Source organism: Pedobacter sp. MR2016-19 (genome assembly GCF_014947265.1).
Lineage (GTDB): Bacteria > Bacteroidota > Bacteroidia > Sphingobacteriales > Sphingobacteriaceae > Pedobacter.
Genome location: NZ_JADCNK010000003.1, coordinates 173,015 through 230,685 on the forward strand (window position 1 = coordinate 173,015; position 57,671 = coordinate 230,685).

Here is a 57,671-nt window from a genome sequence, read left to right on the forward strand (position 1 = left end):
TAGCTAAAGCATATCACGAAAAAGGTCCGTGTGGATACACAGACCTTTAGCTTAATTTTTTATCCTGTAGAACTTAGCTCTCCCCGATCGTTAAGTCCCTTTACTTTTTGGTGTTGCAGTTCTTCGTATTTTCTCTTTTCCTCTTCACGTAATTCCTGCTGCATAATTTTAGCAATTTTAGTGCTTCCGTCATGGCTCCATCCCGGTGGATTGAAAATGTATTTAACCTTATCCATAAAGTTTGGTGCCTTTTTAACATCTGCAGTTAAAGCCTTAAACTCATGAAAAATAATGTTTACTGGCCCTGTATCAGTAGGTTGTGTTGTTAGACCGTATTTCACTACATCTTCAGGCAATTCTTCCTGGAAAGTGCCAAACCACCTGTCCCAAAGAATCAATACCATGCCCATGTTTTTATCCAGATAGCGCACATTGCTGGCGTGGTGTACCCGGTGATGGGATGGGGTTACGAAAATATACTCGTACCATTTCGGGAATTTGATGTTGTATTGGGTGTGAACCAGATTGCCGTAAATTTGGGTAACCAGATAGGCAAAAAGAATATCAACTGCAGTAAAGCCCATAAATGCCAGCGGAAGATAAAAGAAAACCCGGTACAAAGGCTCAAAAACAGTTGAACGGAAACCGGTGGTTAAGTTAAAGTGTTCAGATGAATGATGGGTAACATGCATCGCCCAGAAAAAGCGTACATAATGGCCAACGGTGTGCAAAAACCAGTATAAAAAATCCTGCGCTAAAATGAGCACAATCCAATATACCCAAATATTAGAAATCTGGAATAAACGGAATTGATAGCAATAGGCCAACAAGAAAAAAGTAAATGTTTTAGTGCCTAAATTAATCACAACGGCTGCCGTCATCAGGTAGATGTTGGTCCAGGTATCGCGTTTGGTATATAATTTTCTGTCGTGCGCATAGCTAAAATACATTTCAACCAAGGTTAAGAAGATTACGAAACCAAACAGGCCAACAACAGAAATATCACTTCCGGTAAAATTCATTTTATAAGCTGTTATAGTAGTCTAAACTGCTTAAAATATCAGCTGTACTTACACGGCAGTTAAACGTGCATTTACCTGTTGTTTCTAAAAGTGAAAAGAGAATATTTCCATCTTCATTCTTTTTATCACTTTGCATCAGTTCCAAAAGTGTATCGAAACTTTCTTTTTTAATATGGTACTTAGGATACAGAGACAGAATATAGCCACTAATATCCTTCAGTTCTTCCTTGCTTAACGTACTGTTTTTGATTGATAATGCTGCCTCGCACACAAAACCAATAGCAATGGCCTCACCGTGTGTTAATGGATTTTCGTCATTTGCCAGCGAGTAGCCTTCCACAGCGTGACCAATGGTATGGCCGAAGTTTAAAATCTTCCGTAAGTTTCTCTCATGCGGATCGATGGTAACCACTTCGTTTTTAATTTCAACCGATCGGTAAATGTCTTCTGCAGCAGGAGTAAGGTAATTACTGGCTTTTAACTTTTCGTAATAAGACTTGTCATAAATCAAACCATGTTTGATCATTTCGGCAAAACCTGATAAAAGCTCGCGCTCCGGCAATGTTTTTAAGAATGCAGTTTCGATAAAAACCATTTGTGGCAAGGTAAAGGTACCCACCATGTTTTTTACATTGTCAATATCGATTCCTGTTTTGCCGCCTACCGAAGCATCAACCTGTGATAGAAGGGTAGTGGGTACATTGATAAAATCAATACCTCTTTTATAGGTAGAGGCAATAAAGCCACCCATATCGGTAATTACACCACCGCCAAGATTGATCATTAAACTTTTGCGGTCGGCTTCAAAATCCAGTAAGGTTTTCCAAATGCCGATACAGAAATCGATATTTTTATTTTCTTCGCCTGCCGAAGTTTCAATCAGGTCAAATTCAGAAAAATCATCTAAAAGCGACTGGAAAAGCGGTAAACAGATTTCGCTGGTATGCTCATCAGCAAGTACAAAAACTTTGCTGTACTTGTTGCTTTCTAAAAGTGTTTTTAAGGCGTCTAAATTGCTTTCGAAATAAAGCGAATGGCCTGCGCTCGTTAAGGTTTCCATTAAATTACTTCGATTTTATCTTGTTCAAAAGTGATGATGTCGCCAACCCTGACTTTATAGCGTTTGCGGAATTCTACTTCGCCGTTGCATTTTACCAAACCGTCCATCACAGCAGCCTGTGCATCACCACCGGTTCCAACCAAGCCTGTTGCTTTTAGCAGTTGGATTAATGGAATAAATTCGCCTTCTAATTTGAATTGTATCATTTTATGCAAAAATACGATTATTTAGAGGTTTTTAGTTTTAACAACCAATGCTTTTTATAATTTTGCACCAATCTGACTTATTATATAGTAAAAATGGATTTATCCACCAAAAAACAACCCAATTTCGACAATACTGAAATCGCTTTCCGTCAAAAATCTAACCATGAGCTTAAAAAAGCATACTGGCTTTTTAAAATGATTGGGAGTAATTTCCTCACCAAAGTTGGTCCGGCCATTACAAACTTCTTTTTAAATATCGGTGTGCCGATTCAGGGGGCGATTAAAACGACCATTTTTCAGCAGTTTTGTGGTGGTGAAACCATTGCAGAATGTAATAAAGCTATTGAGCAATTGGATAAAGGCGGGGTAGGTACCATTTTAGATTATTCGGTAGAAGGAGAAGAAGAAGAACAGGTTTTTGACGAAACCTGTGCCGAAATTATCCGTACTATCGTACGTGCCGATGGCGATACCAAAATTCCGATTACAGTTTTCAAAATAACCGGTATCGGCCGTTTTGCACTCTTGCAGAAACTAGATGCCAAAGAAGTTTTAACTGCAGCAGAACAGGCAGAATACGAAAAAGTAAAATTGCGTTGCGAAATGATCTGCAAAACGGCTTTCGATAAAGCTGTGCCAATCATGATTGATGCTGAAGAAACATGGATTCAGGATACCATTGATGAGTTGGCGCTGGATATGATGCGTAAATTTAACCGTGAACGGATTATTGTGTACAATACTTACCAAATGTATCGTCATGATAAATTAGCGGATATGAAAGCTGACCATTTAATAGCCAAAGCAGATGGTTTTATTTTGGGTGTAAAAATGGTACGTGGTGCTTATATGGAAAAGGAGCGTAAACGCGCTTTGGAAATGGGATATCCTTCGCCAATTCAGCCGGATAAAGAAGCATCTGACCGCGATTATAACGAATCTTTACGTTATTGTATTGATCATATTGAAGAGATTGCCATAGTTGCCGGAACGCATAATGAAGATAGCAGCCGCTTACTGACTTATCTTTTAGAGGAAAAAAATATAACGCACAATCATCCTCATGTATATTTTGCCCAGTTATTGGGGATGAGTGATAACTTAAGTTTTAATCTTGCAGATTCTAACTATAATGTAGCAAAATATGTTCCTTACGGACCGATTAAAGCGGTAATGCCTTATTTGTTCAGAAGAGCACAGGAAAATACTTCAGTAGCCGGACAAACAGGCCGTGAACTTGGCTTGATTGAAAGAGAATTAAAAAGAAGGAAACTGTAGTTTAGTTTTTGGCTAGCAGAGTCGTTATTTCAATTTTCAACTTTTTTCATAAAAATCGATATGAATGACGGCGGGATTTTAGAGCTTGATAAGTCGCGATAAATCGTCATTCCCAACTTGATTGGGAATCGTAATGCTGGCGCTTTAAGATTCCCGCGTGCGCGGGAATGACGACCGTGCTATGGTAGCGTAGTCGAAGGATCTCGACTACACTTCAGTAGAGATGAGGATTTTTCTTTTATCACCACCACAATTATCTCTTATAATAGGTCGTTTTTTTGGAAATGATCTTGCTGTAGTCATTCGGGACATGCAGCCTCGCTTTGCGCTATATCTTTTTGGTTGCCCTTCGACTTCGCTCAGGGTGACAGCCAAAAAGGATGCCGCTTCATCCGATAGCTTGAGTTAAATTGAAAGGTTATTTTTAGCTCTTGAAAACTATTTCTTTACCACAAAAGATTGTTTGCCTGATAACAGATCGTAGAACAGGATAAAATCGCTCACTAAACTATAGCCCGGATATTGAAAAGTAGCAGGTTTGTTTTTCTCGAAAAAGAAGTGCCCAACCCATGCAAAACCATAACCCAATACAGGAATTGCTAAAAAGAAATGCCAGTTGTGAAAAAGAAAACCTGTAAAAAAAGCCAGGCAAACCAAACCAGTACCAATAAAATGTAAGATACGCGATGTGGTATTCTTATGCTCTGATAAGTAAAAAGGGTAGAATTCTTTTAGCGACTTAAACTTTTTTTCTGACATATATTTATTTACAAAATTCCGTTTGCTTTTAGAAAAGTACCCAATTGAGTTGGTTTTTCGGTCATTAATAAGGCGTTTAATCCCACTTTTTTAGCGCCTTCTATATGTTGTGGACTATCGTCGATAAATAATGTTTCGGCCGGATTGAGGTTGTTTTCTTTTAACACCTGCTCAAAAATATTGGTGTTGGGTTTACGCAGTTTCATGTGTTGCGAGAAGTAAGCTTTCTCAAAATAAGCATCGTAATTATTAATCTGGAATGTTGTTTTCAGGTAATTGATAATCCAGTCGTAGTGGATTTCATTATTGTTGCTTAACAAAAAAGTACGGTATTTTTCTTTTACTTCAAGCAGTAAATCGTGGTTTTCTTGTATCGTTCCAATTAACAGGCTATTCCATGCCTCGTCAATCTGCTGGTCGGTTAATTCAGGTTTGCCTGCGGCATTTCTAATTCCTGTCCTAAATTCGGCCGGAGAAATGGCACCAGTTTCAAAGTCATCAAATAGCTGGTTGTGCGCTTTGTGCGCAAAGAAATTTTCGATATCTGTAATGCCCAATTTTTGAAAAGAAGCCTGAGCAATTCTGAAATCGATATCAAATATTACGTTTCCGTAATCGAAAATAATGTTTTTAATGTTTTGCATAGCAATCATCAGGATTTCCTGCAAAGATATTATTGCTGAATTAATGAAGGGTATGAAATCAGCAATTTTTACAATAAAAATCCAGAAGTGCTTAATTGCCGGGTTATTTATAGTTGCGTCATTCCCGCCTGTGAGCTATCGTGTGGACACAATTAATTATAACATTCTTCTATCGCTCTATGCCGCGGGGCATGGTACTTTGGAGCGCCAAAGTACCCAAAGCGCTTTGTCAATCCAGCAATGAGCCTTTTGCACAATCTCACGCGCATCAAAAAAACAGCGGCACTTCGTTTTGTGTTCAATATTTTTTAAAATTAAATCATCGGTTATGAACACAAAACCACTGCGTTTCAGGTTTGTTACTGCCATTTTTACTGTTGTGCACCTGTTTTTTTGATTCCCCGGCCCCTAGGATTGACGGCGTTCTTCGGTAAAACCTGTGATTTATTGAAGCAAGCTTGCAAAACGTATAAAAAAAACAAACCAAAAGATGCGTCCACAATAGGCTTGTGTGGGAATGACGTCAAGGTCATTTATTTAGGTTCTACCGTAATCGATTGGATAATGGCCCGGCTCTTTTTATCGCCTGTTTTTATCACCTTAAATACGAAATAAATATCATGGGTTTTTCCATCCGAAATCATATTGATTGGATCACTTTTTCTAAAAGTGGATTTTCCGATCATCATGCCTTTACTATCATCCAATCTGATTTCGATTTCTCCATCTGATCCGGGATCGAGGTTTAAGAATGAATAACTAAAACCTGAAATACCCGTTAAATCAACATTTTTAATGGCTATCCAGCCGTTATCCTTAGTGAGAATGAGTTTTTCACCGCCGTAAATATCTTTTCGCTCAAACCCCCTAAAATCTTTGATATCGTCCGCATCAATTACATTACTTCTCAGGGTGGTTACTTTTGTTGTGGTTAATGGTTTTTTTAATGCTGTACTTCCTGCATCGGTATAAGTTGCCTTTAAAGTTAAAACAGATTTCTTCTTATCAGTAGCAGCAGGCGGAATGATTTTGCCCGCAGTTGGAAGTGAAGCTTTAACTGCTTCTTTATTGCCTAAAGTCATAATCCACGCTGTGATTTTTTTCACTTCAGCTTCTTTCATCGCGGTGTGTGCCGGCATTGGTACTTCTCCCCACACGCCATGGCTACCGCCAATCACTTTTGAAGCCAGGTAATCAACCGCTTTAGGGTCATTTTTATATTTTGCTGCAATTTTATCAAAAGCTGGCCCAATAGAAACAGCTGATTCTTTATGGCAGGTGCTACAATCAGATTTCAACATTAGTGCTTTACCAATCATGGTTTGTGCTGCCTGCTGGTGCCCCAGTTCTGCGCCAGCTAGATCGGTTCCTTCTGTATACGTATTTGAAATATATATACGGCTGTTGTTCACTTTAGCACCTTTATCGCTTACTAAAACTTTATAATCAACTGGTTTATTAGGAAAGTAAAAACTTTTGTTACCTGTTAAATCTATATTTACAACAGGATGTTCATTACCTGCAAAAACCGATATCACCTGACTTTTCGTTGAAGTTTTACTATTATCTATTACGGTAACACTTACCTGATATTCGCCTGCTTTAGCGAAGGTATACTGTAGGGTTGGCGCAGTGGTGGTTTTGGTAATGCCTTTTCCCAGGTTCCATACATAGGTTAAAGGATCGCCATCCGGATCTTTAGCAGTAACCGTTGCTGTCATTTTATAAGGCAATAAACCACTTGTTTTTGCAATATTCAGGCTTTCAACTAATGGTGGACGGTTGCCTTTCAGGTAATCAATTCTGGTAATTGCAGCATCAGGGTTTTTAGTAAACCAGCCTTTGCCGTACTCCAGGATATACAATTTTCCATCTGGACCCAATTCCATGTCAATAGGTGCTGCTAAAGAAACGTTAGCCATAAAGGGCTCCATACTCAGGTAATCACCTTGTGCATTCATGGTTACTGCTTTAACCCATCCACGTACCCATTCATAAATAATCAGCTTTCCGTTATAATAGGCTGGGTAAGGTGAATTTGCTGAGGCATAGTACACCGGACCGGCCATCGCTGTTCGGCCACCTGCACCAACCTGTGGAAATTCTTTCGATTCGCCGTAAGGATACCAGATATAAGCAGGTTGTGCCGGCGGCAGTTGCTCCAAACCCGTGTTGTTTGGCGAATTATTGATCGGTTTTGCCGGATCAAATGCATTTCCGTTTGCACCATTGGTATAATCGTAAGCCTTGTATGGGTAGTTATTGCCTATAAATAAAGGCCAGCCAAAATTACCCGCTTTTCGTGCCTGGTTTACTTCATCATAACCTCTGGGGCCTCTTAAATCGTCATCGTCTGGTGCATCAGGTCCAACCTCGCCCCAGTATAAAAAGTTGGTTTTCTGATCGACAGAAATGCGGTAAGGGTTTCTATTTCCCATTACATAAATTTCAGGCTTGGTTTTCGGATTGTCTTTAGGGAAAAGGTTACCGTCCGGAATACTGTAGGTACCATCTTCATTTACCTTGATTCTAAGTATTTTCCCCCTTAAATCGTTCGTATTACCGGCCGATCTCCTGGAGTCGTATTGTTCAAATCCCTTTCTGTTGTCGAGCGGGGCATAGCCTTTGTTTACATATTGTTGTTTTGGCGCATCAAATGGGGTGGAGTTATCGCCTGTTGATACATATAACAGGTTATCTGATCCAAAAGCAATAGATCCTCCGGTATGACAGCATATTTCGCGCTGAGAATAGAATTCGAGCACAATTTTCTCCGATTCTTTTACAATCTGATCGTTAACCAATTTAAATCTGGATAATCGGTTTACAGATTTATCAAATGGACTGTAAAAAAGATAAATGTATTTATTTACCGCAAATTTTGGATCTGCGGCCATACCCAATAAACCTTCTTCTGCATTTACATAAGGGGTATTGCTTTTAAAATAAACATCGAGTTTGCCTGCCTCTTTAATTTTTTTAGTCTGATTTTTATAAATCAATATTTCACCTCTACGTTGGGCAACCAAAATATCCAGGTTTGGAAGCACCGCCATTTCGGTAGGTTCTGTAAATTCTCCCTGCGCAAGGGTAACCTTCACAAAGCGGTCCTGGTCTGGTGTGTCTATTTTATGTTTTGTGAAAAAATCGAAAGTTTTGCTTTCGTATATGTGTTTGTTCAGTGTTGTTGCCGATATAAGTACAAAGGCAATGGCAGATAACAATAGGGTAAAAGTTGTTTTCATTTATTTAGTTGACTGATTTTTAATAAATATAGGAGATAGTTTTATAGCCTGAGGTATTGTATCAAAATTTATGCGAAAAATAGCAGAATAGATTTGTTATGGACTGCCATACTTGCTTTGAATTCATCATCTGATAAACATCAGCTCCTATCACAAACTTTACGTAACAGCATCTGTATGCTGAAGTTTAGGTTTAAATCGTACAACCATAAGTTGTTTTTGAAATTATTTTTTGTCAGCCTATTGTCATTGCCATTTTAATCTGTAAATTACGTTATGAACGATAAATTAAATTTGATTCTTGGAATAGTTTCCCTTTTAGGTGGTTTTAGTGTTTTCTTTGTGATTTTTAGCGAAAAAAAGGGTTAGTTCAATTTTCAAATACTTTTTCAGGGAGAAAATTTCTCTATGGGGGGTTATTTTGATCATTCGAAAAAAAACTGGTATTCAATAAAGCCCGGATCTATTTTCTGGTATTTTTCCAATCCTTTATTATCCAGGAAACTTAGCATATGGACTGATAAATTTTGATAACAGCTCGTTGCCAATCTAGACTTTGAATATTGGCAGAATATGGCTGTTGTATGGTTTTTTTAATTCAACTCTTAATTATTGGCGCTAAATGCGTGATAATAAGATAAGAAAGTTTCTAATGCTTCCCTTGGCTTTATTTATTTGTATGCGGCCTTTTTATGGTTAGCATGAAATCATCAATATTTATTGCTTGGTCTATTGATCAAATCCAGAATTTTATATAATAGCTAAACCTTTTGGTTTTTTGTATGTTTATTGAGTAAAATCTAAATAAAAATGCAGGGAACAGTAAAATTTTATAATGAATCTAAAGGATTTGGTTTCATTGTGACAGAAGACGGAGACGAAGTTTTTGTTCACGTTACAGGTTTAATTGATAAAATAAGTCAGAATAACCGGGTTGAGTTCGAAATAGCGCAAGGGAAAAAAGGCCCTAATGCCGTTAATGTAAAACTGATTCAATAGTTCTATGAGGTTAGGCACGGTAAAGTTTTATAATCAAAAAGAAGGTGTTGGAAGTATTACACCATCAAATGGAGGAAGAGAAGTGAGTGTTTTTGCTCATGGTGTAGTCGATCCCATAAAACCAAATAATATAGTTCAATTTGATATTGAATTTACACCGGATGGCATCGAAGCCACTAAGGTAATTGTGTTATCAGCATAGATAGATACTGTAGAATATCTTTGCATCCGATTGCATTTGTTGTTTTGCGTCATTTTCAGGATAACTATATGATATTGATGCACATCATGTAATAATAATGCCAGGAGAAGGGGCTGGATCTCATCGTTTAATAAATGGATTTAATTTAAATACGGAATCGAAAGATTGATGCTTTTTAGATTTGATTCTTAATCTGTATTTCTGGAGGCATTTATCATTATAATAATTTATTTTAGCGGCCTGTAACCAAATCTGATAAATTTGATCTTACAGTTGTTTATTCTTAAATTTTTATGATACAACTAGAGCCAATTAACGGTTTTTTTAAAAAAGAACGTGCGTTGCAGGCAATATACCCTATGCGTATATTAATTGTGCGTGAAGGAAATGGCTTTTTATGCATGAATTCCGGCGATTACGCCTTGTTAAAAGGTAGGATTTTTTTTATTCCGGAAGAAGGCCTTGTTAGGCTTGATGGAGAGATTACTTCAGGTTATTGGCTAAGTTTTAGTAGTTTACTATATGCAGAATTTTTACTTCAGCATTTAGATCCTCAGGCTAAGAACCTCTTTTTAAATTTATCCTTCAGGGATCTCGATTCGCACAAATTGACTAAAACTTATAGTTTACTTGATCAGCTAAAGAGAGAAATTAATGTTAAAAAAGATATACCTTTTTTAGCACAGTATTTGTCTTTATTTCTAGGTTATACAGCTGGTTTAAGTGGCTATCTTGCTGCCTTAACTTTAGATGATTTACAGCAGGTATTGAGATTCAGGGCAATTTTAGAACAATTTTTCAGGCAGGAAAGATCCATCCGATTTTATGCAGAAGGTATGGGAATGAGCGCTGGCAAGCTAAATAAATTTTTAGATAGAGTGCTTGGAAAGAGCCTGACGGTGCTTATTAAAGATCGCATTATGCGCGAAGCGGAAGAATTATTGATCCATAGTGAATACACGATTGATGAAATAGCTGAACTATTGGGTTTCGAACAAACCACTAATTTTAATAAGAGTTTTAAACGTCACAGAGGTATGTCGGTATTGCAATTCAGCCGCCTGGCCTAAATTGAATGAAAAATTGGTGCGTCTGCCAAAGAAATTTCATCTGCTTGATTTCATCTCTTCAAGAAAACAGGTATTCCAGACCTCACCACATTAATTGTTTTCGCGCCTAACGCGTAAAGCTTTGCTTACTGCATCTATTTTATCAGCCGCACCAATTTTACGTCAGCTAAATTATAAAATCTTAATCTAAAGCAAGGAAAATATTCCTAAAAATGTTACGTAATTGTATTTTAGCGTTTACAGTATGCGTTAGCCTCATTTTTCATGGCTAAAATAAAATATAATCTGGTAATTTGTGGGTTTATCCCGGTTGGAGCGCTACCCAAATGTCATTAATTTAAGGTTTTTAACCATAGATTCACACAGATAACCACAGATTGACGACCCTTCGGGGGAGATATTTGGAATTGCAATAGTCGAAAACAAGTAATAGATAATATCGCAGGTATCAGGAAATACAGGTGCTGTGGTTTTTGGCGGTTTGCAGCCCCGCTTTTTATTTCAAGTCCTCGCTGCGCTGCGGGCTTTACATTACAATCGGGTTTATGAACAAAGGGTTTTTGCACCCTGCAACCCAGCAAATGAAATGCTGCTGTTGCCACCTAGCCCCGGTTGGAGTGTTACCCTGCAGCAACGAGGTACGAGGCAGCGAAGCGTAAAAGCGAAAGACGGGAAGTGACTGAATGTTTTGTACAGGCATTGCGCTCCGGATGCAATCAGTATTTCTCTTCCGTCCTCATAGGCAGAAATATAAAATGGTCTGTGGGAACACAGACCATGGCAGAAGATTGATAAAACTTAAATAAATGCCCTTTGACTACGCTACCATTGACAGACTCCCAAAAAATGTCGTCATTGCGAGGCACGAAGCAATCTTAAAGCGCACGCTGTTAGCGATCGTTGTAAGATTGCTTCGTCGGCTGAAAAAGCCTTCTCGCATCCGATAGCTATCGGATGACGATTCCTCCCCAGAACATAGCAATAGAACTCTCTGTCAATCATATTGATTTTTATAAAATAAATTATCCCTCAAGGTGACATCTTTTTGAGATTTAATCCTTTCCTTGCCTTTGACGGAGCTATGTTACAGATTCTTCGCTATAGCCAGGAATAGACAATGTGATCATTAATCCTCAAACAAATAACCGCTGTAGGCCAATCCTTTAGCTACACTTTTAAAATTGTCGCCAGAGTTTAACGGAATATGAGGGAATTTAGTTTTAAACAGGTTTTGCACGGCTGAAACCATTGATGTTCCTCCGGTTAAAAACAAACAGTCAATGTCTTCTGAGTTGATTTTGTATGTTTCCATAAACTGATCCAGGTAAGCATTGATTTTATTGATGTCTTTTTCGATAATCGAATTGTACTGCTTAAGTGAAATATTTTCGTCAATCTCGATCTCCATATTGCTGTAGGCGAAGGTAGAAACAGGTTGATCAGAAAGTTCGATTTTTGTTTTCTCGATCGATCTGAACAAAGAATAACCCAGGTTATTTTCGATCAGGGTGATCAGGTTTTTGAATTTCGGATCGTTTCCTGAATAATAATAATATTCCTCAATCTCTTTCTGGATTTTTAAACCGTTAAAAAAGTTCATTTTATCCCAGGTACAGATATTGGCAAAAAGTGATTTTGGAACATTTAAAACCTTGCCTGGTGTGGCCTCGTACATGGTATTTTTTCCAAAATATGGTGTGCCTTTATCCCACATAAATGCAGAATCGAGACTATCGCCACCAATATAAATACCACCAGAGGCAATCATATCATTTTTACGGTCTTTGCTGCCAACTTTATCCGGATCGAGGATCAGGTAGGTGAAATCTGTTGTACCTCCACCTAAATCGGCTACTAAAACCCGTTCTTTTTTCTTAATTGTTTTTTCGTAGGCAAAGGCTGCCCCAATAGGTTCGAATTGAAAACGCACGTCAGTAAAGCCAGCGTTTTCAGCAGCTTTTTTTAACCTGGTTTGCGCCAGTGTATCTTTCATGGTATTATCATCATCAAAGAAAACCGGGCGCCCGATAATTGCCTTGCGGCAGTCTTCACCAACAATCTGATCGGCCTTCGCTTTTAAATCTTTTAGAATTAAAGTGACAAGATCAGAAGCTGTATATCTTTTATTATGGATACGGGTTTCGGTAAAAGTAGTTCTTGAGAGGATTTGTTTGATAGATTTGATGAAGCGACCTTTCATGTTGTCACTTAAATAAGCATCTATTGCTTTGTCGCCAACGATATGGCTTTCGCCATCAACAAGACTTTTTACTTCTGTAAAATAAATCAATGAAGGGATAGAAATCGTGTCTACAATTTCCTTCTTTTCTTCATCATAAATAGAAAGTGCCGAATTGGTTGTTCCAAAATCGATTCCGTATAAAAACTTGCTCATGGTGTGTTATGCTGTGGTTGGCGCTAAAATGGGGTTGCGAAAGTATTAAAAAATTGTGTTAAGAACTAAAATTTTTAAAATAATTCACTTGTACCTAAATGGGCGTTTACAATACGCGTAATTTGCTGGCCCAGTTCTTTTGCATTGCCAATGCCTACGCTTTTAAGTGCCGCAAGTTGGTCGGTAGTTCTGGGCATTTTTTCGGCAATAGAAAGTAATGCTAAATCAGACAGTACCGCATAATCCTGAGTGCCACGTTGCTGCGCGATTGTTTTGCGCCATTCGACCAGGTTTTTATATACCTGAGGATTGGAAATCTCTTTTGGCTTGATGCTGGATTTAACCGGTTTTTTCTCGGGTTGTTTATTGCCAGCGGCGTGCAAGGTATTGATATAATCTTTGATCGAAAAGGGGTTCCACGAAATTTTAAATAAAGCCAGCTTGATCTGGAATGCATCTTTACAGTCGTTTAAAACTGTAAGTAATTTGTCAGAGTGCGTATCATTATAAAAGTTGATGGCCACAATTCTTGCCATTAAAGTAATGAGTTGTTCAAGTTTTGGAATAAAATAATCTGAGGCTTTCTGCAAACGTTCCATAAAAGCACTTTCATTTGCAGGATTTTCATTGGTGCTTATTTTCGAGAATTCCTTTGTAATGAAATTTCTGGCTACTTTAAAGATCTCGTGTTGAAAGATCTGGTTTCCCTGTTCGTAAATAGATAAAAAAGCATTCTTCTCGTCTTTGTCGATCAGTTTGGAGCGCCCGAGTTTCTCCCAATCTTTTGCAATCAGCGAAAAATCCAGAAGCTCATGAATCAATCCCCAGGCATATTGCTGCGTATAACGTGCCAGCAGATCAGCGGTAGGTTTATCCTGATGAGCAGCTTTTGTGAAACTGATTACTTTAGCATCGGTAATGATATTTTCGGAAACCACAGGCGATTTCAGGATCAGTCCTTCCAGGCTTCTGCAACGGCTTAATGCTACGTAAGCCTGTCCGTGGGTAAATGCGGTGCTCACATCAACTATTGCCTGGTCGAAGGTTAATCCCTGGCTTTTGTGCACGGTAATGGCCCAGGCTAGTTTAAATGGGTATTGCGAGAAGGATCCGGTACTGGTTTCGTCGATTTTATTTTCTTCGTTGCTCAGGCTATATTTAACATTTTGCCAGATTTCTTTTTCTACTTCGATTTCCCTGCCATCGTTGGTGAAAGTTACTTTTATCGAATCCTGACTGATTGCGGTAACTTTTGCCGCTTTTCCATTGTAGAATTGCTTTTTACCTGAAGAATCATTTTTGATAAAGATGACCTGTGCACCCAGCTTTAGCTGAAGTTTTTCGTCGGTAGGGTAGGCATCTTTAGGGAAATCGCCACTTACATCTGCATTGAATTCGAAAATTTCTCCGGGCAATTTTTGTAAACAGCCCTGGTTAATTTCATTAACCAATTGGTTATGTGTGGTGAGCGTAATGTAATCATCTTTCCATTCCTGATCTAAAGACGGATCGTAACGCTCATTCAGTTTGGCAAGAAGGCTGGCATTGAGACTGTTTTCCCGCATCCCGTTCAAAATGTCAAGAAATACGGGGTCTGATTGACGGTAAACTTTATCTAAAGTGAACGTAAGCATTGGCGTAGACCTGAAAATGAGGCTATCGAAAAAGTAGGGGCTGGAATAATAACTGCCCAGAATATGCCAGGCATCGTGAAAAATAGGAGAGAGCTGGTAAAGATCGCCGATCATTAACACCTGAACGCCACCAAAAGGACGGTTAGAGCCTTTAACACGCTTTAAAGTACGGTCGACAAAATCAATCAGATCAACCCTAACCATACTAATCTCATCAATGATCAATAAATCAAGGCAACGTAAGAGCCTTGTTTTTTCGTCTGAATATTTAAAATTGGTTTCAGCGTTTTCATCAACAACCGGAACCAGGGGACCGAACGGAATTTGAAAAAAGGAATGGAGCGTTACGCCACCAGCATTTATTGCCGCAACAGCGGTAGGTGCAACAATGGCGAAATTCTTTTTTGTGGTATCCCTAATCTTGCGTAGCAGGGTAGTTTTACCGGTTCCGGCTTTACCTGTTAAAAAAACAGGCTGATTGGTGGTGGCTAAAAAATCGAGAAGAAGTTGGTTGTCCGGGTCGGGCGTATTCATATCAATTACAAAATTAACCTATTCGAAATTGATTTGAGGACAGGTGAGCAGGCGTTTTATCAACATTTTTTAATGAGAAACGAGGCGCTGTAAAATGAAAATTAAAATTAAGCGCTTGAAAATGAGTTTGTATTCTTTCTTTTTATGAAAAAAGGGTGAAAACATTTTCCTAATTTCAATTCAAATTTGTAACATTGCACTCGCAAAAAAGGAATACCTTTTTTTCCGGGCCTATAGCTCAGCTGGTTAGAGTAGAAGACTCATAATCTTTTGGTCCCTGGTTCGAGCCCAGGTGGGCCCACTGCTTTAAACCCCTTTAAGGATGACTTAGAGGGGTTTTTTGTTGCTCTCCGTCGAAACTCAATTTTTCTGGGAAGATCGAACCAATTATTTCTCTTTTTATTCGTCACATTGTAACCATGTTTGGGTATTTCGGAAAAAGTGGGGAAGAAGCTATAAACATTAATCTTAAAACCGTTTAAAATTGGCCGCCTAAACACTGCAAAGGGTAATCACTGCATATTTGAAGCTGTTGAGAAATTAATTCTTTGCGGCATCTACATAAAAAATGGAGGGAACTTGCCTATATAGATATACATTATTTATGTATATTAGAACATGAATAACGCCTTTTCTCCTTATGATTTATGCCCTTGTGATAGTGGATTGAAAGCTAAATTTTGTTGCTTAGACGGGAATAGTTGGAATAAGAAACCTATAAAGTTAGTTGGAGAGAATCCAATCACTGGATATACACACAAGGGTTGTTACGCAAATAAAACAAATGATTGTAGCACTAAAATTTCTAAAGAACATTTAATATCAAACTACATTTTAGATAATTTAGGTAATGCCAAAGTCGTAAAAATAAAAGGACCTCCATACGGTAAACCTGAGGAAGTAAAAATCATGCCTAAAGCAGGTTTAGTTGCGAATGTTCTGTGTGTTCGTCACAACTCTCTACTGTCACCTTTTGATACTGAAATGGGTAAATTCCACAAAACGTTTAATAAGTATGAGAAGGAGTTAAATATTGAAAAACCAGTTAATGATATTTCTATTTTTTGTGGTGAAAACTTAGAAAAATGGATGTTGAAAACAGCATGTTCGTATATAGCCTCTAAACAAATCTACAGTGGTGATAAAAAGATTGAATGCGACATGAAAGATATCTACGTTGATATCCTTTATAATGACCAACCTTTTCCAGAGGGTTGGGGACTATATATTGATGCTGCGGAGGGAACAATTCAAACTCACAACTACATTGCTCCAAGTTTCATAATTAGAGGTACCACCTTAATGGTGGTTAAGATGATAATAAATAGCTTAGTTTTTTACTTGACGTTGGATAATCCCCAAACTATAAGAAAAGGTTTGATTTATCGTCCAAGAGGGATAGAAATCAAAAAGGGCAATGTAAAGAAGGTGATAGAAATTTGTTGGCAGGATAAAAAGTATAATCAAGGAGTATTTTTAACACATACTAGAAATATTAGTAGAACTCCTGAAGAATGGGATGAATGGGTCTTTAATAAAGATCACTAAGATGAGTATAAATAAAATACTTTAAATTATGACAATTACAACAATATTAGCAATTTGGGGATCACTACTTTCTACAGGGTTATTCGGCATTAAAATATGGGAATTTAGGCGAGATAGATTTAAGTTATCATCCGAACTGGCAATAAATGCAGGAGCGCCTGATACCAATATAATTGCCATCACAAACGATTATAAAAATCCAATTACTATAGGGAGATTAGAGTTATTCTGGGCTAAAAAGTTAAAAGATGAAAATACGCATAAATATATAGAAACAGGCTTTGAGTAAGAATGTTGTATTTCAATCCTGGCTTACGCGACTAAACAACTGAAATTTTCTGAAGAACGACATTTCGGAATACGTTCTAATAGTGGATATTTATATCTCCGCCTTTACATTGCGGGCAGGAAAAACCCCATCACGCAAATTTTGTATAAGATATGATATGCGATTTATTTTATAAGTTAAAAAATATAGAAAATGATAAACGAAAACTTTGTTTATTCTAGAATAGGTATGGCTTTAGTGTCGGCCCAAAGAGTTGAATTTATAACGGGGGAATTGTTGAAATATCTGGTAGAATATGATAAAGTTTTTCATGGAATTACCTCAGAAGAATTTTACAACGCCTCTAAAAAATCAAAAAATGCTCGAATGATGTTAGGGCAAATTTTTGGTCTTTTAAAACTTAATCCACAATTTTCTATAAATGATGAAATGGATACCTACCTAAAGCAACGAAACTTGTTAGTTCATGGTTTTTGGCATAATTGCTTAAATACAAAATCAGAAACCCAAAGTAAAATAGCGGTAGATTTTTGTAATACGTTTGGAAAGCTATCAAATAAGCTTGAAAGTTTTTTTAAGGGGTTTATGTATTTTTTAGCACTTAGACATGTCAAAGACAATGATCATCTCGATGAGGGGTTTAAAAGTTGGGACAATGATTTTGAGTTCTTCATGTCACAAGTTAAACAAAACAAATCTACCGGTACTTAATTGGATAAAAGAACCAATTCAGTCTTTCCATTTTAGAGTAGTGCCTGAGAATTGGCAATAACCATTCCCTAGTTTATATGAAACCAGAATCAATAAAAAGTTTAAAAGATTTGCAATTATGTCATGAAGAATTACCGACTTCAGGAATAGGTATTATTCAATATGCTTACGTCCATAGGCCAGAGATACAGCCATTTGTTTTGTATTCCGTAATGAAAAGTCATTTTGGTGAATCAAATGACCTAAGCTTTGATGAAGATAAAACCCAATGGCAGTACCTATTGAAGTTCAAGGATTTTTTCATTGAAGTGGGAGATTGGAAGCTTTTAAATACTTCAATTCGGGTTTACCACGAGCAAGATGATAGAGAACAAGCCGAACGTCACGCAAGACAAATAGAAACCCTGGTATTATCTAATGCCGATCGGCAAAGAAAAACAGTTGCATCTAAGATTAAGGAGTGTGATCATAAGCTTTTAGAAAATTCATTTATAACTTATTATCAGACAGCAGAAAATCTGCTTATTGTCTCCAAAGGCATCGATGATTACCGTCAGCAACTATGCTTCAAATTCTCCCCTTTGAAGCGGGTTTTACATAATTTATTGTTGAACTTCACGTAAAAACGTTAAAAATAGGTTACGAGATTTTACGTGCTAACATTTAGAATTATGGCAACCGTTAGCGCCAAGGTGTTTGAACACCACAAAAAAACAGATGGTACTTATAATGTAAAAATTTGTGTCCATCACAAAGACCAAAGGAAGTTTATTGACACCAATCACTATGTAGTCAAGAAACAATTGTCTTATTTTTCCTGACTTGCATTATTGCTACCGGAGCATTTATGGCGGGTACCACTATGAAAAATCCCTGCCAGCTTTTATTGTCGGATTCGGAGTTTGGATGTTATTTCTTTATCGGATCGGACGAAACAAAAAAGGCTGAGTTCAATGTAGCGTTTTCAACAATTTAATCGTATAAATAGCGGCCGGGAGGATGTTCTCAAGGACACCTTCTTCATGTGTGACAAATTAGTTTTTAAAAAAAATAATTATTTCATAGTCGTGACAGACACCAAATGCCCAATTAGCGGGAGTTAACTTAAAATATTAAATACTATTACCTAAGCTCAAAATAATATGCAAGCAAAAACAGTATTGACAGTTTTATTAATAAGTGTTGGAATAGCAGTCCAATCATGTAAACGAAATAACCCGGTTGTTCCAAAAAGCGAGCAAACCGTTCCGAAAATTGAAGATATTTTGAACGGAAATGATCAAAATCTGATCAACCTACTAAATAAGGTACGGGGAAGCGTTGGAAGACGTGGCCCCGGATCAAAAACAATTTGGAGTAGAAAAAACGATTATGGTTTGGGACTTTATATAAGCGCCAACCATGTTTATAACATATCCGGATGGAATTCCCGAAACGCCAAATTCTTTGACTTATCGTCCGAAAACATGGGCATTTTTGAATCATCGCAAATTCCTCCGACTAGTGGAGGTATCGATTTAGGTAATACACTGGTGGCAGATTTCCCCTTCATTCATTTTGATATTTCTTCCGGTGCCACTAATACGACCATACTGCCGGCAGAAGATTTTTATCTAGGAATAATTGATAATCAACGAACTCCGCAAGGTCCTTTTCCGAAATACCCTGAACTTGTTAAAACGTCTGAACCATTGCAACTATACGATCCCGAGCATAGGACAAAAGCAACCCAAACATGGAATACCGCTGTGGCAGGCGAAAAAGTCATTGCAGTTGGTTATCCTCAGGATGATATCAACTACCCTAACGGAGCAGTAGCTTATGGAAAAATATTATCCGATAAAGAAGCAGCGGAAGCAATCCAAAAATTGAAGATTGCAGGCGATGTCGAAGGAGATATCCCGTATAATGCGAGTGCCGAATTCTTTATAGAAGCGCAATCGATAGGTGGAATGAGCGGAGGGGGCGTATTTAATTCATCGGGGCAATTATTGGGAATTATGGTGAGAGGAAGCGATAAGGAAGGTGCTCCTAAAATCATAAGAGCAGTAAAAATATCCTATATTAAAGCTGTCTTAACAGAATTTTATAATGGTTTATCCGAAGTAGACAAGAACAAAGTAAGCCCATTTATAAGGGGCGAATTATGATAAATCGGCAGATTTAACCAAGGTAAGCTGCAGCCTCCTAAATACAGGGTATTTCAGATGTCTGCCAAAATTGACATCTTTGAATACCAAGGAAAAACCTATACTAATGAGATTACCAATTTTTATCCTATTGCTGTTGGGCTATAGTTTAACAGCAACAGCCCAACTTACAGTTAAGCTATATGAGGATAAATCGTATATCAACAAGTTGAAGCAACAATATGCTACATCGGGAAATGATAGTATAAAAAGCATCTTTGGCATTTAAGCTTTCTTACCAGGCTTATGTAGCACTTGGAAGCACCAATGAAAGCGTAATACATTTTGGTAGTGCTAATGATGATGGCTAACATTTATGCTATAAAGTGCATAACAAAATAGAATGGCTACTATGCCAATGATTACAAATCCTTTAAGATTGCCATAATCTGGATAAAGAATTAAGTTTCCGTTTAGTTATTCAAATTTATTGCGTTTAGACATTGGCATTTCTATTGAAATTTTTAATTAATTTAAAAACGATATAACTTCCTGCAAAAGCAAATGCAACATCTGCCAGAAGTGCTAAAAAGTCGAAATCTGTACTCGTACTGCCCTGTTGTGTTGCCAAATTGTATCCACTAACTTTAGTGTAAAATTTTAAAGGAAAACCGTATTGGTCTGCGCCGTCGGCATCATAACTTAAGCTTAAAGTGGACCAAGTGATGATGCCAAAAAGTAATATTCCTCCTAATAAAATTTTATAGCTATTTTTCATGTTTTCATGCTGAACAATGTGGTAATTAAGCTAACAAGTTTCCTCTTTTATTATCAAAAACCTCCTTGCCATTTTTCTCAATCAATTTATCTAGTAAAGCATTATATCCATTTGCAATTTTATACTCAAGCTCGTCTTTATAAAGAGGAAAAACGCTGTAAATATTTATAGTTTCTTCGGTTGTTTTAATTTCGGTAAATTCTTCATCAAAAGTTACGGAAGGCAAAATAATCAAACCTACATAATCAGTATCTCCGCTATAGGGTTCCATTTCAGTAGTGGCTTGTAAAGTATGGCCAATAGCCAGCCATGTATCGTAATGATGCGGAAAACGAGCGGTTTCTTTAAGCATTCCTATTATCCAATCATTCTCGTTTTCGCCCGGAAATATTTTGCCAAACTCAATGGCTTTAGGTAATAAAATCATCAACTCGGCAAATGTGTAAGTTTCAGGGTTTTCTACGCCGTCTGGAACAGTCATTTCCAACAAACTCATGCCCGAAGTTAAAAGGATGTTAAAACTATGTTTTGCTGAATTGATCAAATAAACATCCAAATGAAAATCTGGCGATACCATTTCATGAAAAACAGTAATTTCATCTGATTTATAAAATTTGTCTAAGTGATTTGCAATTGCTTCTCCGTGGTTGTCAAAATATGTTCTGTTGCGAAACTTTTCGTAAAATTCGTTCATATCAGTTCATTTGAATAAGCTGTTTTATTAAATAAATATATTGAATTTTAAGCTCACAATTGAGGATTTCCAGAATTCGCTGGGAATAATTAACTCAAGTTGCGGGTTAAAAAAGGTAAAATTAAGCATCAAAAAAGAGAAATTTGGTTTACCACAACTAAAGAACTCATGATGATGCTTACCAAAGATAAAATTAGTAGGAATATTTTGTTTTATAGATGATTTGTTGAAAACGAGTAGCGGTCATGGAGATAGCCGCAGGCAGGTAAGTGACAGCGAGATCATCACAACGGCGGTTGTGTCATCTTTGTACTTTGGGGCCCATCAGGTTAGAAAGCTCCATGCGGTGACTTTCGAAGGTTGGCTGTTGAGACTCTGTTTATATTCGCTTTTACTTTAAATAAGATAACACCTAACTAACAACTTGATTTAATTAAATATTTGTGGCGAATTACTTTTTATTCGTCACCTTAAAATTCATAGATTTTAATATTGAACATGATTATGTAATTGGCAAATAAATAATTCTTAAATTGAGCCTATGAAAAAAGTATTTCAAAGTATTGCTGTAACTTGTATTTTTATTCACATCCTGTAATGATTCGCCTAGTAAAAAGCAGGAAAGCATTTTATATGAAAAAGACGGCTTAAGTTTTCAATTTCCAGCACATTGGAAAGTAGAAAAAGATAAGCCAATAGATGGTGTTGCCAAAAGTAGATTCATCACTATCATTAATCATAAAATTATAAGAGGTCAAGAATTCATTATAATTACTGCATCGGATAGTACTGGAACTTTAAAAGAAACATTGGATAATCTCATCAAGCAATCAGAAATTAGTTATACCAGCGGAAATATTGAGTTTGGGGTATTAGATGAAGCCAAAGAATTTAAAATTGGTTCGCAAAAAGTACTTCGTCAGAATTTCGAAACCAATCAAAATAATACTTCAAATAGGGGGATTTTTAGTGTTTTTAATTCTGCTGGCAAAACATTTTCTTTTACAAGTATGGCTGAGGCAACTAATATAATAGCGCATACTGCTATTGTAGACTCTGTAATTAAATCGCTGAAAATCAAATAGCTATTCATCCAGTTTAAAGTTTTGGTACGAAATAGGTGCGGAAATTATTTAGCATTTAGAACGGATTTTGCCGGTTCGATCTCCGGTTAGTGTATATGAAACAACCCAGCCGTACTCAGGTCGAAGCAATTTTGGAAAAAGATATGTTCTTGTGTTCCTGATTTAAACCGTAAAAAATAACTAACAAAGTAATTTCAAATTCCGGAAAGGGATCAAGTTATTTATTTGTAAAGCAATAGGCCGTAAGCTTTGAAAAGGCTACTTCATCAATTTCCAATAGAACATCTCTTGATCTTCCCCAACTTTCTTAAAATTAAGGAAGGTTAATATTTGTTGTGAAGCCAAATTTTCCTTTGAACAACTCGCAGTAATGGCTTTGATTCCGGTCTGCTTAAATGCCCACTCTATTAGCCCTGAAGCTGCTTCTTTTGCATATCCTTTTTGAGTTTCACTTTTAATAATCCCATACCCAAGATCAATTTCACCATGTTCATTAGGAAGCCCCTTAAATCCAATGTCTCCAATTAATATATTTGTGCTTTTATTGAGCACCATCCATGACTCAAATCCAGAAGGATATTTTACTTTATTCAAATTATTTAAAATTCTGGGTAAAGTATCCAAAGTCTCCAAATCTGGCCATCCGTACCCGGGCGTAATACCTAAATCTGCAAGAAATGAAGTTGAACAAGACAATGCTTCCTCGCAAATCTGTATAGTAAACGGCAGCAACTTTAATCTATCTGTTTGAATCTGAAGTGACATAAACCTATATACCGTGTGAATGTTGATTAAATTTTATTGAGGCACAATGTTAATCAATTATTCCCGACCGACTGTATATTAGCATATCTTGTTAAGATATTGAAGGAAAAATCCTGTATAGAATAGATAACTATCCATTATCGTTAATGAGATTCTTTTATGTAACAAGGTACTATGTTATGTATCATAATATAAATATTTTCCATGAAAAAATGCTTTTTTATATTTAGAGTTATAATGCTTTGTTTAATTTCTATTCCGTGCTGGTCACAAACAGAAAAATTGCTTACAGATAATCCCCTCAAAAACAAATTAGATAGGGCTGTCCAGGTAGCTGCAGCAGATTATATGGCTAATCCGGGCACGGTTGGTCTTTCAATCGCTATTTATCAAGATGGACGAAGTTCAATGTACAACTATGGTGAATCAAAAAAAGGAACAGGTGAACTAATTAAAGCAAATCAATTGTTTAATTTAGGTTCTGTGGCAAAGACATTTATTGGAATTATGCTTGCACAAGCTGTAATAGATAAAAGAGCAAACTTACAAGACGACATCCGTAAATATCTCCCGGGAAAGTATCCTAACTTGCAATACCAAGGTCGCCCCGTAAGGTTGATTGACATAGCCAATCATACGTCTGGTCTGCCGAAGTCATCCAGAAATTTTCCGGCAAAAATTATGGATAGCATAAAGAATATAAGTCTTCCCAAACAGCTTGATTTTTTTGCCCGGTATAATCAGGATACACTATTGAAAGATATGCATGATTTTAAGCTTGACACTATACCCGGTACCAAGTACGAATATAACGGCAACGCCATGACAATCCTTATTCTTTTACTTGAACGCATATATCATCAACCGTATGAGCTGTTAGTAACAAATTACCTTAAAAACCACCTTGGCCTTTACGATACAAGAACGAAAATTCCTGTGAACCAGTTAAACCGTTTTATTCAGGGATATAAAGATGCATCACGTCCTGTACAATGGTATGATCTCACAAATAAAAAAACTAATGAGATTAATACTAACCTTTTTTACCCTGGTGGGCCAAGTATGAATTCAACCATGGCAGATATGCTTAAATATGTAATCGCTAATGTTGAAGAAACCGACCCGGCTATAAGATTATCACACAAGGAAACTTACCATCAAACAGACAGTACGGGTGTAGGTTTAAGTTGGATGATTGGCAATGATAATGGAAAACGCTTTCTTTACCATAGTGGCCGAACAGGTATTGGATTTAGCACACTTTGTATCGCCTATCCTGAAGACAAAATGGGGATCATGATACTTGTTAATGATAACCTTAGTCAAGACAACATATCCATTTTAAGCGACAAGATTAAAATTGCACTAATGGAATGATGACTTATTCTCATTATTCCCTCGCTTTTTAATAAGAGGCTGGCTTACAATATAATTTAAATGGTCTTTTAAGTCCTCCTGCATTTTGCTATTATTATGTATTATAAATAGCTGAGCTTGACCAGGCTCCTACAGAATAGTACTAAAAGCGGTTTTTAAATGTACTTTGAACTTGCTCCGGCATACACATGTTATGTGTTTCCATGCAGGAATAATGATTATAGCAAGTTGAGGCATTGATTATCATAATTCTTTAATTTATATTGGACCCTTAAGGAAACATCTATTAATGGCCGGAAATAAAATTTATCAAACGATAACCTTCATATTAATATCTTGCTCTGTGCTTCTTTCGTATGGACAAACATTAAACTTGAATTCTAATATCAATCATGCTGACCGATTAAGACAAGATTTTACTTTTTTTAGAAATAGTATTCAAAATACGTATCCATCACTTAACCGATATTCTGATGAAAAGACGATGAGTGCTGTATTTGACAGTTGCTATGCTTCGATCAGTGAAAAAACCACCGATTTAGAGTTTTACAAAATGCTAAAAATTTTAATGAGTAAAATGAAGGATGGACACCTATATTGTAGTTTGCCACCTGCATTAGAAACTTTTCGGAGTGAGAGGGCATCGTTTTTTCCAGTAAAACTCCGGTTTATTGACGGTAAAGCATGGGTGGATGCTGTCGCTGCTCCCCAAATCCCTGCGGGGTCTGAAATTATCTCCATTAATAAACGACCTATCAACGCTGTAATACCTGAGTTATTTAAGTATATAGTGTCTGATGGAAATATTCAGACTAAAAAATATCACATTTTAAACAACTTCTTTTATTTCTATTATTTCATAGAATTTGGTGAGACACCTTTCTTTGATGTTGATTACAAGTTGAAAGATGGGCAAATAAAAAGTATAAAAATAAAGGCTGATCTTGAAAAAAACATACTTAAAAATGAAAACACGGATGTCCATCAACCACTTCTTGATTTTTCTATAAAATCTAACCAGATTGCATTAATTACCATAAGGAGCTTTGAACCGTCAGAACTAAAAATAGATTATAGTGATTTTCTGAAGAATACTTTCAAGAAAATAAGAGATCTTAATATAAAAAAATTGATAATCGATCTTCGTGGAAATACTGGTGGACGAGATACTTACGGTAGCCAGCTTTATTCTTATTTGGCAAATAAACCATTTAAGTATTACAAGAGCTTGCAGACAATCTCAATGAAAATGGATTTTGATAAATTCAAAAGCAATGTGTCTTCCTATAATAACCTGACACCTAAAATGTTTAAAAAGATACATGATAATCGATATCAATTAACGAAAGAAGCTCATCCAAATCTTGAAATTATATATCCCGATCAATCTTATAATGGTGAAGTATGGTTTTTAATTGACGGATTGTCATTCTCTACAACAGCGGAATTCTGTGCGATAGCCTACAGCAACAAGCGTGGAAAGTTTATTGGAGAAGAAACAGGTGGGACATATGATGGAAACACATCTGGTGTACAGTCCGAACTGGTTTTGCCGAATACAAAAATGGAGATTTCATTTGGTACAGTTAAATACGAAATGGCAGTTAAGACCGCAAAGGAGATTGGAAGGGGGATTATTCCAGAATATAAGATTCAGCCGACATCGCAAGATATCATCAATAAGAACGATGTACAACTAAATTTCGCATTCCAGTTAGCAGGTCAAGATAACAATTGATCGACAGTTGTCATTATTCCTTGGTATTTGGATCGTTTCGGAATTTCATGGATTTATGATATTTATTGGCACTATTCTACGTCAGTAAATCCTAACTTAAATAAATATATTTTTATTTTGGGATTTCATTTAGAGTGTGCAATAAATTTAACGAGATCGACATATGTTCATTAATAAATTAATAATATTCTGCCTAAAATTAGTTTTGATGATGGGTTTTTGATAATTTGTGTCAACAAAGACGAAGGTTTATGTTTAACAAGTTGATCATTATTGGTGTGTCAACTCCTGGTTAGTTCATCCTGGGAGGATAGGCGGTTTCTATATAAAATATTCCATCAATTACCTGGTTAAGATCCATAGATTGGAACCTGTTACCCAAAAGCCTGCTTTCTATGCCGGCATCGATTTTTTTATTTGCAGATGTTTTCCGAAAACTTGTAAACGCATATGCGTAACCTTTTTTACCCAATTGTCCTTCGTAGCTCTCTTTAGGAGGTTCTTTTAATTTATGTGTGATTATTGAGCCGGCTTTTCCTTTATAGCTTGTAAAACCGATGGTAAATAAGTTTTTGTTTAGCTTTTGACGCAGGTACTCACCCATTGGAATGAAAGTTTCATATTCTTTGCTGTTAACGGATTTTTGATTATAGATAAAATGTGATGTGGCACCCCAACAAATTATTTTTTCACTCTTAAATCTTTGCTCGACTAAGTTCAATAGATTCTCTGCCATGATGCTGTCCCTAAAATTCTCATTACTAAATCGACGCTTTGAATCATTCCTTAAATTAGAAACAACTTTTAACCAGAACCCGTTTTCATTCTGGTTGGCTGCATTAGCATTATTTGATATAAAATCCGAAATCTTTCTTGCAAATTTTCCAATCAAAGAGGTATCGGTTGCAGATGGTTTTTTATAAAAGTTTGAATATTTGATTTGTCGCTGGAGAGCAGATTCAAAATTTATCCAATCCGGATCTTTCCTAATTTTGGATGCACCGATGTCCTTCAGAAATGCGCTCAAATCCCCGAAAAGATATTTTTTTGATAAACTACCACTAAACTGGGTATCAAATCCTGTAACAATTAGAGGTGCAAAGGTTTTTTGCGTATATAAAATATATTCTTCTAATTCAGCCAGGGACTTATTGTCCCAAACACCAAAAACAGCCTCCTTTAATATCCCTTTAGATTTACGCTGTGCCAATAGTTCAGCTGCCTTGCTACAATCAAAGTAACCACTTTCAAAAGCAAGAATATTAAAGCCAAGTTTTTCATGTAGATATTTTACAAGCTGAATTTTTGCATCAAAAGTTGCACCGTCGAAATGTGTCTGTTCGCCCAAAGTCACTACCCGTACGCCTTCGAAATTTTTATTCAAGATTTCTAAATTTGAAAACCGGCCATTGTTATCACTATGGATCTGTACAGTTACCTCATCTATTCTGTTAGACTGTGCACCGCAAAGGAGCGGGATAGCAAGGGTGAATATTAGTAAATATCTATTAATCATACGGCCAAATATATCCGATGGATAAGACCTTCAGATATTGTTTAACTAACTTTAACAATTCTTTTCAAATTACCTGGTCCGATAGAAATCATCCTGGATTTGCCTGGAGTTGTGAGTATCACATACATCAATATCTGATAATAAGGAACGCTTCAAAACATTAAGGTCAAACCGTTATATTGGCTTTTTAGAATTTATTTTTTAATCAATGATTATCATAAATTCATTTCACTAATCAAATCAATTTTGGATTTTTGATAATTTGGATTAACTAAAAACGAAGATATTCTTGTAACGAATTACCATTGTTTCAATCTCAAATGATAATGCACGCTAATTTTTAAACGCAGCTTTATTACCTAATTTTGTCACTTCAACTAATATTTCTACTTTAGAACACCTGAATATATAAGTGCTTATCATTACCGTACAATGAGAAAAATCTTCACTATCCTACTGCTTTTCTTCTTTTTTCATCAATTACAAGCACAAGTTCACATATCTGATAAGATTGATACGACCTCACAAAAAGCTAAAGATTTTTGTCGTTTTATTAAGGTTTACATGGGTCAGGATACCACTACAAATAAGTTATGGCATCCTAAATATAAAAACAGGTCTTTCTACGATTATAATATGGACTGGCTGTGGAACAGGTATTCACCAAAAAAGTTTGCAACGAAATTTGATCTTCAACTGGTAGAATTGCAGTCCATTAATGATACCTTATCTTACTTTAAACTGCTTGCCCGCAGTAAGCCGGATAAAGAGGGCAATACTTATGTTAATATTTATAAATATTATATCGTAAATAAAGACGGGAATTATTACCTGGATAATTGTAAGGCGTATGATTCAAAACTCTTTGTTAGGTATGAAACTAAAAATATTCATTTCTACCTTTCGCCTTTTTATACGATTAGTAAAAAGGCTATGGACAGGGCGAGCGAAAGCCTGGATTCGATACGCAAAATATTAAAACGCCCGGTATTGAAACAGCCCATTGAATACTACATGTGTTCCAATGAAGGGGAACTAAATAACCTGGCTAATATTATTATCTGGGGTAATGGCGGTCTCACTGGCTTTACCAACAATGTGGATGGGTATATTGTAGGCATTAACAACAACCCTTCTTACCAGCATGAGTTTATTCACGCAGTTTTAGGCCCAGGCGCCAATTGCTTCTTCTTACAGGAGGGGATAGCTACTTTGTACGGTGGTACCGACAAGGGTAAAACTACTTACATTAAAGGCATTCAGGAACTTAAAACATGTTATAACAGTGGTAATTGTAGTTTTGATAAATTGTACGCCAGGGAAGTTAATGGTAAATACAACAGTGCGCTTACCTACACATTTGCAGCTGCCTGTTGCAATTATTTGATTAAACAATACGGAATAAATTTTCTCTACCAGTTATATTATGATAAGAGCATTACTTCTGATAATTTTTTAGAAAAAGTTATGCTAAAAACCGGGAAGAGCAGGGAAGATCTAAAAAAAGTTATAGAAAAGGAAATCTTATAGTATAGCCCTCAACTGCTTTAATCTACTTTGGTTATTAGCGAAATCATAAACCGTAACATTTGATAATCAGAAGCAAAGATATGCCTGCATTTAATCTTTTTATAACTACATGAGATATATAACCATATTCTGCCTGTTTTTCAGCTTCAGCTCTTTTAGTCAGGAAAAAAAATATGATCTTGCCATAAAAAATGCAAAAATTTTCGACGTTAAAACTGGATTAGTCGGCCCGAAACAGGTCATCCTTATAAAAAATGGTATCATTGGTAATATTCTTAAAAACACTGGCAAATTCGCTGCAAAAAAAACCATTGATGCGCAAGGAAAACTGGTAACCCCAGGTTTTATTGATGCGCACATCCATCCCACAGATGTATTTGGAGACTATGACAAAGCACCTGAGTATTTGGTAAAAGATTCATTGCTTGTATATAGACAGCGCCTAACTGATGCCTATCTTCCTTGCGGGATCACTACCGTTATGATGATGGGGCAACCGGAAAAGTGGCTCAAGCCAATCCTGGACTGGTCGGTTAACCCGCTCCCGAATCATATCAATATTTATACAGCTGGTGCAGCCATTATCTCAAAAGAAGACAGACCAACCTATATTGGTCACGTAGTTGTTGAAAGTCCCTTGGCGGCAAAGAAGAAAATTGAAGCGTATTACCGGCTTGGCATCAGGCATATTAAACTCTACTGGAGGCTAAGAGATTCCGAGTTTAAAATTGCTTTTAAAACTGCAGATAGCTTAGGCATGAGGGTTTATGGTCATATTGACCAAAATGTAATGACTATGGATCAAACTTTAGATATTGGTTTAAAAAATTATGAACATCTGGTCACCATCGCTTATAGTGTAATCAAAGAGAATAAAGATTGGGATACATTTAATAAAGAATTCACCGGGCACTATGGAGAAGTAAAAACACACTCCGATATACTGAAAATGTTTTTAGAGATGTTCAGATATATTGACGAACATAAACAGGCTGAAATTAATATTTTGATTGATAAGCTCGCAAATCAAAATGCTACGTTTTCAACCAGCATAAATATTCTGGCTGAATTATTTCAGGCAGGTTCCCTTGCCGATTCATCCTCGTTACTAAATCAACAAACAAGGACAGAGGAAAACTTTGAAATTTTCATGAAGTATGTTAAACGGATGCAAGAGAAAGGAATTAAATTAAGGATCGGAACAGACATGGCAAACGGTGGAAAGTCGCTTCAGGCCGAGCAATTATTGCTATTTAAAAGTGGGTTTTCAATATCTTCTATATTACAAATCTGTACGATTAACGGAGCGCAGGCTTTAGGGATTGATTCAAAAGTTGGCTTAATCGAGAAAGGTAAGCGGGCTGATCTGCTGATCTGGCATCAAAGCCCATTTGACAATGCAAACAATTTTCTGTCCGAAAGCATAATCATTAAAGATGGAATGGTATATGAACAATCAATAAAATAGAATGCTCAGATAATATATTTACTTAGAAAAGTTTATCATTATTTCACTGAATGATATGTTTGATGGAAAGCAAAATCTTTAATAAGACTATGTTGGAGGTATAAAACAATCTTTGGGAAATGTCGGCGATTTATTTACCAGTCGATCCACTTTATAAGAAGTGGCATATCATGAGATTGTTAGTTAGGGATGATAGCTTAAATTTCGGCCTTATTATCTAAACTAACTTTACAGAAAAACTAAGGTATTTGTGCAACCCCTATATCATTATTCCAACAATTTTTGATAATGATACTAGTTCATATGCTCAACGTGTTTTCAAATTTAGTATGTTGCGCAACATTTTAATTCTAAAACTGTCTTTTTGAAAGCCACTATATAACCGACATGAAAAATTTTCTTTTTTTGTTATTTTTTCTGACAACAATAATCAGCTATTCACAAGAAAAAAATGATATTTCAATAGGCAAAACCTACAAAACCTACTCAAAGATTCTCGGGGAAGAAAGGCAATATTTTGTATATCTTCCTGAAAGTGCATCTGAGAAAATATTTGGCAAACAAAAATATCCCGTAATTTATTTGTTAGACGGTGAGCAACATTTTCAGGGACTTGCAGCTATGATGGAAAACATGGGTTCACTAAGGGTTTTTCAGGAGTGTATTATTGTAGCTATACCAAACATCGACAGGATAAGAGATTTTACTCCGACACACATAACTTCAGGAATATTTTTAGACAGCGTCTCAGCCAAATCATCAGGCGGAGGGAAAAAATTTACGGCTTTTCTGCAGAAAGAACTGATTCCCGAAATTGAATCCAAATATCCAACTGCACCGTACCGTATGTTGATAGGACATTCTTTGGGCGGGCTATTTGTTATTAACACCCTACTGAAGCATACAGAATTATTTAATTCATACATTTCAATAGACCCTGCTTTATGGTACGACAACTCTAAGCTGACAAAAGAAGCAGAGCATATACTTTCCGATAAAAAGTTTAATAACAGAAACGTATTTATTTCTGTTGCTAATGGTTTTAAAAATAAGCTTGATACGGCAGAAGTTAGAAAAACAATAACTCCTTTTAATGATGCTGTTCTTGCCATGGACAGATTGAAAAGTGCCCTACAAAGAAATGGCAACAAGAAATTACTTTGGAAAATTAAATATTATGAGGAAGAAGGTCATAATACTGCACCGTTTATCAGTGAGTATGACGGGCTTCATTATATTTTTCGAGATTATAACTTCCTGTCCGTTGACAACTACGATTTATTTAATGCCTCTGTTAAAGACAAAACAATTTTGGATGCACTGAAGGCTGGATACAAACAAATATCTAAATCAATGGGCTATGAAATACTGCCCTCAGAAAGTATAGTCAACAATATGGGTTATGTTTTTTTAAGAGCTAATAAATTCGAATCTGCATATCATTTCTTTCAAATGAATGAAATAAACTACCCATATAGTTTCAACGTGTATGATGCTTTGGGTGATTATCATTCAGCTAAAGGAGAAAAAGAAGAGGCTAAAAAGTATTACATTAAAGCTCTATCTATTTTAGATTACCCTGAAACTGCTGCTAAGCTCAAAGCTTTAAAATAAGATATTGTGACTGGATTAATATAGATTCTCATCATTAACCGACAAAGATTAATAATATAAGGGTGCTACAACAAAGTAGCCTCTTTTTTATACCTTTTTTTACCACAAATCAAAAGATGATGGATAAAGATAAGCATTTGGTCGGTCAGCCAGTATTTAAACAGATGATAGATTTTCTTCCCAAGACGAAATTCGACAAACTGGCTATTGAACATGGCGTAAACTGTTATTATAAGGCGTTTCCAGCTTGAATATAACTGCCGAAAAACAATCAGGTGTGCTCAAAGAGGAATATATTCATTTATAGTAAAAGAAAGAAAAAACAGAAAAAGTACAGTATTTGAGAAAATAATTTCTAATACAACATAAAGGAAGGCTGTACCTTATTCTTTTTTTAACATCCTCAGAACTATATTAATGGGCAGGTGGATTATCTTTGTTTAATAGCTGTACAATTTTTTCCAGCATTGCGAAAATATCAAACGGTTTTTTTATAAATTCTTCTGCCCGGCAACCACTGTTCATCTGTTGCAGATCGGCATGTGCACTCATCATAATTACTGGTGTGGCTGAAGTTTTTGGTGACGACTTTAACATCTTGCATACCTCAAGGCCATTCCCGTCAGGTAACATTACATCCAGTATGAAAAGATGCGGACTGGAATCCTTTTTGGTTAAAAAATTATTTACGGTAGTGTAGCATTCGACCTGATAACCTTCTTCTAAAAGAAGAAACTGTAATATATCTCTAATGCCTTCGTCATCTTCAAGGATTCCGATCAGTTTGTTCATAGTATCTTAATTCAGTTCATAGACTGATGTCCGTTAATAGCGCAGCGGAACAATTTTAACATTATTCACCTGAAGTTTTGTTGTCTTTTGCATCCTCTCCATATCTCTTTTCTTTTGGATCTTCGCGTATTATGAGCGATTCAGGAGTAGCCGCCGCAGGATTAGAACCCGTGCCCGAAGTTTTGGGCAAACTTAAAAGATCATTGTTATTGTGCTCCGGAGTAATTTCTATATCTGTATTGCCCAGGGCAATCTGGTTTAGCTGCTCTGAATCGTTTCTTTGATCTGCTTGCACTTCTTCTTTTCCCTTGTTTTCCGTATTTGACATAAATGTAGTTTTATAAAAAATAAACAGCATAAAAAGGCCGAATGTTTTGTAATTAATAAAAAAGAACATCTCCTACAAACTTATTTTCTGCGTGGTTTGCGGTTGCGCTTGTACAGAGCTGCTCTGAGGAGATTTCTTCAACCTGTAAAACGCGTTCCCGTTCGCGCTGTTGTTTTCTATACCTGTTGATAAAGGTATTATGCATGATTACAAAAAGCCAGCCCTTTATATTGGTTTCCTGGTTAAATTTTGCGGCAAACAAGCGCTGATCTCATGAAGTATCTTATTATAGGGCTGCCAGACCGGCAGCCCTATGGATATTATTAGCTTATTATTGCTCCGGAGAAAAATGGGCATTTAGTGCAGCTGAGGTGGAGCTAAAGAAGCCCCCTACAATGGTAGTCATTGTTTTAAATGCAGCTGTATTTTCAAAGCCGAAGCTGACTTCCAAAAGTAGTTCCACACGGTTGTCATCCATCACGCTCACCTTAAATGAACCTGTATAGCCATCGATCCCTGGTACCCCATTGGCTGTATAACTGTAGCTATAAGTATCATGTTCAGCCAATGTCTCTGTTATTTTGATACCGCCAGGTAATGTGATGGATCTCACTTTATCTTCTATTATGAAAGTGTCCCAGAATGGTTTTGAGAAATCACAGGTATAACCGGCCACGAGGTCTTTCATTCCCGGGGCAAATACCCATTTCTTTTTGATATTGAACTTTCTCCCATCGGGTATCACCTGTAAAGGAATATAAAGCTCACCGTAAACTAAATCGGTTATCGCATCAGTGTCCATAATTCCCTTAGTGTATTTGACCACCCATCTTGAATTCGCTTTGGTGCGGTCTTTTTCTTCAGGTTGACAGCTCACTTTGATATTCAGTTCGCGTTCAATCAGATCATAAACGGGATTATCGCTTTCCGACGATTTCAGAATACCGCTTACCGAGTGGCCATAGTTGAGCAAGATAGAAAGCCAGCCCATTGTGGTTCCTCTTGGCACGGTGATCAAAAACAGGCGTTCTGTGAAGGAAATTAACTGATCAACCTTATTCTGATCCATGACTGCCCCATTGTTCAAAAGCAGGTTCAGTTCTTCATATAAAACATCCGCTCTGCTGGCCAGGTAGGTCGGTGGCCCCTGCATCAGCGCCTGGGTGTATTCTGCTGGAAGATGGGCGATTAGCCAGGCTGGGATATCATCCAGGTTGGAATCAAATCCTGTTGGCCACCGCGAAGTTTCCACCCTTTGCAATGGATCCATTTCAAGCAAAGTTTTGCCTTTATTGTAAATTTCGCGCTGAAAGATATTTTGGTGTTGATCGTCGGTAACAGAAATGATGAAGGGATCAATTGGTTCCCCGTCTTTTGATACCAGATGGTTGTCCCCGTTTAAAAAAGGCCTTATGCCGTCCTTTTCAAGCAGGTTGAGGCGTAGGAAACTTCCCGCGCTCAGCACATCCGAAGAATCATATTTCACCAGGTCATTGAGACCATTAACCTCCAGGTATTGTTGTACGCCCGAAGTCTGCACCGCACCAGTGGATTGCATGATTTGTAAAGGCACGTATCCGGCTGTTGCCCCGCTGTTAGCAGTTACCTGTAGCGTAAGATCAATAATATTGACACCTATAGGGGGCAATTTTTCCCTTGGTTCCCTGAGGATATTTTTTTGTCCGGGAAGGTCTTGCCATACCAATGCGCGATCAAGCGTCCGCTCCCCGTCTGCGGCATGCAGCATATGCGTTCCAGTACAGCCGGACTCATCAGTCGGTGGGTCTGGGTCTGTAGAAAGCTGGACCAGGCCGAAACCGCCGAAGCGCAGTTTGAGTACCAGTGCGTCTTCGAATATCCTGTCCTGTTCATTCGGATCTTTAGGTTCCTGTCCAAGCATTGAAGGATTTTCACTAAACAGTCCTGCATCTGGGAATTCCTGCTGATAGTTCAGGTCGGGCATGGTGTTGGAATAACCGCCATGTTCGCGGAAAGGAAACTGTTTTTCGAACTCATTCAATCTGGATAGTCCGGAAAGCCTTGTGATGATCATTTCTGCCTGATAACCGCTGAGATTGGCTTTAACCACCTCAATCTGTTCTTTGGCCCAATCAGATACATTTGCCATTACGCGGAGTGCCAGATAATCGACCTGTTTATTGATGGCTTCGCTTCGCTCGCTATCTAAAAAATAATCTGCCAGTTGCGTTGCGTCTGTCGGTAAACCTGGCAGCGCATCCTTATCGAGCCTGAACATTGCTTTAAGATCAACTGGAAAAAAGGAGATAAGCTCTAAGAACGGTCTGATAGACAGGGACATCATCGGCCAGGTGGCTATCATCTCAATTGCCAGTCTCCGGTCTTTGTCGGTCTCCCAGAGCTTGACCTCATAAATGCGTGAAAGCCATGACAGCATCACCAGGTAACAGGCATTGAACTGCCTGGGCATTTCGGTAACCAATTTTTTTAGGGCGTGGTTATCCATATCTATTGGCAGCGGATCCCGGTTTGCACTGAAAGTAGTGCCCACATTTTCGCAGAGCTTCTGTTCAAATTCCATATCCATATAGATCATCACAAACCTGTATAGGTGCGATTGGCGGCACAGTTCTGCATCTGCAAGCCATTGGGGCGTGCTGTATCCTTTGGTTCGGGCATTCCTTTTGTCCTTTTTCCAGGCATCAAGGTACTGTCTTGTTCCGCCAATTTTAGTTACTTTGGCCAAAAAACGTTCTGCTGTGGCTTCGAATCCTTCAAATCCTTCTCCTTCCTCCACAATTTCATTTACGATACTTTCTACATTTTTAAAGTAACGCAATGCATGTTGTGCGTTGGCTGTTGAAGATTCTGTATAATTTTTGCTCCTGTAGACAGGGCCAACGGGCAGAAATCCTTCACCTGCAGCAAAACCTTGCATTTCGTTGTTGAAACCAAGGTTTGAATTTTTAACCTTGCCGGTGTCGAAGGCCTGCTGGTAGAGAGGAAGAATCCCTTTGGTATAGAAGTCTCCGATTGACTGAAAACGCACATATTTCAGGTCTTCCTCAGCATCGGGCAAGGCTTCCAGAAAGGCAGCCTTTAACATCCCCTCGTCACTCGGTGCCAGGTTGAGGTAGATATCGTTCAACGCCTTTTTCATGTCGTCTCTCTTTTGCTGGTCGGCAATGTTGTACAGGATCCCTTCGAGATGAAAATCCAGTTCAAATTCATAGAGTTTCTGGAATAGGGCTTTGTTCTGTTCACCGAACGGGCTTGAATCCTGTAGAGAATCTGTCGATTCAAAAAGAATGAACTGTTTGATCTGCTTACTGGTTAATCCTTCCAGTGGGATTTCGGTACCCTCATCCTGGGTATCCCCGGGCTGGTAAATGTCCCAATTGGAGATAAACCAGTTACCGGTGTCTTTTTTCCGGTCTGGCAGGGCAAAGCTTGGAGACTCGTCAAGTGCGCGCAGTAAGCACTGCACGTAGTGGAGGTGCATCATCTCTTCGTGTGAAACGCCAAGGATACTCTGCTTCCACTGGCGGGCCTTTTCAAATTGGATAGCTTTCCTCAGGTTGGGTTTGCCGTTGCTCAATATGGCAAATTCTTCTGGCAGGCTTTTAATGGTTGATGCCGTATACAGATAAGTATCCAGCAGGCAATGTTCAAGCTTGGAGGCCTGATGCAACATGCCCACGAGCATGTTCAGTTCATTGTTTTTCATGGAGCGTAATTGGTTAAGATGCGTTTGTTTAATTTATCTGGTCAAGTATATAAATTTATATGATTTTTGATTGATTTAGTGACTTTCGTAAAGTCTTTAAATTCTAAAACCTATCTATAATGCGACAAAAACTCAAAATTACATTATCCTCTATGGTTCGATATTTACTTTTGCAACAAAAGATGATACTGTTTTTGTATCACTACTATCTACAACTACGTAAATACCTAAAATATTATTTTGATATACTGTATTAGCACTTGTAACACTTGAGTCTGGAAAATCGATATCTATCCAATTTGCTTCTCCAAATGATCCGTCAGAATTTCTACTAACAGAAACAAATGATGCTCCATTTTTTTCTCCATTTACCGTAAGCCAATCCGATGGCATATTATAACCACCCTCTTTAGAAATAGTAATGCCTTCAAAATGAGTTATTATAGACAAAACTGTTTCGTTTTTATAGCTAAATGATTTCAAATTACTGGTTTGTTTCGTTTTAGAATTATAATCAACCAAAAAGGCCTGACTTATTTTGCCGAATTTTGGGCTTGTATATCCTCCTGCCATAGTATAACTATCTTCACCATTATGCCAAATGCCATACAAAGTAGTGGTTAATGAATCGGGTACTTTAAAGTCTGTACATTTTTTATTGACTATATCATAGAGAAATGCATATCCGTTTTTATCATCATCAACATCATAATTTCCAACAGCAAGACCACCCATTACACTATGAACAAATACATTATTTGTATTCCCGTCATTGGGTGACACCTGAACCCACGTTCCTGAACCATCAACAGGACCTTCGTAAAAGAATCCTAAATTTCCACTAGGGGCTTTACCGGTAGAGGCTGATATTTTATAAGATCCAACTAACTGTATCGTACCATGAGGTCCATTATTAGGTCCGTAGCAAGAAGTATTAATAACGGTAGCTTCTGGTGAACCCGGAAAATTAACATTATACCACTTTCCTTCGTTACCGTTTCCTTTAATTGTTCCCTCATAAATTAATCCCTGAACAAGATTATTCGAACTTACTAAACTGCCTGCGATATATACATTTTCAGACTCCGAAACTCCTCTGATTCCTTGTATGGTTGTTTGCCCGGCAGGATTATTAAAATCTGCATAACTTATTGTATTTACCTCTGGTTTTATATTTTGTGACATAATTTTGCTTTTTTTATTACTATTTGAATGGGTGTATTTTAGATTTTAAAGATGTTTTTAGTCGAATGTTGTATTACTAATAAACATCTTTTGGCATATTGACCCAGAGTTTTTCTATCTCAAGTTGGTGCAATTGCGCTTCTAAATCTTTTCTGATTTCGCTATATGCCGGATCATAAGCAAGATTGGTACTTTCTAACGGATCATTGACTAAATCATACAGTTCATATTGTTTGAAATAAGCTGTTGAAGCATCAAAGTAATAATCGAATTTCCACTTTTCTGTTCTGATACAACGAATACGATTAGCAGCTTTTATAATCGTCCAACTGCTATTAGAGCCTGCCTTAATATCATCATAAGTAAATAAGATACTATGCTGAACAGGAGTATTATTCTCCATTACAGGAAGTAAACTTGTGCCCGCAAGTCCTGTGGGTGGATTGGATACATTGGCAATATCAATAAAAGTAGGCATAATATCTGCCAATGTAGCCAATGCCATTGATTGTTTTATTTTGTGATCCTTGAATAAGATTGGATTTGAAATTACAAGTGGTACTCTTAATGCTTCTTCATAAGCAACAAAAGTTTTCTGACGCAATCCTCCGTGAGCCAAACCCATTTCTCCGTGATCAGATGTTAAAGTAACAATTGCAGCATCTGCCAATTTATTTCCATGCTCATCTTCTTTGTATAATTCTTCAATCAGATATCCAATTTCTTTATCAACATGACTTAATAAATAACCATAAAAATTAATATAGTTTAGTTTATCCTCTTCACTAGCTATTTCGCCCAGACTTAATGCCATACTGAGTAAAATTTGTTCCTGTGCCATTGGTTTTTTATTTTCAAGTAAATTTTCATTTAAGGTAGCAGGAAGTCCAATTTCTCTGCCTAACCAGCTATCGGAATGGTATCCTGAAGTTCCTGCCGATTTTGGATACGCTAATACGTCATGCGGGTTTACCAGTGAAAGAATAAGACAATACGGTTTATGATTTCCAGCTGCTCTTTGCGCTTTTACTTGCTTCAAATATTGTATGGCTTCGGCTGTATATTTTGCATCGTGATTTGCATATCCGCCACCAAAATTAAGGGGATTAACATCTTCGCCAGCATCTGGAGCAACCCATCCCATTGCTCCGTATAATGAAATATCTGCAGCGGTTAAACTTTCGTAATTTGTTTTAGTTCCATTAGGCGCTACTCCTTTACTCATATGCCACTTGCCTCTGTATTGCACATCATAACCATCTGCCCAAAGTACATTCATTATATTGGGCAAAGAATTACTTAGTGTTGGTTCTTGCGGAGATAAAAGACCTCCTTCGGTTAGCGTTTGGCTTACACCATGTTTGGCAGGATATGTTCCTGTAAATAAGGTTGCCCGGCTTGGGGAGCACATACAGGTATTGCAAAAAGCTCTGTCAAAACTAAATCCATTCTGTTTTAGAAACGTTAGCGTTGGGAGATTTTTCTCTTCCCATCCAAGCGGAAAATGTTGTGTGGCACGTTGCTCATCAGTAACAATAAGAATCATGTCAGGCTTTTGCCCAATTTCATTAAGTTTTTCTTTTAAGTTCATTAGTTTATTTGTTAAATTATTAAGAAAAGGATGTAAGGTTTTGTCAATTGTTGGACAACCCTCAACAACCATAGGTTTTAAAGGGTATTGCCAATTGCAAGCCCGTAAGAAAAAATGAAATAGAAATTTAAGGTAAGACTTTACACTTCTCCGTTTGGTATACTAAATGTAGTCAGGAAAAAAACATAGTCAAATACTTAATTTTAAGTATTTGAACATCTATAAACAAAGGTTTTTTTATCTTACGTCTGTTTCAACTAAAAAGACATGGTGATCCTTATATTTTGCAACAGGGATAGCAGCGGATACCGGCCAAAGTATAAGCCACGAGGCGTATGAGCGGATAGCCCGTGAGTTGCCCCTACTAGCGCAAGTCCAATGGCATTAAGTTAAGCCATACGGCACAAGAAAATAATTTAACCACAGATAGGAAGGATGCACACAGATTTGAAAATCGGTGTTTATCTGTGCTCATCTGTGGTTAAAAACCCTTAACTTAATGACATTGAGCGCAAGTCTTAGTGTGCTGGTGATGGGTTGGCTAACTTGTGCTTTCAGTGCATCTTAACTAATTGAGATATTTAATGTATTGATTTAACGAAAGCACAAGTCAGGCGACGGCTAAGGCCCTCGGCACTAAGACTTGCGCTAGAATGGAACTATTAGGTATGTTTAATAAGGAGGTTGAGTTTTTGATCATTGCTGGCATTAAATCCCGAATTTGTGCACCAGCGCATGAAAAACTTGCGTTTAGGAAAAGGAATAAGCTTAAAACACCCATATTTCTATTCATTGACTTAATATATCACAATTTGCATATTAGCCAGGGTTTAAACGCCCTCACCTGTATTAATTGAATAGGGGAGACCAAAACATACCCATTCAAGCAAATTAATCTACTTTAAATGCCACAGCGGTCGCATAAGGCATTTCTGAAGGGCAATTTATAATCAATCCATCATTCTGTTGTTTCCACTCCAGTTTACCCTTATATCCTACCAAGCTGACATTTTTGATTGCTTTATTTAAATAGTTCTGCTCCAAACCAAGGGATTTGATTTTTAACTCGGCTCCTTTTTCTGGTGCAGTCATACAAAAAGCATAAAGTGACCCATTTTTACCTATCGTAAAACGAAAATCTTCTTTGCTAAATTTGAATTCTGCCTGTTTCTGGCCCAATTTTCCACCAGGTAGCATTTTTAGCTTACCGTTTTGCTGTTCCCCTTCTCCCGGGATTTTCCAGGACCGGCTTCCGTATACCGCTTCCCCGTTCCTGCGCATCCATATACCTACTTCTTTAAGCATCTTTAAGCTGCCTTCATCCAATGAACCGTCAGGCAGTAATGAAACACAAAGTGCAGCATTGCCGTCTCTGGCGATTGCCTCAATCACATATCTGATCATCATACCGGAATCATAGGTAAAGTTGGGTGCATAATACCAATCTCCAACAGGCGCTTCTGCAATCCAGGGCTGATTTGTTTTGATGTTTTCCGGAACAGCGAATTCCTCTGTAGTAACTATACCGCTGGTTTTGTCACGGAACTTGACAATACTGAAGGTATTCACCTTTCCACGATGCGCCAGGGTTCTGTTGTAGTAGTCTGCAATTACGCTCTGCATAGCATCAGCCTTATAACCGGTACCTGTACCATTACCCGTAAAAGGGCCCTGTACCGTGCCATCTGTATAAATAAAGTCAGGATCATAGTGTTCTACCACATCCATCATGCGCATTGCCCAATTTGTTGCATACCATTTCGCATAATCCAGGTGTTTGCTGAATATTCCCGGCGAAGGCGGCGACGAGCGACTGTGCGATTTTTCTGCCACCCCCTTGTATTCACGCAAGTCAATTCCATAAAGCATGCGTGGATCGTAACCCTCCCACCATTTGCCTTTTCCATCTGCAAGCGTAAGATTACCATCGTAAGGGATTCCTTTTTTTGCACCTTCAGTATCGCTGCCGAATGCTGTTTGCCACCACCACCAGGTATATTCGTGATGAAAGGTAACACCATAGCGGATGTTATTTGCACGGCATGCTTTTGCCCATTCCTTTAACAGATCTCGTTTAGGCCCGATATTGACAGAATTCCATGGCTGATATTTCGAGTTCCATAAATCATAGTTGTCATGATGTACACCCTGGATCATTAAAAATTTTGCTCCTGCATCTTTATATATTTTAGCCAGTTTTGCCGGATCCAGCTTTTTAGGGTTCCAATCACGAAGAACTTCTTTGTATCCGGCTTCTGATGGATGGCCATATTTTTCCTGATGTTTTTTATATGCGGGGGTACCTGGAGTATATAGCCTGCGAGCATACCAATCTCCACTTTCGCCGGATGCCTGTGGCCCAAAATGAACCCAGATGCCAAACTTCGCGTCTCTTAACCAGGCAGGATCTCCCGGATAATTGGATTCAATAGATTCCCAGGTAGGCTTGAAGGGGCCTGGATAAATGGGTAAATTAAGTTTTACTTCAGAAAATGAGTTCCAGTCGCCCATTGGCGTACTATCTATTGCTCCGGGAGGAGGTATCTGTGGTATTGGAGTGACTGCCTTTACAGCACTTTTTTTATTTGTTGATTGTGCCCGTATTGTTGTAAAACAAAGTAAAATAATAGCAAAGCAGACACAGGCTTTTAAAATTTTCATCATGAATTAAATTAAGATTGTAATCTAATCGACTTCAGCAACACAAATGCTGATGAGGTCAAGATTAATAAACTCCAATATAACACTTATTTCTAATCTGTGAAATCAATTGTAATATGATTGCAAGCCTCTTGTTTGTTTTACGCCTGGAAGATACCTGAAACAGGGGGCTATTTAATTGCCTTCATGATATGATTCATACGTGGGGTACAGGGATGTAGGAACGTTTTTAAAAGTGCATTAGGAGCCGCAAAAGGATATTCAGTTGCTGGGAATATAGTTGGCGGACTTGGTATTGCGGTTACGGGATTACAATATTTAAATGGAGATATCACCGGTACAGAAGCCGCTTTTGACACGGCATTCGGGGTAATAGGCTTTTTAGGGCCAATAGGAGCGGGTGTAAGCGCAACTTATTTTCATGGTAAGATGGGATATGAGTATTTTAGCGGCAAAAGCGTTTTTGATAAACCAAAAAGATAATATGAAAATTGTAGTACTAATTTTAAATAGAGTTTATTCTTTTTTAGAGAAAGTAGGTAATCAGAGTCCGCTTTTAGGTGCCGTAATATTAGTTACAATATTAATTAGTTCGATAATTTTAAGTATTTCGTTATGTGTGTTTGCATTTAAGGATAAAGCTTTGCATATACGAAGTGGTACATATTTTCTAATAATCTTTGGTGTTTTTATATTGCTATACTTATTTGCAAATAGGTATAAGGAAAAAATTACTTCTTACAATATAGGTGTTCAACGCATCAATAATATATATGTTTTGATTATTTATGTTGTTGCTTTAGGAACTTTCATCTTTTTATCAAACATTAACCGTCAGAAAATATTTAAAGACCGAGGAGCATTGATTAACAGGAAGTAGCATCTCACGGCTTACAGTTTGATCTTCTTCAAAACATAAACCCGGAGATCCCTATAATCCAGCTGTTTTTATGAATGTTAAAAGCTTTTATGACTATATTGATTAACTGCAGGTAGAATATGATAAAAAATCGGTAAATTATAATAATATCCTTACTAGCGCAAGTCTTAGTGTACGGGGTAATGGGTTGGCCAACTTGTGCTTTCATAAAACCTAACTAATCGGGATTTTTAAAGATTAATACATTGAATTTAACTAAAGCAGAATTCAGCAGGCAATGGCTTAAGCCCGAGGCGCTAAGACTTGCGCTAGAATATGGTTTTAAAAACCCTTACTAGTGCAAGTCTCCTTTAGGAGATATTGGAGAAAAAGAAGTACATTTTCCTCGTTAATTGGATCAGCATTTGATGTGAAAGAATAATATCAATGTGGGTGTCCATTTTCACCTTTTTTTATTACAATCAAATAATCAGACATGAAAGCTAAGCTTTTTTTATTGGCGACAGCCTTTATATTAATCTCGGTAAAAAGCTTTGCCGGCTGGTACAATACTTATAATTACACAGGTCTTGTCGGCAGATATCCTGTTACTTTGTCTTTTCAGATAAAAGAAGGCTATTTTGGTGAACCTGCGAAAAAGAGATTTAATGTTATCGGCGCATATAAATATGATAAAGTTAATCATCCCATCAGGCTAGAAGGTGTTTTTAACCAAAATACCAAAGCCATAAAAATTTATGAAATAGGGGCAGGGAACAAGGTTGCTGCAACTTTTTATCTTAATTTTTCACTTCAGCAGCTCACAGGTACCTGGAGCAGTAATACAAGTAAACTAAAGGTAAACCTCCGGCTTGTAGACCGTCTCAGTGATCGCTCGGACGAATCGTTTGACAATATCCAGATCCTTCAGTATCCTTCTTTAAAGAATTACTATTTTATCGGTATTTATGCCAAAAAGAGCGAATCAACAGAGGCACACATGCGCGCATTAAAGATCATGGATAAGCGAACGAATAAAACTTTTCAAACGTTTAATTTTGATAATATAGAATCACCGACAGGCAACGTCATGACCATCATCTATGATAATATTATGACCGGAAAAGGTAACAGTTTCCTCGTCTCCAATCAGATCGGCAGGGTTGGAGGATATCTCAATGTAGACTTTAATGTAAAGGAAAAACAATTTGTTCTAGATCCTGAACCCGTCGCAGAAGGCATAAATTAATAACTTAAAAAATCTTTAGTGTAGGATGACTATCGAGGATGCACTATGGCTAAAATAGTAATTTACTTACAGCGGTTTTTCGAAAATTTATTTCGCTGCTTAGTAAATAAGGCAATCCTTCATTTTTGGAACATCATTCATCTTGTTTCTGTTCCATTAATTGATTTAGATTTTTTATTTGCCTGTGATTCATAAGATTTTTAAATTAACTTACCGTTGCTCCAAATTTAAATATTGTAGTTTTGTGATACGCAGAAACATATTGTTCGTTTTCTTAACGCCGATAATAAAATCTTAGCCAGAATAATTGATATATAAAGAATTTCCTCCCGGCCGGTTACTAGCTAAATTTATAAAAAGCTATTGGTGGTTTGATAATTCCACAGCTGAAAAACTGGACTTTACAATTTTGCCTGACGGCTATTTTGACCTTATCATTTCACTTGAGCGTTACAAACAACAAGAAACTTCGCTGACTGGGTTGTGGACAAAACCAGTGGATGTTTCCATCGAACCTGGCAGACAACTTTTTGGGATACGGTTCAAATTATTAGCGGCTGACTACATTTTAAAGCAAAAAATTTCTGCAATTTTAAATAGTGAACAAGTAATGAATAGCGGGTTTTGGCAATTAGACCAGCTTTCATTCAATAATGTAGAAACAATCATTGAAAAGTTGAATAAAACAATTTTTTCAGCTATATCCGATCAAAAAGGTATTGACATTAGAAAGAAGAATTTGTTCAATTTGCTATATCAGACCAATGGCGAACTATCAGTTGATGGATATTCTCAGCACGTATATTGGAGTAGCAGACAGATTAATCGTTACTTCCAGGACAGATTTGGTATCCCTTTAAAATTATATTGTAAGATTTTGAAATGTTTCGCATCCTTTTCATCTGTTAAAAAAGGGCAGTTCTTTCCCGAACAAAATTATTTTGACCAATCACATTTCATTAAAGATATGAAAGAAATTACAGGGAATAATCCAACAAAGCTTTTTGAAAACAAAAACGACCGATTTTTACAATTAGCCACGATGGAAGAAAAGTAATTTTGTATCATTAAAAAATTAAAGAAAGGCAAAATGAAATTTAGTAACATCAGGCTATTAGTAGACAACTTCGATAAATGCTTTACATTTTACAACGACATTCTGGGGTTGGAATGCTCTTGGGGTGGTTTAGGCGACAATTATGCAAATTTCAATATTGGAAGCACCTCCGTACTTGCTTTGTTTAAAGCTGAGCTTATGAATACTGCTATAAATAAAGTGGTAAACAAAAATGACGCTGTACAAGACAAAACTGTAATTATTTTGCAGGTAGACAATGTGGATAAGGTGTACTCAGCACTTCGAAATAAGGAAGTGAATTTTTTATCAGAGCCGAAATCGATGTCAGATTGGGGAACCAGAGTTGTACACTTCAGAGACCCCGAAGGTAATTTAATCGAGTTATATTCTCAACTGGCAGAAAAAGCTGATGATTAACGGTCATTTAATTTACCATGTCTCAAAACGATGACGATCCCTGATTACCCTTACTAGCGCAAGTCTTAGTTTGCGGGTAACGGGTTGGCTGACTTGTGCTTTAATAACACCCAACTAATTGAGACTTTTAGAGGTTAATACATTGCTTTTAACTAAAGCACAATTCAGCAGGCAATTGCTTTAAGCCCGAGGCGCTAAGACTTGCGCCAGAATATGTTTTTAAAAACGAAAAAAGCCTGAACTCTTATAAGTTCAGGCTTTAATTTGATGCGGAGAGTGGGGGATTCGAACCCGCGGACCCTTTAACAAGTCAACAGTTTTCAAGACTGCCGCAATCGACCACTCTGCCAACTCTCCGCTGCAAAAGTACAAACTCGGCTTAAAACTGCAAAGTCAGAATGCTTTTTTTTTATATAAACTTGATAATTACTTAACACAGAGGGAGAAAAAATTATTTCTTCTGTATATTTTCTTCAATTGGCTCCGATTTTTTGAACAAATTGAAGGTGGGGCGGATAATCTTCACACTTCTTTTACTCACATCAACGCTGGCATTGAGCTCAAAACCGATCAGTAAAATTAATGAATTGAGGTAAAGCCAGATCATTACTACGATTAATGTTCCGATGGAACCATACACTTTGTTGTAGGAGGCAAAATGGTTAATGTAGAAAGAAAATCCCCAGATGGTAAGAAAAGCTAGGATAGTAGCCAGCCATGAACCTGCGCTAAACAAGCGCCATTTTTTGGTATGCGATGGACCGTAACGGTATAAAATAGAAATGGTGATGAAATACAAAATTGCCAATAATGCCCAACGGGTAAATTTAATGGTATAAACCAAAAAACTATCTTTTAAGTGCAGTTCGTCGTTAATCTTGTTCAGCAGAACTTCACCCAAGGCCATGGCACTGATGCAGATGATGATCGAAAAGCAGATAATCACCGTTAGTACAAGCGCAATTAAACGTTGTTTTATCCAGCCCCTGGTTTCGATAATCAATGATGATTTATTAAAAGCCTTCATCAGGTTTTTAACTCCATTGGTCGCAAAAAACAGTGCTGATAAAAAACCGAAAGATAACAAACCTGTGTTTTGCTTTTTGATGATGTCTTTCAATGTTGTTTCAAAGGCATCAAAAGCATTGTGGGGCAGTACCAGCTGAATTAAATTTAAAAGCTGATCCTGGAAACCTTTTATTGGTATAAAAGGGATTAAAGTAAACAAGAAAATAATTCCCGGAAAAATGGCCAGCATAAAACTGTATGCCAAAGATGATGACTTGTTTACCAATGCATCTTTTCCAATTTCACGAAAGAAAAACGTAGCTACAGTATACAAGGGTAATGGACTAAAACCAGGCAGAATGCATTCTTTCGTCCATTCTATAAATCTAGAATAGAGTTTAAGATGTAATAATTGCCTGTGTAACCATTCCATTGTATTGGTTAATTAAAAAACACCGATAATTTTTCCATAAAATTTTCGGGTGGATTTGTCGGTTTATTTTTCGCCATATCAACAAAAACCAGTGTAGTTGCCCCAATGTTTATGAGTTCTTCTTTTTCGTTATACAGCTCATACTCAAAAAAGATCCTGATGCCTGGTAAAGTTTTGATCATTGTTTTTACCGTAATTTCCTGATCGTAAAGGGCAGGTTTAATATATTTGCACTTTAATTCTAAAACTGGCATCATAATGCCATCAGCTTCCATAGAGCTATAGCTCATGCCCAAACTACGCAACATTTCTACCCGGCCAACTTCGTAGTATTGTGCGTAATTGCCATAATACATATAGCCCATCTGATCGGTTTCGCCATAACGAACCCTGATTTTTGTACTGTGGCTATACATTATTTAAATATATTTCTTTTGTTTAACGCTTCGCGGTATTTCCTTGCATTGATTTCGTGCTGAGCTTTATTTTCTGCGAAATTATGGTAGCCAGAAAAATCTTCTTTCGCACACATGTAAATGTAATTGTTTTTATCGCGGTTTAGTACAGCATCAATAGCATTTATACTAGGCATCATAATTGGTCCTGGAGGCAAACCCGCATATTTATAGGTGTTGTAAAGCGATTGTACCTGCAATAATTTGCCGGTTACCCTTTTTACTGTAAAATCGTTGTTTGCAAAAATTACCGTCGGATCAGCCTGAAGCAATATGCCTTTATTTAAACGATTTAAGTACAAACCCGCTATAATTGGCATTTCTTTGTCGTAAAGTGCCTCTGCATCCACAATAGAAGCTAAAGTGTAAACCTGTGCCGGGGTCAGATTTAAACTTGCTGCCTTTTGCTTGCGGTCTGCTGTCCAGAATTTATCGTATTCCTTATGCATGCGCTCAAAGAAATCAACCGGCGAAATATTCCAGTACATTTCGTAAGTATTCGGGATGAACATGGCATACACGTTATCCTGGTTAAAACCATATTTACTGATCAGCGCTGTAGAATCTAACACATTGATAAAGCTTAACGAATCGGCTTCCAGGTTGCTGGCCAGATAGGCTGCAAAGTTTTCTTTCTTACGGATGTTATGGAATTTCAATTTAACGGGATCCTGGTTTCCGGCTTTGATCAGGTTAATCAACGTACGGTTGGTCATTCCTTTTTTTAAGCGGTAACGTCCGGGTTTAACACTTGTGGCTAAACTCATTTTTCCGGCAGCTGTTGTAAAAGAAGAAATGCTTTTTAACATACCTTGCTTTTTCAGCGTTGTAGTCAGGTCGTCGTAACTGCTTCCTGTTTTAATGTATAAATATTTTTGATTTTCGGTAACGTTAGGGGCAAAGTATAGCCTGTAAATATTTAACGCAAAGTAACCGGCAATTAGAATAACAACAAGTGCAATGCCTATTGCTACTTTTTTGCCTGTACTCATGTTCTTTTTTTCTACTTCAGTCATCTGTAATATAATACGTTTTATTGTTGTTTGTTAGATAGTGTAATATTAATCCTGGTGCCTATGGCCACTTTGGTTAACGAATCAGCCAGCATAGGATCTTGTTTAATAATCACAGCAGCAGCACTATCGGTAATAGGTCCATCATAAATAATGTTGCCTAAAATCAGGTTTGAACCCCTTAGGCTAAATTTAGCTTCATCAATGGTTAAACCCATTAACTGTGGAATATCTACTTCTTCATTTCCACGTCCATCGCCTAAAACCAGGTTAATCCTTGAGCCAACAGGCACAATCTGTCCGGCTGTAATCGGTTGACCGCCAAAGGAGGCTTCTAAAACCACATCACGACTTACATCTGGCTTATAGGTTGTATCTCCGAGCTTTAATCTCGAACTTTCTATAATGGCCTGTGCTTCGCGCAAAGTTTTAAACGCTATATCAGGGAATTTTGTATTCGGTGTTTTGCCTGCATTAATGGTTAAATAAATGGTCCGGTTATCTTTTACAAAAGTATTGGGGTCAGGATCCTGGTCAATTACAATTCCGGCAGGTTGATCCATAATAAAAACAGAATCTACTTCATATTTTAATCCGGCATTTTCCAGTTTCTGAACGGCTTGCTCAAAAGATAAACCTTTAACCATAGGTACATTTAGTCCCTGTCCGTGTTTGGTATAATATCTTAAACTAAAAAAAGCAACCAATAGAAGCACTACAACGGTTACTATCGCAGCTAAAATATTGTTTCTAAACGATTTGGTTTTTAAATAATCTATAAATTTAGACATGAATCTTAATTTGGGTTATGCGTACAAGCTCAAATGTAACTATTTTAATGATGGATTGAATTATCGAATCAATTTCTTCACTCAATCATTCAATTACTCACTCCTTCAATAATTCTCCTTCAATAATACTAAAGCACAAAGATATTTATATTTTTGAGGATATATTTATATTCAATTTCTATTTATAAAAAGGATTTTTAACATGAAGAAAACGATAGCATTGTTAACAGGCGGTACCACAGGCGAATGGGTTGTTTCTGTAAAAAGTGCAGCTACTATTGCGCAGAATATCGACTCGGATTTATACGATGTGTATAAGATTATGCTGAACGAAAAGGGCTGGTTTTATGAACCTGCTGATTCTGTTAAGATTGAAATTGATAAAAATGATTTTTCCTTAACACTTGAAGGAAGAAAAATTAAGTTTGACGGAGTTTTTATTGCCATACATGGTTCTCCTGGCGAGGATGGAAAATTACAGGGCTATTTCGATATGTTAGGTATCCCATATACGGCCTGCGATGCATTAACTTCGTCCATTACCATGAATAAAGGTTATACCAAAGCCGTTGTAGAAGGCATTAATAACCTGCACACCGCAAAATCTGTTCAGATATTTAAAGGTGGCAACTACAATTTACATCAGATTAAGCAGGATTTAAGATTGCCATATTTTGTTAAACCCAACAGCGGGGGCAGCAGTATTGGCATGACTAAGGTAAAACATGCTGATGATCTGGAAATGGCCATTGAAAAAGCATTTAAAGAAGATAGTCAGATTTTAATAGAAGAGTTTGTAAGTGGCAGGGAGTTTTCGATCGGCATTTTCGGCGCTGAGGGCAAAGTTATTGTTTTACCTGCAACAGAAGTAATCCCGAAAAATGAGTTTTTCGATTTCGAAGCAAAGTATACACCTGGCGCAACAGAAGAAATTACTCCCGGTAGAATGAGTGCCGAAGAGGTGAGCCGTGTGCAACAGGTGGTAAAGGAAGTATATCAGAAATTAAATTGCAGGGGAGTGGTACGCATTGATTACTTTCTTGAGGAAGGAACCGGTAAATTTTATTTTATCGAAATCAATACCATTCCCGGACAAACAGCAACCAGTTTTATTCCACAGCAGGTAGCTGCAATGGGAATTACACTTAAAGCATTTTATACCCTTTTAATGAAAGAAACGCTGGGGTAGCACTTGTGAGTTCTGTCATTATGAGAGATTAGTATTTGCTAAACCATTGGAGATGACATTTACATACCGTAGCGTCATTCCCAACTTGATTGGGAATCGTAATGCAGTAGGCTTAAGATTAGCTTCGCTGAGCACTGCGTGGTTCCCGCCTGCGCCTATCGTGTGGACACATCTTTTTTAAATATTTTTAGGCGTTTTGCTAGCCGACTTTAATAAAGCACGGATTTTAACCAAGTACGCTGTCAATCCCAGGAGCCGGGGAAATCAAAAAAACAGGTGCAAAACAGTAAAAATGGCACTAACAAGCCTGAAACGCAGTGGTTTTGTGTTCATAAACGATGATTTAATTTTAAAAAAAAATATTGAACACAAAACGAAGTGTCGCTGTTTTTTTGATGCGCGTGAGATTGTGTAAAAGGCTCATTGCTGGATCCGATAGCTATCGGATGACAAAGCGCTTTGGGTACTTTGGCGCTCCAAAATGCGTAGCATTCTTGAGCACAGCAAAAACCAACTGCAACTGCGAAAAACTACCATGCCCCGCGGCATAGAGCGATAGAAGAATGTTATAATTAATTGTGTCCGCAAGATAGGCTTGCGCCGGAATGACGAATGTTTGAGCGGATTAAACTACTATAAACAACGATGAACATCCAAAAACTGATTGATAAAGGTTTAAAACTCAAAAGCTATTCAAAAGATTCGGTTATTTACGAGCCGGGGATGCAGCCGCGTTACGTGTATTTTATCAAATTGGGCGAGGTGCGAATGGTTACTGTGAGCGATGAGGGAAAGGAATTTATTCAGGGCGTTTTTAAAACGGGGCAGTATTTCGGTGAACCTGCTTTATTAATCGACCGGCCTTATTTAGCCTTTACCATTGCCAATAAAGATTCGCAGGTTATTGCGGTAAATAAAGAGGATTTTTTTGAACTGATTAAAAATGAGCCCGATTTTAGCATGGAGCTAATCCGTACTTTAAGTACCCGCCTTTTTTATAAATCGATGATGCTGGAGGAACTGGCGAGCGAAAAGGCCGATCATCGTTTGTTAACGATTATCAATTATCTCCTTGGCGATATTGCTGTAGGTGAAAATTTAAAAGTAACACGACAAGAATTAGCCGATATGACTGGCTTAAGGGTAGAAACCGTTATCCGTAGCACTAAAATATTAGCGGAGAAGGGCCTGATCAAAACCATGAAAGGGAAGATTGTAAAAGTTTAGCTTTTTATTGGGCAAGCGTGAACGACCAATAAACAAATGACGAGTGAACTGATAAACGATTCTCAAACATGACTTAGATCATAAATTAGTATCTAACTTTAGGCTTACCTTTGTACTATCAAATTAGAAGATTATGGCTGAGTTATCGAAATTCCAGGCTTTTGTACAGTGTAAATGCCCTCGTTGCCGCAAAGGAGATATTTTTACAGGGAGTGCTTATTCTTTAAGACTACAAAAAACCAATATTAACTGTCCGCATTGCAACTTAAAATTTGAGCGCGAGCCAGGATTTTTCTATGTGGCCATGTTTGTAAGTTATGCCATGAACGTTGCAGAAATCATAACCATTGGTGTGGCATCATATGTTTTGGGTTTGCCTTTAATTTATGAAAACCTGTGGTACTATATTGGTTTAATCCTGGCAGGTGTTTTATTGTTGTCACCAATTAATTACCGCTATTCGAGAGTTGTTTTGCTTCACTACCTTACGCCAGGCTTGCATTATGCTCCTGGAAGTGGCGACTAGTAAACTATAAATAAAAAGAGACTGTATCGTAAAACTGATTTCTCTTCAGGTTTTGCCGTTTTGATCTTGTCGAAACAGCGCTGCCAGAGCTATTTAATCTAGTCCTTCTACGGGTTTTTGTTTTTACATACTGAATTGAGGCAATTCAATAAATTAAGTAACAGCGTGCTTTCGTCTCATTAAACCTATTATTAGATTGATGATCGGTAGTAGTTGAACAACTAAAAATCCGAGTAGCATGGCAGCGGTGCTATTCTTGAATCCCTGTGAATAATCTGTCGAGTCTGCGCTGGTAAACTCGACCAGGGTAAGTGATCTGTTGAAATTATAAGTAGAATAACAAGCAAGAAAAAAGAATAAAATAGATAATAAAATGTGAGCCCAGCTCAAGGTATTAGATGCTATAAATGATTTTAAAAATTTGTAGAATAATGTAAAAACGAATAAAAATATCGCAAACCACCTAATGAGTGGAATATTATCGATCATATAATAACTGTCGTGTATATTGAAAGCAAGATTAACTGCCGGAAGCAATAATGAAGCTGCCAAAAGAATGGTCGCTACTAAAACCAGGAAGTTATAGGTTTTAAAGATTATTTTCATTTTTTGTTTGGCTTGAGGGGTTTATTAATATAAGTATGCAATTGTTTGGAGAGCCATTTGGCATATTTATGATCAGTTTTTTAATTAGAAAATGGGTGTTCAGTAATGCTTCGGAAACAGCAGTCCCGTTATTCGCTATAGCTCCGATAAAAGATCGGAGGCTGCCGCTTTTACCGGGTTTATAGAACAGAGGCCTGTATAAAATACAAACGAAGACTACATTAAGTTCAAAAATCAGGCGTCATTGCGAGAGGAACGACGAAGCAATCCTATCGTAAACAGGAAGGATTGATTCATCCGATAAAAAATCGACTTGTCAATATTAACTCGCAACCTTTCATTTCAGGCATTTTGCTACCGGTATGAAATCAGTATAGCTTCTGCTTTAGCTAATGACAATTAAAATTAATGATTTATAGCACTATTTATACAATCTACTAATGCTTTCACTTTTGTTTCTGAAGTGAGTTCATACCGGTATTCGTCTTCAATGCTGCCCATTTTGGTTTCCGTATTTCTGAATTCCATTTTACTTGGCACAAATTCTTTTGCTGAGGCATGGAATTGTGTGGCACCGGTTTGATCAATAAGGTTTTTGATGTTGCTTTCATTTATACCCGCACCAGGCATGATCATAATGCGGCCATTGGCTTTTTTTACCAGCTCTGCTAATTTTTCTGCCCCCAGAATTGCAGAAGAAGCCCCTCCTGAGGTGAGTACTCTTTTTATGTTGAGTGAGATTAAATCTTCCAGCGCCTGATTCATATCGTTGCTCATATCAAATGCCCTGTGGAAAGCCACTTCCATAGGTTTAGCCAGCTCAATTAGTTCAGCGCATCTTTCTTTGTCAACAGTGCCATCTGCTTTAAGTATTCCGATAACTATTCCTTCGCAATTTAATGATTTGCAGATTTTTATATCTTCTTTTATTAACTCAAACTCAATATCAGAATACAAAAAATCACCTCCACGCGGACGGATAATCGGCCAAACTTCTATAGATAGATTTTTCTTGGCTAATGAAATTTGTGCATAACTTGGGGTGGTGCCACCTTCTGCCAGGTTATCGCAAAATTCCACTCTTTTCGCTCCACCATTTTGGGCAGCCAATGCAGAGGCATAAGAATTTGCACAAACTTCTAAACAAGCATTTTTTGTGATTGGATCACTTTTCATTTCTGGATATAATTTGAATTATTCTTCTGTTTCTACAGGGCCTAAAACAACCCAGCCTTTTGGCGATTTATAGGTGTTGAGTAGCTGTGTTGATTTTCCACCATCCGGAAACCAGCATACTTCAGTAATTATCCAATGGGAATCATCAATTTTTTTTCTTTCAGGGAAAGCATTTTGAAGACCTGAAAAATCAGGGAAACCATGTTCTTCGGTATTATTGATAAAAGATAATTTAAGTACTTCTGCTGTTTCAGTGATGATGTCATCATCTAATTCCATTTTCAATTTGGAAAGCATGATTCTTGCTTCCTCGAAGAAATCTTTACATGCTATTGCAGCATCAATATCCTTAGCATTATAAGCATTCTCCAAAGCTAATATTGCACCTTCTGGTGTTTCAGGATTGGCTTTGAAATGATCAACCCCTTCATCAATATATAAACCTATACTGTCGTCAAATGCTGCTTTCTCTTTTTCAGGTATACCATCTCTGATCGCTCTTATAGTGTAACCGCCAATTAATCTGCCATTTTCAATACTCATCCAGTCTGATATCAGGTCGCGATCAATTCCAATTTTCTGGTTTAGTTTCACCGTGCCTACACTTACAGGTTCGTTACCTACCGTACCAAAAAGATTGCCTTCATCATCAAAATGTGGTTCTGTCAGCCAAATATGCTCGCTATTTTCGCCGTCTATAATATGAACTTTAACAGAGAAATAAGCATGGTATGGCTGGGGATTAGCCAGGCTTTCTTCGAAATACCAAAGCGTTAAATTGGCTTTTTCTATTGCCCAGTTCATACGCTCGTCTTCGTTCGGCACATAAACCATATCAGGCTCACCCTTGCGTTCGGCAACGTTTTTCTTTCCAAAAATATTAGATAATAGCCCCATTTACTGTTTTATTTTTTATTTATCGTTTGAAAAAAATCAAGCTATTAATAATAACTTTTGCCTTTGATTAAAAGATCTTGTTTTTCTGCGTTACAGACCGCATAGCTAAAGCCCTGCTGAATGGCATAAGCACCATATTCGCCTTTTTTATTAATAGCTAAAAAGCCTACCTGTATATTTTTAGCCGTTTCGGGTTTCTTTTTAATAATGCGCATTACCGCTTCCTTACAGGCGGCTTGGGGTGTATAACCCTGGCGCATGAGTTCTACCACCAAAAAGGAGCCAACATTTCTTACTACCTCTTCACCCACGCCAGTTGAGGTTGCACCACCAACTTCATTGTCTACATAAAGGCCGGCACCAATAATCGGACTGTCGCCAATTCTTCCATGTAATTTATAAGCCATGCCACTAGTGGTACACGCGCCTGAAATGTTTCCTTTAGCATCAATTGCGAGCATGCCGATGGTATCGTGGTTGTATTGGTTGCCCGGAAGTTTTTGCGGCGCAGCTTTCTCGTAGAGCTTATTTTCGATATTCATTACAGGGGCATATTTTGCCGTTTTTAACCATTCTTTCCAGGCTTTTTCACTGGCAGGCGTAAGTAAGTTTTCTTTTTTGAATCCCTGCTCCAAAGCAAACTGTAAAGCACCATCACCAGCTAACATCACGTGTGGTGTTTTTTCCATCACTTTACGTGCAACCGAAATCGGATGTTTAATATGTTCGAGTGCTAAAACAGCGCCGCAGTTACCGAGTTCGTCCATAATGCAGGCATCCAGGGTAACGTGGCCATCGCGATCTGGCAAACCGCCATATCCGACAGATTGATTCTTTTCATCTGCTTCAGGTACCCAAACGCCTTGTTCTACAGCATCTAAGGCACGTCCACCGGAAGAAAGTACTTTCCATGCATCAGCATTCGCGGCAATTCCAAAATCCCAGGTAGAAATTACGATCGGGAAATTGGCCGTTTTTCTTTCTTCATTCGGAATAACATTTGCAATACTACTTTTATCGATAGCCAGCAATCCGGCCGATAGGGCAGATGCTTTTATAAATTTGCGGCGGTTAAACATTTTTTGGGTTAATTGTTGAAATTGGCTAAATAGTTAATTGTTTGATTGTTGTAATTGTTAAATTGTTAAATCGAACGATCCTGTTTGAAAATTGCGATTTGAACATTGGTTATAATTCATTAATCGTTTTACTTCCGCTTGAAAATTAAGATTCGATTATTGGTTATTTAATTGTTATATTGTTGTGATTGCTGAATTGTTGAACCGATCGCTCCAGTTGGATTATTGTAATTTGAATATTGGTTATGATTTAACTAATGGTAAACCGATCTGCATCCTTTAAAAAAGGAAATTGCCTTCTTACTTTAACCAGTTCTTCGTAATTGATACTGAATGTATATAAATCTTCGTCTTCAGGTTTATAATAAACGGTATTGCCGTATGGATCAAGGCACATCGACAATCCGCTGTGATAAATCTGGTTTCCATCATGCCCAACACGGTTTACAGCAATCACATAACTTTGATTTTCTATTGCCCTGGCCGGAATTAATGCCTTCCAATGTGCCGATCGTTTATCTGGCCAGCTAGCCACCAGAAGTAAGATGTCATATTCCTGATCTACATTACGCAACCAAACCGGAAAGCGCAAGTCGTAACAAATGGCCAATCTGATTTTCCATCCTTTAAGTTCGACAATAAGTTTTTCTTTCCCAGGACTAAAATGCTGATCTTCATCTCCCATGCCAAACAGATGACGTTTATCGTAATGCTGATTTTTGCCATCTGGTTCCATCCAGATCAAACGGTTAAAATATTGATTATTTTCTTTAATAATGATACTTCCTGTAACCACACAATTGTATTGGTGTGCCATTTTTTGCATCCACTGCATCGTTTTACCACCCATTTCTTCAGCTAAAGCCTCAGAATTCATGCTAAAACCAGTATTGAACATTTCGGGTAAAATAATAATATCGGTTTTTTCCCTTACACCCATCGATAATCTAAGTGCCAGATTTAATAGGTTTTTCTCAATGTTTTCCCAAAAAAGGTAGGCCTGAAAGACAGTTACTTTCAGATTTTCTATTTGAGTGTAAACAGGTGCTTCCATGGTATATCGGTTTGGTCTGGTTAAACGTTTTTTAATTTCTCAGCCGCTAAGGCAAGTGTAG

At 37.4% G+C, this 57,671-nt stretch carries 53 protein-coding genes and 2 tRNA genes (1 of these 55 cut by a window edge); 25 read left to right on the forward strand and 30 right to left on the reverse strand.

The features are described 5' to 3' along the window. Window positions 1–59 precede the first annotated feature (59 nt). Genes IM793_RS05500 through IM793_RS05510 form a run of 3 tightly spaced genes read right to left on the reverse strand, consistent with a single transcriptional unit; the run spans window position 60 to window position 2,288 of the window. Complete coding sequence (locus tag IM793_RS05500; protein ID WP_193420100.1) at window positions 60–1,022, reverse strand: sterol desaturase family protein; 963 nt, start codon at window positions 1,020–1,022, stop codon at window positions 60–62. Between the two features lies 1 nt (window position 1,023). Next, entirely contained in the window at window positions 1,024–2,082 is a 1,059-nt protein-coding gene (gene aroB, locus IM793_RS05505; protein ID WP_193420101.1) for a 3-dehydroquinate synthase, read from the reverse strand. Then, window positions 2,082–2,288: an RNA-binding S4 domain-containing protein gene (locus IM793_RS05510; protein WP_025142770.1), complete on the reverse strand. Its 207-nt coding sequence runs from the start codon at window positions 2,286–2,288 to the stop codon at window positions 2,082–2,084. The genes aroB and IM793_RS05510 overlap by 1 nt, the downstream gene beginning before the upstream one ends. A 93-nt stretch (window positions 2,289–2,381) precedes the next feature. Here IM793_RS05510 and IM793_RS05515 point away from each other — a divergent pair, with 93 nt between their 5' ends. Beyond that, the gene (locus IM793_RS05515; RefSeq protein ID WP_193420102.1) at window positions 2,382–3,566 is read left to right on the forward strand and encodes a proline dehydrogenase family protein; all 1,185 of its coding nucleotides are present in this window, start codon (window positions 2,382–2,384) and stop codon (window positions 3,564–3,566) included. A 438-nt stretch (window positions 3,567–4,004) separates the two neighbouring features. On the opposite strand, the gene IM793_RS05520 is transcribed toward IM793_RS05515, so the two are convergent. From IM793_RS05520 to IM793_RS05530, 3 genes are all read right to left on the reverse strand, one after another. Then, window positions 4,005–4,325, reverse strand: a complete 321-nt coding sequence (locus tag IM793_RS05520; RefSeq protein ID WP_193420103.1) for a DUF962 domain-containing protein — start codon at window positions 4,323–4,325, stop codon at window positions 4,005–4,007. A gap of 8 nt (window positions 4,326–4,333) precedes the next feature. Further along, on the reverse strand, window positions 4,334–4,969 hold the full coding sequence (locus tag IM793_RS05525) for an HAD family phosphatase (protein ID WP_193420104.1): 636 nt from the start codon (window positions 4,967–4,969) through the stop codon (window positions 4,334–4,336). Between the two features lie 533 nt (window positions 4,970–5,502). After that, entirely contained in the window at window positions 5,503–8,214 is a 2,712-nt protein-coding gene (locus IM793_RS05530; protein WP_193420105.1) for a PQQ-dependent sugar dehydrogenase, read from the reverse strand. An 810-nt stretch (window positions 8,215–9,024) separates the two neighbouring features. On the opposite strand from IM793_RS05530, the gene IM793_RS05535 reads away from it, so the two are divergent. The 3 genes from IM793_RS05535 to IM793_RS05545 all read left to right on the forward strand — a co-directional run bounded on the left by IM793_RS05535 (window position 9,025) and on the right by IM793_RS05545 (window position 10,485). Further along, entirely contained in the window at window positions 9,025–9,213 is a 189-nt protein-coding gene (locus IM793_RS05535) for a cold-shock protein (RefSeq protein WP_193420106.1), read from the forward strand. Window positions 9,214–9,217: 4 nt separating this feature from the next. Then, window positions 9,218–9,415 carry a cold-shock protein gene (locus tag IM793_RS05540; RefSeq protein ID WP_121286571.1) on the forward strand — a complete coding sequence of 66 codons (198 nt, stop codon included), beginning with the start codon at window positions 9,218–9,220 and terminating at the stop codon, window positions 9,413–9,415. 293 nt (window positions 9,416–9,708) lie between these two features. Continuing rightward, window positions 9,709–10,485 (forward strand): AraC family transcriptional regulator, encoded by a 777-nt coding sequence (locus IM793_RS05545; RefSeq protein ID WP_193420107.1) that lies wholly within the window; start codon window positions 9,709–9,711, stop codon window positions 10,483–10,485. A gap of 1,126 nt (window positions 10,486–11,611) precedes the next feature. On the opposite strand, the gene IM793_RS05550 is transcribed toward IM793_RS05545, so the two are convergent. Beyond that, a complete protein-coding gene (locus IM793_RS05550; RefSeq protein ID WP_193420108.1) occupies window positions 11,612–12,880 on the reverse strand; it encodes an Hsp70 family protein in 1,269 nt (422 codons plus the stop codon). A gap of 74 nt (window positions 12,881–12,954) precedes the next feature. Then, on the reverse strand, window positions 12,955–15,048 hold the full coding sequence (locus IM793_RS05555; protein WP_193420109.1) for an HRDC domain-containing protein: 2,094 nt from the start codon (window positions 15,046–15,048) through the stop codon (window positions 12,955–12,957). A 227-nt stretch (window positions 15,049–15,275) separates the two neighbouring features. Between IM793_RS05555 and IM793_RS05560 the strand changes: the two genes are divergently transcribed. The 7 genes from IM793_RS05560 to IM793_RS05590 all read left to right on the forward strand — a co-directional run bounded on the left by IM793_RS05560 (window position 15,276) and on the right by IM793_RS05590 (window position 20,014). Beyond that, window positions 15,276–15,349, forward strand: a tRNA-Ile gene (locus IM793_RS05560). Window positions 15,350–15,666: 317 nt separating this feature from the next. After that, window positions 15,667–16,596 carry a hypothetical protein gene (locus IM793_RS05565; protein ID WP_132404127.1) on the forward strand — a complete coding sequence of 310 codons (930 nt, stop codon included), beginning with the start codon at window positions 15,667–15,669 and terminating at the stop codon, window positions 16,594–16,596. 28 nt (window positions 16,597–16,624) lie between these two features. Further along, window positions 16,625–16,885: a hypothetical protein gene (locus tag IM793_RS05570; protein ID WP_132404130.1), complete on the forward strand. Its 261-nt coding sequence runs from the start codon at window positions 16,625–16,627 to the stop codon at window positions 16,883–16,885. Window positions 16,886–17,077: 192 nt separating this feature from the next. Beyond that, window positions 17,078–17,596: a hypothetical protein gene (locus IM793_RS05575; protein ID WP_132404133.1), complete on the forward strand. Its 519-nt coding sequence runs from the start codon at window positions 17,078–17,080 to the stop codon at window positions 17,594–17,596. Between the two features lie 77 nt (window positions 17,597–17,673). Continuing rightward, the gene (locus tag IM793_RS05580) at window positions 17,674–18,219 is read left to right on the forward strand and encodes a hypothetical protein (protein WP_132404136.1); all 546 of its coding nucleotides are present in this window, start codon (window positions 17,674–17,676) and stop codon (window positions 18,217–18,219) included. Window positions 18,220–18,738: 519 nt separating this feature from the next. Continuing rightward, window positions 18,739–19,746 carry a serine protease gene (locus tag IM793_RS05585; RefSeq protein WP_193420110.1) on the forward strand — a complete coding sequence of 336 codons (1,008 nt, stop codon included), beginning with the start codon at window positions 18,739–18,741 and terminating at the stop codon, window positions 19,744–19,746. 106 nt (window positions 19,747–19,852) lie between these two features. Beyond that, window positions 19,853–20,014: a hypothetical protein gene (locus IM793_RS05590; RefSeq protein ID WP_193420111.1), complete on the forward strand. Its 162-nt coding sequence runs from the start codon at window positions 19,853–19,855 to the stop codon at window positions 20,012–20,014. 207 nt (window positions 20,015–20,221) lie between these two features. Here IM793_RS05590 and IM793_RS05595 read toward each other — a convergent pair whose 3' ends face one another. Continuing rightward, window positions 20,222–20,503 carry a hypothetical protein gene (locus IM793_RS05595; RefSeq protein WP_193420112.1) on the reverse strand — a complete coding sequence of 94 codons (282 nt, stop codon included), beginning with the start codon at window positions 20,501–20,503 and terminating at the stop codon, window positions 20,222–20,224. A gap of 25 nt (window positions 20,504–20,528) precedes the next feature. Next, the gene (locus tag IM793_RS05600) at window positions 20,529–21,197 is read right to left on the reverse strand and encodes a suppressor of fused domain protein (RefSeq protein WP_193420113.1); all 669 of its coding nucleotides are present in this window, start codon (window positions 21,195–21,197) and stop codon (window positions 20,529–20,531) included. 809 nt (window positions 21,198–22,006) lie between these two features. Here IM793_RS05600 and IM793_RS05605 point away from each other — a divergent pair. After that, window positions 22,007–22,282 (forward strand): hypothetical protein, encoded by a 276-nt coding sequence (locus IM793_RS05605; RefSeq protein ID WP_193420114.1) that lies wholly within the window; start codon window positions 22,007–22,009, stop codon window positions 22,280–22,282. A 258-nt stretch (window positions 22,283–22,540) separates the two neighbouring features. On the opposite strand, the gene IM793_RS05610 is transcribed toward IM793_RS05605, so the two are convergent. Beyond that, window positions 22,541–23,047, reverse strand: a complete 507-nt coding sequence (locus IM793_RS05610; RefSeq protein WP_193420115.1) for a GNAT family N-acetyltransferase — start codon at window positions 23,045–23,047, stop codon at window positions 22,541–22,543. Window positions 23,048–23,251: 204 nt separating this feature from the next. Between IM793_RS05610 and IM793_RS05615 the strand changes: the two genes are divergently transcribed. Both IM793_RS05615 and IM793_RS05620 read left to right on the forward strand, forming a co-directional pair. Continuing rightward, window positions 23,252–24,424: a serine hydrolase gene (locus IM793_RS05615; RefSeq protein ID WP_193420116.1), complete on the forward strand. Its 1,173-nt coding sequence runs from the start codon at window positions 23,252–23,254 to the stop codon at window positions 24,422–24,424. Window positions 24,425–24,797: 373 nt separating this feature from the next. After that, complete coding sequence (locus IM793_RS05620; protein ID WP_193420117.1) at window positions 24,798–26,162, forward strand: S41 family peptidase; 1,365 nt, start codon at window positions 24,798–24,800, stop codon at window positions 26,160–26,162. A 292-nt stretch (window positions 26,163–26,454) separates the two neighbouring features. Here IM793_RS05620 and IM793_RS05625 read toward each other — a convergent pair whose 3' ends face one another. Then, a complete protein-coding gene (locus IM793_RS05625) occupies window positions 26,455–27,546 on the reverse strand; it encodes an erythromycin esterase family protein (protein ID WP_193420118.1) in 1,092 nt (363 codons plus the stop codon). A 564-nt stretch (window positions 27,547–28,110) separates the two neighbouring features. Between IM793_RS05625 and IM793_RS05630 the strand changes: the two genes are divergently transcribed. The 4 genes from IM793_RS05630 (at window position 28,111) to IM793_RS25100 (ending at window position 32,541) form a co-directional block, all read left to right on the forward strand. Beyond that, entirely contained in the window at window positions 28,111–29,208 is a 1,098-nt protein-coding gene (locus IM793_RS05630) for a hypothetical protein (RefSeq protein ID WP_193420119.1), read from the forward strand. Window positions 29,209–29,317: 109 nt separating this feature from the next. Next, window positions 29,318–30,676 carry an amidohydrolase family protein gene (locus IM793_RS05635; RefSeq protein WP_193420120.1) on the forward strand — a complete coding sequence of 453 codons (1,359 nt, stop codon included), beginning with the start codon at window positions 29,318–29,320 and terminating at the stop codon, window positions 30,674–30,676. Between the two features lie 387 nt (window positions 30,677–31,063). Next, window positions 31,064–32,290, forward strand: coding sequence for an alpha/beta hydrolase-fold protein (locus tag IM793_RS05640; protein ID WP_193420121.1), 1,227 nt, complete (start codon window positions 31,064–31,066; stop codon window positions 32,288–32,290). A gap of 119 nt (window positions 32,291–32,409) precedes the next feature. Beyond that, a complete protein-coding gene (locus tag IM793_RS25100; protein WP_227256165.1) occupies window positions 32,410–32,541 on the forward strand; it encodes a DUF4372 domain-containing protein in 132 nt (43 codons plus the stop codon). Window positions 32,542–32,704: 163 nt separating this feature from the next. On the opposite strand, the gene IM793_RS05650 is transcribed toward IM793_RS25100, so the two are convergent. The 7 genes from IM793_RS05650 to IM793_RS05680 all read right to left on the reverse strand — a co-directional run bounded on the left by IM793_RS05650 (window position 32,705) and on the right by IM793_RS05680 (window position 42,556). Continuing rightward, window positions 32,705–33,082 carry a response regulator transcription factor gene (locus IM793_RS05650; RefSeq protein ID WP_193420123.1) on the reverse strand — a complete coding sequence of 126 codons (378 nt, stop codon included), beginning with the start codon at window positions 33,080–33,082 and terminating at the stop codon, window positions 32,705–32,707. A 61-nt stretch (window positions 33,083–33,143) separates the two neighbouring features. Continuing rightward, complete coding sequence (locus IM793_RS05655) at window positions 33,144–33,410, reverse strand: hypothetical protein (RefSeq protein ID WP_193420124.1); 267 nt, start codon at window positions 33,408–33,410, stop codon at window positions 33,144–33,146. 52 nt (window positions 33,411–33,462) lie between these two features. After that, window positions 33,463–33,615 carry a hypothetical protein gene (locus IM793_RS05660; RefSeq protein ID WP_370629761.1) on the reverse strand — a complete coding sequence of 51 codons (153 nt, stop codon included), beginning with the start codon at window positions 33,613–33,615 and terminating at the stop codon, window positions 33,463–33,465. A 126-nt stretch (window positions 33,616–33,741) separates the two neighbouring features. Then, window positions 33,742–37,080: a ferritin-like domain-containing protein gene (locus tag IM793_RS05665; RefSeq protein WP_193420126.1), complete on the reverse strand. Its 3,339-nt coding sequence runs from the start codon at window positions 37,078–37,080 to the stop codon at window positions 33,742–33,744. Between the two features lie 186 nt (window positions 37,081–37,266). Next, window positions 37,267–38,301: a hypothetical protein gene (locus IM793_RS05670; protein ID WP_193420127.1), complete on the reverse strand. Its 1,035-nt coding sequence runs from the start codon at window positions 38,299–38,301 to the stop codon at window positions 37,267–37,269. Between the two features lie 76 nt (window positions 38,302–38,377). Next, window positions 38,378–39,892 carry a sulfatase-like hydrolase/transferase gene (locus IM793_RS05675; RefSeq protein WP_227256141.1) on the reverse strand — a complete coding sequence of 505 codons (1,515 nt, stop codon included), beginning with the start codon at window positions 39,890–39,892 and terminating at the stop codon, window positions 38,378–38,380. Window positions 39,893–40,783: 891 nt separating this feature from the next. After that, a complete protein-coding gene (locus IM793_RS05680) occupies window positions 40,784–42,556 on the reverse strand; it encodes an alpha-L-fucosidase (protein WP_227256142.1) in 1,773 nt (590 codons plus the stop codon). 433 nt (window positions 42,557–42,989) lie between these two features. Between IM793_RS05680 and IM793_RS05685 the strand changes: the two genes are divergently transcribed. The 4 genes from IM793_RS05685 (at window position 42,990) to IM793_RS05700 (ending at window position 46,156) form a co-directional block, all read left to right on the forward strand. Beyond that, on the forward strand, window positions 42,990–43,433 hold the full coding sequence (locus IM793_RS05685) for a hypothetical protein (RefSeq protein WP_193420128.1): 444 nt from the start codon (window positions 42,990–42,992) through the stop codon (window positions 43,431–43,433). A 475-nt stretch (window positions 43,434–43,908) separates the two neighbouring features. Beyond that, window positions 43,909–44,661, forward strand: coding sequence for a hypothetical protein (locus IM793_RS05690; protein ID WP_193420129.1), 753 nt, complete (start codon window positions 43,909–43,911; stop codon window positions 44,659–44,661). Between the two features lie 307 nt (window positions 44,662–44,968). Continuing rightward, entirely contained in the window at window positions 44,969–45,718 is a 750-nt protein-coding gene (locus tag IM793_RS05695; protein WP_193420130.1) for a DUF6597 domain-containing transcriptional factor, read from the forward strand. 33 nt (window positions 45,719–45,751) lie between these two features. Further along, the gene (locus IM793_RS05700) at window positions 45,752–46,156 is read left to right on the forward strand and encodes a VOC family protein (protein WP_193420131.1); all 405 of its coding nucleotides are present in this window, start codon (window positions 45,752–45,754) and stop codon (window positions 46,154–46,156) included. A gap of 270 nt (window positions 46,157–46,426) precedes the next feature. Here IM793_RS05700 and IM793_RS05705 read toward each other — a convergent pair. The 5 genes from IM793_RS05705 to IM793_RS05725 form a co-directional block, all read right to left on the reverse strand. After that, a tRNA-Ser gene (locus tag IM793_RS05705) sits at window positions 46,427–46,513 on the reverse strand. A gap of 94 nt (window positions 46,514–46,607) precedes the next feature. Continuing rightward, on the reverse strand, window positions 46,608–47,597 hold the full coding sequence (locus IM793_RS05710) for a YihY/virulence factor BrkB family protein (protein ID WP_132396599.1): 990 nt from the start codon (window positions 47,595–47,597) through the stop codon (window positions 46,608–46,610). Between the two features lie 8 nt (window positions 47,598–47,605). Further along, the gene (locus tag IM793_RS05715; protein ID WP_193420132.1) at window positions 47,606–48,013 is read right to left on the reverse strand and encodes a thioesterase family protein; all 408 of its coding nucleotides are present in this window, start codon (window positions 48,011–48,013) and stop codon (window positions 47,606–47,608) included. After that, entirely contained in the window at window positions 48,013–49,068 is a 1,056-nt protein-coding gene (mltG, locus tag IM793_RS05720) for an endolytic transglycosylase MltG (RefSeq protein ID WP_193420133.1), read from the reverse strand. Before mltG ends, IM793_RS05715 begins: the two co-directional genes overlap by 1 nt. Window positions 49,069–49,085: 17 nt before the next feature. Beyond that, window positions 49,086–49,856, reverse strand: a complete 771-nt coding sequence (locus IM793_RS05725) for a PASTA domain-containing protein (protein WP_193420134.1) — start codon at window positions 49,854–49,856, stop codon at window positions 49,086–49,088. Window positions 49,857–50,058: 202 nt separating this feature from the next. Here IM793_RS05725 and IM793_RS05730 point away from each other — a divergent pair, with 202 nt between their 5' ends. From IM793_RS05730 to IM793_RS05740, 3 genes are all read left to right on the forward strand, one after another. Continuing rightward, window positions 50,059–51,045: a D-alanine--D-alanine ligase gene (locus tag IM793_RS05730; RefSeq protein ID WP_193420135.1), complete on the forward strand. Its 987-nt coding sequence runs from the start codon at window positions 50,059–50,061 to the stop codon at window positions 51,043–51,045. Window positions 51,046–51,690: 645 nt separating this feature from the next. After that, window positions 51,691–52,272 carry a Crp/Fnr family transcriptional regulator gene (locus IM793_RS05735; RefSeq protein ID WP_193420136.1) on the forward strand — a complete coding sequence of 194 codons (582 nt, stop codon included), beginning with the start codon at window positions 51,691–51,693 and terminating at the stop codon, window positions 52,270–52,272. Window positions 52,273–52,405: 133 nt separating this feature from the next. Then, window positions 52,406–52,798 (forward strand): DUF983 domain-containing protein, encoded by a 393-nt coding sequence (locus tag IM793_RS05740; protein ID WP_193420137.1) that lies wholly within the window; start codon window positions 52,406–52,408, stop codon window positions 52,796–52,798. Window positions 52,799–52,951: 153 nt separating this feature from the next. On the opposite strand, the gene IM793_RS05745 is transcribed toward IM793_RS05740, so the two are convergent. The 6 genes from IM793_RS05745 to IM793_RS05770 all read right to left on the reverse strand — a co-directional run. Then, a complete protein-coding gene (locus IM793_RS05745; RefSeq protein ID WP_193420138.1) occupies window positions 52,952–53,404 on the reverse strand; it encodes a hypothetical protein in 453 nt (150 codons plus the stop codon). 405 nt (window positions 53,405–53,809) lie between these two features. Beyond that, window positions 53,810–54,580 carry a copper homeostasis protein CutC gene (locus IM793_RS05750; protein ID WP_193420139.1) on the reverse strand — a complete coding sequence of 257 codons (771 nt, stop codon included), beginning with the start codon at window positions 54,578–54,580 and terminating at the stop codon, window positions 53,810–53,812. 18 nt (window positions 54,581–54,598) lie between these two features. Further along, window positions 54,599–55,477 (reverse strand): YegJ family protein, encoded by an 879-nt coding sequence (locus IM793_RS05755; RefSeq protein ID WP_193420140.1) that lies wholly within the window; start codon window positions 55,475–55,477, stop codon window positions 54,599–54,601. Window positions 55,478–55,521: 44 nt separating this feature from the next. Next, window positions 55,522–56,556 carry a N(4)-(beta-N-acetylglucosaminyl)-L-asparaginase gene (locus IM793_RS05760; RefSeq protein ID WP_193420141.1) on the reverse strand — a complete coding sequence of 345 codons (1,035 nt, stop codon included), beginning with the start codon at window positions 56,554–56,556 and terminating at the stop codon, window positions 55,522–55,524. Between the two features lie 250 nt (window positions 56,557–56,806). After that, window positions 56,807–57,610, reverse strand: coding sequence for a nitrilase family protein (locus IM793_RS05765; RefSeq protein WP_193420142.1), 804 nt, complete (start codon window positions 57,608–57,610; stop codon window positions 56,807–56,809). A 20-nt stretch (window positions 57,611–57,630) separates the two neighbouring features. Next, window positions 57,631–57,671 carry the 3' end of a methionine aminotransferase gene (locus IM793_RS05770; protein ID WP_193420143.1) on the reverse strand. Its footprint extends 1,105 nt past the window's final position, so 41 of the gene's 1,146 nt are visible here — the last part of the coding sequence; its start codon lies off the right edge, out of view; it ends in the stop codon at window positions 57,631–57,633.

What these genes read in the sequence shown, in the direction of transcription:
- IM793_RS05740 (WP_193420137.1), top strand. Translation starts at nt 52,406, where the DNA reads ATGGCTGAGTTATCGAAATTCCAGGCTTTTGTACAGTGTAAATGCCCT.
- IM793_RS05690 (WP_193420129.1), top strand. Translation starts at nt 43,909, where the DNA reads ATGAAAGCTAAGCTTTTTTTATTGGCGACAGCCTTTATATTAATCTCG.
- IM793_RS05635 (WP_193420120.1), top strand. Translation starts at nt 29,318, where the DNA reads ATGAGATATATAACCATATTCTGCCTGTTTTTCAGCTTCAGCTCTTTT.
- IM793_RS05685 (WP_193420128.1), top strand. Translation starts at nt 42,990, where the DNA reads ATGAGTATTTTAGCGGCAAAAGCGTTTTTGATAAACCAAAAAGATAAT.
- IM793_RS05595 (WP_193420112.1), bottom strand. Translation starts at nt 20,503, where the DNA reads ATGAAAAATAGCTATAAAATTTTATTAGGAGGAATATTACTTTTTGGC.
- IM793_RS05765 (WP_193420142.1), bottom strand. Translation starts at nt 57,610, where the DNA reads ATGGAAGCACCTGTTTACACTCAAATAGAAAATCTGAAAGTAACTGTC.
- IM793_RS05615 (WP_193420116.1), top strand. Translation starts at nt 23,252, where the DNA reads ATGAAAAAATGCTTTTTTATATTTAGAGTTATAATGCTTTGTTTAATT.
- IM793_RS05565 (WP_132404127.1), top strand. Translation starts at nt 15,667, where the DNA reads ATGAATAACGCCTTTTCTCCTTATGATTTATGCCCTTGTGATAGTGGA.
- IM793_RS05520 (WP_193420103.1), bottom strand. Translation starts at nt 4,325, where the DNA reads ATGTCAGAAAAAAAGTTTAAGTCGCTAAAAGAATTCTACCCTTTTTAC.
- IM793_RS05730 (WP_193420135.1), top strand. Translation starts at nt 50,059, where the DNA reads ATGAAGAAAACGATAGCATTGTTAACAGGCGGTACCACAGGCGAATGG.
- IM793_RS05510 (WP_025142770.1), bottom strand. Translation starts at nt 2,288, where the DNA reads ATGATACAATTCAAATTAGAAGGCGAATTTATTCCATTAATCCAACTG.
- IM793_RS05675 (WP_227256141.1), bottom strand. Translation starts at nt 39,892, where the DNA reads ATGAACTTAAAAGAAAAACTTAATGAAATTGGGCAAAAGCCTGACATG.
- IM793_RS05750 (WP_193420139.1), bottom strand. Translation starts at nt 54,580, where the DNA reads ATGAAAAGTGATCCAATCACAAAAAATGCTTGTTTAGAAGTTTGTGCA.
- IM793_RS05525 (WP_193420104.1), bottom strand. Translation starts at nt 4,969, where the DNA reads ATGCAAAACATTAAAAACATTATTTTCGATTACGGAAACGTAATATTT.
- IM793_RS25100 (WP_227256165.1), top strand. Translation starts at nt 32,410, where the DNA reads ATGGATAAAGATAAGCATTTGGTCGGTCAGCCAGTATTTAAACAGATG.
- IM793_RS05700 (WP_193420131.1), top strand. Translation starts at nt 45,752, where the DNA reads ATGAAATTTAGTAACATCAGGCTATTAGTAGACAACTTCGATAAATGC.
- IM793_RS05760 (WP_193420141.1), bottom strand. Translation starts at nt 56,556, where the DNA reads ATGTTTAACCGCCGCAAATTTATAAAAGCATCTGCCCTATCGGCCGGA.
- IM793_RS05550 (WP_193420108.1), bottom strand. Translation starts at nt 12,880, where the DNA reads ATGAGCAAGTTTTTATACGGAATCGATTTTGGAACAACCAATTCGGCA.
- IM793_RS05500 (WP_193420100.1), bottom strand. Translation starts at nt 1,022, where the DNA reads ATGAATTTTACCGGAAGTGATATTTCTGTTGTTGGCCTGTTTGGTTTC.
- IM793_RS05610 (WP_193420115.1), bottom strand. Translation starts at nt 23,047, where the DNA reads ATGTCACTTCAGATTCAAACAGATAGATTAAAGTTGCTGCCGTTTACT.
- IM793_RS05515 (WP_193420102.1), top strand. Translation starts at nt 2,382, where the DNA reads ATGGATTTATCCACCAAAAAACAACCCAATTTCGACAATACTGAAATC.
- IM793_RS05660 (WP_370629761.1), bottom strand. Translation starts at nt 33,615, where the DNA reads ATGCATAATACCTTTATCAACAGGTATAGAAAACAACAGCGCGAACGG.
- IM793_RS05555 (WP_193420109.1), bottom strand. Translation starts at nt 15,048, where the DNA reads ATGAATACGCCCGACCCGGACAACCAACTTCTTCTCGATTTTTTAGCC.
- IM793_RS05585 (WP_193420110.1), top strand. Translation starts at nt 18,739, where the DNA reads ATGCAAGCAAAAACAGTATTGACAGTTTTATTAATAAGTGTTGGAATA.
- IM793_RS05710 (WP_132396599.1), bottom strand. Translation starts at nt 47,597, where the DNA reads ATGGAATGGTTACACAGGCAATTATTACATCTTAAACTCTATTCTAGA.
- IM793_RS05535 (WP_193420106.1), top strand. Translation starts at nt 9,025, where the DNA reads ATGCAGGGAACAGTAAAATTTTATAATGAATCTAAAGGATTTGGTTTC.
- IM793_RS05650 (WP_193420123.1), bottom strand. Translation starts at nt 33,082, where the DNA reads ATGAACAAACTGATCGGAATCCTTGAAGATGACGAAGGCATTAGAGAT.
- IM793_RS05530 (WP_193420105.1), bottom strand. Translation starts at nt 8,214, where the DNA reads ATGAAAACAACTTTTACCCTATTGTTATCTGCCATTGCCTTTGTACTT.
- IM793_RS05575 (WP_132404133.1), top strand. Translation starts at nt 17,078, where the DNA reads ATGATAAACGAAAACTTTGTTTATTCTAGAATAGGTATGGCTTTAGTG.
- IM793_RS05570 (WP_132404130.1), top strand. Translation starts at nt 16,625, where the DNA reads ATGACAATTACAACAATATTAGCAATTTGGGGATCACTACTTTCTACA.
- IM793_RS05655 (WP_193420124.1), bottom strand. Translation starts at nt 33,410, where the DNA reads ATGTCAAATACGGAAAACAAGGGAAAAGAAGAAGTGCAAGCAGATCAA.
- IM793_RS05580 (WP_132404136.1), top strand. Translation starts at nt 17,674, where the DNA reads ATGAAACCAGAATCAATAAAAAGTTTAAAAGATTTGCAATTATGTCAT.
- aroB (WP_193420101.1), bottom strand. Translation starts at nt 2,082, where the DNA reads ATGGAAACCTTAACGAGCGCAGGCCATTCGCTTTATTTCGAAAGCAAT.
- IM793_RS05630 (WP_193420119.1), top strand. Translation starts at nt 28,111, where the DNA reads ATGAGAAAAATCTTCACTATCCTACTGCTTTTCTTCTTTTTTCATCAA.
- IM793_RS05545 (WP_193420107.1), top strand. Translation starts at nt 9,709, where the DNA reads ATGATACAACTAGAGCCAATTAACGGTTTTTTTAAAAAAGAACGTGCG.
- IM793_RS05715 (WP_193420132.1), bottom strand. Translation starts at nt 48,013, where the DNA reads ATGTATAGCCACAGTACAAAAATCAGGGTTCGTTATGGCGAAACCGAT.
- IM793_RS05680 (WP_227256142.1), bottom strand. Translation starts at nt 42,556, where the DNA reads ATGATGAAAATTTTAAAAGCCTGTGTCTGCTTTGCTATTATTTTACTT.
- IM793_RS05735 (WP_193420136.1), top strand. Translation starts at nt 51,691, where the DNA reads ATGAACATCCAAAAACTGATTGATAAAGGTTTAAAACTCAAAAGCTAT.
- IM793_RS05670 (WP_193420127.1), bottom strand. Translation starts at nt 38,301, where the DNA reads ATGTCACAAAATATAAAACCAGAGGTAAATACAATAAGTTATGCAGAT.
- IM793_RS05640 (WP_193420121.1), top strand. Translation starts at nt 31,064, where the DNA reads ATGAAAAATTTTCTTTTTTTGTTATTTTTTCTGACAACAATAATCAGC.
- IM793_RS05755 (WP_193420140.1), bottom strand. Translation starts at nt 55,477, where the DNA reads ATGGGGCTATTATCTAATATTTTTGGAAAGAAAAACGTTGCCGAACGC.
- IM793_RS05600 (WP_193420113.1), bottom strand. Translation starts at nt 21,197, where the DNA reads ATGAACGAATTTTACGAAAAGTTTCGCAACAGAACATATTTTGACAAC.
- IM793_RS05590 (WP_193420111.1), top strand. Translation starts at nt 19,853, where the DNA reads ATGAGATTACCAATTTTTATCCTATTGCTGTTGGGCTATAGTTTAACA.
- IM793_RS05725 (WP_193420134.1), bottom strand. Translation starts at nt 49,856, where the DNA reads ATGTCTAAATTTATAGATTATTTAAAAACCAAATCGTTTAGAAACAAT.
- IM793_RS05745 (WP_193420138.1), bottom strand. Translation starts at nt 53,404, where the DNA reads ATGAAAATAATCTTTAAAACCTATAACTTCCTGGTTTTAGTAGCGACC.
- IM793_RS05540 (WP_121286571.1), top strand. Translation starts at nt 9,218, where the DNA reads ATGAGGTTAGGCACGGTAAAGTTTTATAATCAAAAAGAAGGTGTTGGA.
- mltG (WP_193420133.1), bottom strand. Translation starts at nt 49,068, where the DNA reads ATGACTGAAGTAGAAAAAAAGAACATGAGTACAGGCAAAAAAGTAGCA.